The organism is Streptomyces sp. NPDC031418 (assembly GCF_055581605.1).
This window is the reverse complement of record NZ_JBVIJC010000011.1, coordinates 213,955-267,730: the sequence shown is the minus strand read 5'-3', so window position 1 is coordinate 267,730 and position 53,776 is coordinate 213,955. Positions and strand designations below refer to the sequence as shown.

Genomic DNA, 53,776 nt, shown 5'->3' with positions numbered 1-53,776 from the left:
GCGCATCCGCCCCAAAGAGGGCAGGTCGTCGGTAGGCTGCCACAGCCTCACTCTGCTCCCGGAGGCTCAGCGTTCACTCAAGTTCGCTCATCGAGTGCAGCTCCGCAAACTCGTCGGCGAGTATGCCCATGACGACGAGATCACGGTGTCGGTTGGCAAAGAACACGTGATCGCGCAGGCGCCCTTCCTCGGTGAAGCCAAGACGGCGATGCAGTGCCAGCGATGCCTCGTTGTGCGCGAAGATCCGCGCCTCGCACTTGTGGTACCGCCGCTCGGCGAACATGAATCGCAGCAGCATCACCACGGCTTCTGTCGCGTAGCCCTTACGCCGGTACCCCATACCCATCGTGATTCCGTACTCGAATCGCCCCGCCCGCGGATCTGCGTAGTGGGATCCGACAGCCCCGACGATCTGCCCCGTGTCCACGGCTTCGACGGCCAACGTGAAGCAGTCACCATCGGACTCCGCGACGGCCTGTTCCTTCGCCCAGGCACGGAACCCCTCAGTAGACCGAGGCGGATGCAGCAGGTCTCCCGACCGCTCCTCATCGACGGCGAAGCCCGCGAACGCCGTCCAGTCCTCGGGCTCGATACCGCGCAGACGTACCCGCTTGCCAGTCCAGAACGAAGTCATCCCCTATTCGATCACGCCGCCAGATGCGATGCACAGGCCCTCCTGACCCTGGCCTGAACAGCCTTGTCATACCGGTGGAGCCAGATCAACTTCGTACGTCATGGAGCCACGAAACGCTGGTGCGCTGGTGCCCAAAGCAGTGCTTACAAACATCACCGCCCGCCACCCGCGGACCGCAGAACTGCTGTCCACCGTGAAGTTCATGGTGCAGACCCTCGCCGCCGGCGAACTCCAGCGCGAGCTGGCGTACGGCGGCCCGCGGGCCGCCGAGGCTAAGGGCAGCACGGGCGGTCACTGCCCTGCCGTCCCGGCCGACGTCGTACGCACCGCGTACCTGGTAGGCCACTCCGTCGCCGCCCTTGCTCACGACCACGGCGTCAGCCGCGGCGCGATCCGCTCTCGACCTACCTGGAGTCCGCCGAGCGGGTAGCGCTCGACCAAGGGGTGACCGTACGGCGCGGCCAGGGCCACACATTTCGCGTCATGGCAGTGCCAGCGGTCCGCCGCCAACTCCTTGCCCGCTGCCAGCCGCTCAGCGGCGGCCAAGGCGTCCCCGCAGTCCCAGCCCAGCCCAGCGAACGGCACGCCGCGAGTACAAGGTCGATGATCACTCATCCGGCAGGCACACCCGATGAACTGCGCGAGGCGTCCTGACGGCCGTAGCGTGCTCTGTGCCATGCCACCTGCTCCGCAGTCAGTGGTGAAGAGATCTTGTGCACGTCACCGACAAGGTCGTTGCCGCGCCGGCGAGACCGTCCCCACTCGCGTTGCCGGAAGGCCATGACGGACGTCTGGGAAGCCGGGTTCCAGTGCAGGGTGAAGGCGGGGGCGTTGGTGTCCGGGACGTCCTCCAGACGCACGCCTCGGTTCGACAACAGCCGCTGCAGTTTGTCGAAGCGGAGGTGACGGTCAAAGCGGCCGTACCGCTCGCGAATCACCTTGTTGACGATGCTGCTGCCCCCGTACGAAAGCCGGTGCACCTGCAAGGTGAAGTGGTGCCCCTCCCATGGGTGGTCGGGCGATTCCCGGCTCCAGAAGAACTCGGCCAATCCGTAGTCGCGCCACATGCTGTAGTCGTCAAGGGAGTTCTCGGCGAAATCGGAACCCAGGATCGCGCTGACCTTGTCGGGACTGTCCGTCGGCTTGGCGCCGAGGACGGTTCCAGATGTGATCACGTCCACATAGAACGCGAGGGAGTGCGGAGTCAGTTGCTTTCTCCTTAGCTGGGGCGAGATGGCCGGGAGCGGCCGTCTCAGCCTGGGTGGCAGGGGCACCGCGAAGGCCCGGCGGACAGGCCCCTGCGACCGGGGCCGCCAGGCTGGGGCTACCGGATGAGTCTGGTAGCCCCAGCGGGATGTGGTCAGCGAGGGTCGTTCAGGCGGCTGCTGATGTGTTCGTGGAGTTCGTGCGGCAGGTGAATGGCCCAGCGGTCAGCAGCCTCGGAGGCGAGGTCGAGGCTCCAGCGCCAGCTGTTGCGTGCCGCCGTGCGCACATCCTGGTCGCGGGCGACAGCTGTGGTGGTGACGTAGCGATGACGGTCGGTGTCGGGCAGGTCCTGTTCGAGCGCGCGGCTGGGAGTGAGCCAATGGGCTGTGCTGTTGCGCAACAGGCGGCAGAGCTGCAATTGCTGGGGCGCGATGACGGTGTGCAGCAAGGCGTGGGCGCGGGCGATCTCGCCGCGGGCGAGTACATGGGCAAGCATGAGGGTCCAGTTGGTCAGCTCGTCGGTGAGCTGCTGGGCGGTGGTCACCGGCTCGGGCGGCTGGAAGGTGGCTAGCTGCCGGGCGGCCTGGGTGAGCCGGCCGCGGCGGTCGAGGAGGACGGCGTCGTCGGGGCGGGGTAGGTGCACCATGCCTCGCCAGGTGGGCACTTCGTCGATGCCGGGGCCGGCGGGGGTGAGGGGGAACTCGCCGCGCATCAGGTCGTCGAAGACGACGGAGAGGATGCCGTACATGTTGGTGTAGGAGAGCTGGAGCGGTGCGAGCTGTGCCAGGAAGGCGGGGCCGTCGAAGTCGGCGAGGCGGTCGTCCTGGACGTAGAGGTATGCCTCGATGTCGGAATGGGCGTCGGCCTCGCCCACGGTCCACGAGCCGTAGAGCAGCACGCCCTCCAGCCGGGTGTCGGCGTGGGCGAGCTGTCGCAGGCGTGCGATGCGGTCGTCCAGGGCGGAACAGGCAGAGTGAACGGACATGGTGTGGTCGTGTCTCCTGAGGTGGGCGTGCGGGCACGCTGACGGAGCCCGGCACCTGCCGGGCGAATGTCTGGGGACCGTCGCGGCCCGCTCAGGAGAAGTTGCCCATGATCGCGATCATAGGGGACGGCTCGGCTGCCAAGCCGGCGGAACACAGATCAGGCTGGCCGCGATCCCGGCGAAGGACCCTTGTCTCCATGGAGCTTGGCGGGCCGCCGTCGGCGGGGCCCACGCCGGGAACGGGTGGGAGGTATGCCCCGTACCAGGGTTCAAGCCCCTGGCTTTCGTGCTTGTTCGCGGTGGAGACACCGATCGAGAGGGGCAGACCGGTCCGCTCCGAGATCAAATGTCACGGGGTTCGGCGAGAAGGTCGTCCACCACATGACATCGAATGGTGGGGAGGTGCTCAGCGATCGCCTCACTCATCATGGCTTCCCCTTCCGGGTCCACGTCTGGGCAGCCCTCGCGAGTGGCGGCATCCGGCCACCGTGCGTACGCCACCCAGGTGCCGTCATCGGCCTGATGCAGACGTGATCCGTAGCTGCCGCAGTGCTTGTGCATCGCACGTGTCACGCGATGCCAACCAGCTGCGAACTGCTGTTCCTTGCCTTCGTGCAAACGCCACCGGTAGATCACCGCAAACATGCCACGACCGCCCTTTGACCTCCGCGCCTCCGGAATCCGGTGGGCGCGCCCTGCCTACCCATCAGTCCAGATCTGCACTGTACATGTCAGCCTATGAGGTGGGGGCGGTCTATGACGATCGCAACAAGGCCACCGCCGCAGCCGGCGGATCCGGCTCTGGACCGGTTCCCGGACCGGGTCTTCGCCTTCGATGAGTCAGGGCGCCTGGGGATCTGGCCCACCTGCACACCGCGGGCTCCTGCTGGACGAAAACAGGGCAAGCCAAACCGGCTGCCGGCGACCTACCGCCGCACTCACGGCGTCACCCGCTTTCACGGCTGCTCATCCGCGGACGACGACCGCCGGTAGGGCGTCATCCCGCGAACCGCAGCCCCCGAGCGCCGAAGGGGGCCCGTTCAGGTGGACGGTTCGATCTCCCCGGCAAAGACGATGACCTGGTCGATGAGGCTTCGCCGCAGATGGACGACGTCCGTTCCCGTCAGGCGGGGACCTCCGTCCGGCGTGGTGAAGACCCACTGGTACCGGGCCCACTCGTCAGGCATGTCCACCGCCGAGCAGCGCACCATCGTGCCGGTCCCCGCCGGGTGGCGCCGGATGTCCAGCACGAACCGCTCGACCGCCGCGATTCCTTCGCTGCGCCCCAACGGCCCCCAGAAGACCACGTCCGAGGTCAGAGCCTGGGAGAGCAGAGCAGTCACATAGCTGTCGTCGGAGGCGTTGAACGCGGAGATGAATGTGTCGATCGCGGAGCGTGCAATCTCTTCCTGCATGCCCCAGTAATACCAGCCGTTTCGCGTGCACTCGTCCCGCGGGCCGGTTTCCGATCACGGTGAACCATCCCGGTCCCGGCACTAGCGGCGCAGGACGGTCCTGCCGTCGATGACCCAGAGGCTGGGCGGAACCGCGCCGCACCTGACGACTTCGGTGTGTGTCTGGGAGTTGATCCGGTTCCAGCCGACCCGGCGCTGGTGCTGCTCGTCGGCCGGGTAGAAGGTGAGGCCGGCCTCCGGGTGCTGGCCCTCGTCGAAGAGGTACGGCTCACCGTCGACGGGAGTGATCACGATCTGCGAGATGTTCTGCCGGCCTCGGTCACTGCACGTCGCCGTCCCTGTCCGCCAAGGCGGGGGGCTCCTGCCAGGTCAGCGTCTCAAGCGGGGACCCCAGGCAGTTCGCCGGACCGGGCAGCGGCCGCATCACGGCGGACGCCTCGTCGCTGAAAAGGACCAGGGGCTTGTCCGGGCGTCGGACGGTCGTGGGTGCTGCCGTACTCGACGACTTCCTCGTGCTGGTCATCTCTTCCCCCTGTGTCGTTGCAGGTCATGCTCGGTCGAAGGCCGGCCCACGGACCGGCTGCGAAAGGGTATCCGGATAGGGAACCGAGGCTCGACGCGATTTCCCCAGGCTCCTCCCCCGGGGGCTTCCTCCGCTCCCGGCCGGCCTCCAGTGGGAGTTCAGAGGGTGTCGGGTGACCAAGACGAGGGGAATCTCCCGGGTCGTCGCGGTGCGCGGGTCGCATACGAGGGCACGGCGGCCACCACCGCCGGCCACAGGTCCGTTCACCACCAGCTCGGGGATCACCTGGTTGGTCGAGTTCGGCGGCCTGGCGTTGTGACGCCGTGGTCGGGATGGCTGTTCGGGGCCCACCCCCACCAGCGGGGATCGGCTCCGGACGGATACGCAGCCACCGCGTGATGCGGCTTGAAGCAGCGACCGGTCGTCCACAACGCTGTCACCATGCGTTCCCCGAGCTTCACCGCGCCGACGAACGATTCTGAGCCTCCCGCCGTCGACGCCTTCCTCTCGGCCGTCGACCATGCGATGAACAGCAACACCTTGCTCCTCACGGCGGAGAGCGACGTACCTCTCTCAGCCGGGAATCGCCAGGATGTCCTGCACGCGTTCCTGCGCAGCGCCCTCTTCCCGCAGCTGATGCGTGCAGCAGACGTGCGCCGCAACTGGTACAACCTGTCGGAGGAGTACGACACTGAGGCCTTCGTGCTCCCGCTCCTGCGCGAGGGCTTCCGCGCCACGGTCAGCCCGCTTGGCCATGCAGGCTTCCTGGCACGGCTGCGCTGGATGCTCTGCGAGGCGTTCAGCCCGTACGGCCACCACTACCCGGCGGCGGATGCCGAGCGGCTGGTGCGGGGCTTCCTCCGCGAACTGCTCGGCGCAGACGGCCCGGCGTGGTCCTTCGCCGCTGTCAGCCCCGATTTCATGCGTTCCACCGGCTACTACAGCGGCGAGGAGCCACAGCTACCGGTGTACTTCGATGGCAGCGGTTCCGACACCGCCACGCTCGTCCACCGGGACCACTTCTTCCACCTGCTGCTGACGAACGGCTCGCCTTGAGGGGCGCGGCCGGCACGACTGTTCGGCCAGGTTGCCCGGGTCAGCGGTGCAGAGCGGTCAGGTGGAACCAGGCCGATGTTCGTGGCGCCGGGGCGGCGGGTCCGGTTCGCCGCAGACTTGGGGGAACACCGCACGCTGCTTGGCGTTCCTCACGAGTCGCTGTTGCACATATGTGCCGAAGAGGGTGTTTACTCCGACCTGTGATCCGGAACGGCGACAGTGATCACCTGCCTCACCCCTGGACGGAGATCTGACACCGTGAGCAAGGTCGCTCTCATCATCATCGACATGATCAACACGTACGACCACGAGGACGCGGAACTGCTGCTGCCGTCGGCCGAGTCGGTCGTACCGGTCGTAGCCGACCTTGCCGAGCGCGCTCGGCGCCGGGCCGTACCGGTCGTCTACGTCAACGACAATTTCGGTGAATGGCGATCCCACCACGGTGAGCTGCTCAACCGCGCTCTCGCGGGGCCTCATGCCGATCTCGTGGAGCCTCTGCGGCCCGATGAGGAGTCGCTGTTCGTTCTCAAGACCCGGCACTCCATCTTCTTCGACACCCCGCTTCAGTATCTGCTGCAACAGCAGGGCATCGAGCAGTTGGTGCTCTGCGGCCAGGTCACCGAGCAGTGCGTGCTCTATTCGGCCCTGGACGCCCACATCCGTCATTTCCAGGTGACCGTTCCCGAGGACGCTGTTGCGCACATCCACGAAGATCTCGCTCGGGCGGCACTGCGGATGATGGAGCGGAACATGGGCGCGCGCGTGTGCACGAGCCACGACCTCTGGAAGTGACAGCTCCTGCGGTGTGCGGGCCGATACGGAGCCGGTGTGCGGGCTTGCCATGGGGGTCGTACGGCCCGGCGTCGCCACTGTCGGCTGCTGACTGCTCGTTCCGGGGCATGCGTAGATCACTGATCTTCACTCGCTGCCCAGGAGGAAGCCGGGATGGCCATACCGACACGCCCTGTTCACCGTGCGGGTCGTGAACGGCGGTTCGATCTGCGCGTCACCGCTCTGTTCTTCATACTGCTGGCGATCATCTTCTGCGTTCTGGTGTTCTTGGCGCGCACCGCGGCGAGCATCGTCGAGCGCCGTCCCCTGTGGGCCGTTGCCCTGGCCCTGCTCGGCGTCGGGGCCGTTCTGACGTCCCGGTCCCGGTGGCGCAAGGCGTCCGTCACCCGCTACGCCGGCCGCGCCGCCCGGGCGCTGGAGGAAGCAGCCGAGATGGCGTCCGATGACCTGCGCGACACGAGGGTGGTGGAAGCCGGCCGGCCGGCGCCGCCGGCGGAGGAACCGGCAGAGGACGTCGCTGACCCGGTGCCGACGGCCACTGACGCCTGCTTGGCCGACTACACCGGACTGGAACCCGAAGCTTTCGAGCGAGCCATAGCCGACCTGTGCGCCGACAACGGCTGTCACGAGGTGGAAGTGGTCGGGGGCGCGGGCGATTTGGGGGCGGACGTCGTCGCGCTCACGCCGGACGGGCGGCGCGTGGTCATCCAGTGCAAACAGTACGGCGGCACCCACAAAGTCGGCTCACAGGACGTGCAGCGCTTCGGGGGTACCTGTTTCGCCATTCACGAGGCCGATGTCGCAGCGCTCGTCACGACGAGCGAGTTCACGGAGCCTGCCCTGGAGTACGCCCGGCAGTGCGGAATCGTCTGCGTGGACGGCTCCGGCCTGGTGGCCTGGTGCCACGGCACCGGCCCGAGCCCATGGCAACAGACCGGCACCGATTCCTGAGCCGGCCGCACCCAGCCACGCGGCGGTGACGTCCTGCCGAACAAAGGGCGACGGCGGTCACATGGAAGGCGCCGATGCGGGCACCAGTGATCACACTCCCACTTCCGGAGAGGAGATCTTCGTGCACAAGACAACGAGCAAGGGTAAGTGGATCACCGGTGGCGCACGCGAGAAGCTGGCGGAAGTCTTCGCCGGGGAGTACAAGGAGGGCCGGTCGATCAGGGCCATAGCCGAGGCACACGGCCGGTCCTACGGGTTCGTGCATCGCGTGCTCACCGAAGCGGACGTACCGCTCAGGAGCCGCGGGGGCGACGTGCGTTCCGGCACCTCCCGGCAGCCGGGGTGACGACCGCCCGCGGCTGCGCGGGGTCGGCGCCCGACGGCGGCAGGAGAGTGCATACGGTGTCCGCGCGGGGGCAGACGGAAGTCGCCGGGCCAGGTGAAACGGCCTGTGTTTCGAGAAAGGTTGTCGCTGTGCTGCTGCCTGCCGAGAGGGAACTGCGTGCCGTACTGGCCCACTTCGCCGAGGCCCGTTTCCGCCATGACCTGCGGCCCACAGGCCGGTCGAGCCGGGATCTGGAGGACACCTCCCGCAGGCTGTGCGCCATGACCGGCACCGAGTCGGTGGACGAGGCCCTGGCTGCCGCCGACGCCCTCCTGGAACAGCTTCGAGCTGAGCGCCAGGGGTCCGGCACAGCCAGCCGGGCTCTGGCCGCCTGACGCGCCGGCGCGTCCACCGGTGAGCGGGACGGCGAGCGGAGTTCCGTGCCGGCGTCGTCATCGCCAGGCCGAGTGGCTCTGGAGCGCGACCAGGTGGTGAGGCTGCCGCCGATGGCTTCGGCGGGCAGAACGCCCCCTCCCCGCAACCGTGTTCTCTTCCTGGCTCCGGTGGCGGCCGGCTGCACGGCCTGCCCGCCCCGCCACGCCCCTTACGGATGCCCCCCGCGTTGGCTCGTCCGAGTCGCTGGGCGAAGTCCCGTTTCCCCCACCGATCCACACACCCCGTTCCTAGACTCGGGGTGTCAGGGGGACGGCATCGCACAGCGGGGGGCATTGTGGGCGAGCAGTGGAAAGGCATGCCTGATCCAGGCAAGGCCGTTGATCTGGCCGAGTTCATCGGTTTGCTGGGTGGACTGCGTGCATGGGCGGGGACGCCGTCCTATCGCTCGCTGGCCAAGCGGGTCGGGCCGCTGACGGCCCGCTCGGGTCGTCTCGCCGTACACGGTCGTGGATGCGTCTCCGTCTCCAGGCGGAGCGCCGCCCACCCGCCTAAGACCTGCGAGTGGGCGCACACGCCGCCCGAAGGGTCAGAATTCCTGGATTCGGCCGCTCTGAGCGCCCCCATAGTAGGCGTAGACGCCGTTGATGGTGGCCCAGTACCCGGCCTGGACGACGTAGGTGCCCTGCGACGGATCCCCCCACCAGTTCGGTGCGTAGACGTCTTGGGTGGCGCTGCTCGACCATCCGACACACTCCAGGTTGTATGCCTGGGACGTAGTGCCATTGGCGTTGACGCGTTCTACCTGCGCACAGACGTCGATGGGCATGTGGTTCGGGTTCTGGACGTAGATCTCGCCGCCGATCTGGTCGGATCCCTCGAATACCAGGCCGATGGAACACGGCTTGAGCAGAATTCCGCCGGGTTCGGAGGCGTATCCGCTGAGCCGGCAGCTTCCGGAGCTGACGTTCGCCTGCGCGGCCTGGCCGGTAACGACTCCGGCCGCCAGCAGTGCTCCGGTAAATGCGGCTGCGGTCGCAACCCGTGCCCTGTACCTGGCAGTAGCCCGCTGTTTCATGGGTGGCCCCCCATCCCCCGCCGCCTGGATCGGACCAGGCCCGGGAACGCGATTTCGGCGGTTGAGCGTACCGCCGGTGGTGAGGCGGAGGACAGGGTTCACGAACATCCCCGGCCCCAGGAACTGTGCCGCGCCGCTGGGAACACAGCCGTACGGAGCGGCCGGGGCAGTTGAGGCAGCAGGTGGGGTGTGCCAGGCGTGAGCAGGAGCGTCGCGGGTGCAGGGTCCGCGATCCTTGAGGCATGCGTGCCGCCCGCCTGATCCGCATGGCTCTCCTGCTCCAGTCGAGCCCCGGTCTGACCGCCGAAGCCCTTGCCCGTGAGCTGGACGTCTCCAGACGCACCGTGATACGCGACGCCCAGGCCTTGCAGGAGGCGGGCGTTCCCGTCCGGTCCGAACGCGGCCGCGCCGGCGGATACCACCTCGTGCCGGGCCACCGGACCCGGCTCACCACACTCCGACCCACCGAGGCGGAGACCCTCTACCTCTCCGGTCTGCCGACAGCCCTGCGCGATCTCGGGCTGTCGGACGCGGCGGGCACGGCCCGGCTGAAATTGTCGGCCACCCTGCTCCCGTCGCTGCGTGCGGCCGCCGAGTCGTCGGTGCGCCGCTTCCACCTCGACGCCCCGGCCTGGTTCCGCGAGCCGTCGGCACCAGAGCTGCTGCCCGAGCTGGCCCGCGCTGTGTGGTCCGACCGCACCGTGGAACTGACCTACGCCCGGCCAGGACGCGACGGCACCCCACCCCGCACGGTGACCCGCCTCCTGGAGCCGTACGGGCTCGTCCTGAAAGCAGGGGTCTGGTACGTCGTGGGCCGCGTCCCCGGTGAGCCGACAGGCCGGGACGGCACCTGGCGCACCTACCGCGTGGACCGCGTCACGGCGCTCACCCCTGCTCCCGGCGCCGACGAACCCTTCGTACGCGACCCGTCCTTCGACCTGGCCGCCCACTGGCAGGCGCACGCAGCCGCATTCGCCCGGGCCCTGCTGCGTACGACCATCACCGTGCGCGTGACCGGGCAAGGCCTGCGGCGCCTGCCCACCGTGGTGGACCCGGCCGGCGTGGACGAGGCGCTGGCGTCCGCGACCGCGCCGGACGCCGCCGGGCGCGTCACGCTCGGCCTGCCGGTGGAGTCGGAGGACGTCGCCTTCGCCCAGCTGGCCGGGCTGGGCGCGGACGTGGAGGTGCTGGCCCCCGAGGGCCTGCGCGCTCGCTTTCGCGAGCATGCGCGGGCCCTCGCCGCCTTGTACGGTGCGGAGCCGGAGGATCGACGGTAGTCGTCCGCCCTGCCGTATCAGCAGTGGTCGTCCGCCCTGCCGTATCAGCGGTAGTCGTCCGCCGTGGCGTCCTTCCCGCCGTACCTGACCTCCTCGAAGTACGCCCAGGCGTCGGGCTGGCTGCCGTCCACATCGCGCACGCCGTAGGTCCTGGCGAGTTCCGCGCTGGAGGTGGACTTGCCGTTCCAGCGGGCCGCCCGGTCCGGGTCGGCGGCGAGCGCGGCGACCGCGCGGGCGAGGTAGTGCGGCGACTCGGCGATGGCGAAGTCCGGTTCCTGGGCGACGGCGTCCCGCCAGTTGTCCTCCGTGACGCCGAAGTGGGTGAGCATCTGCTCCGAGCGCAGGAAGCCCGGCGTGACGGCGACCGCCGTGCCCCCGTACTCCGCCAGTTCCTCTCCCAGCCCGAAGGCGATCCGGATCGGTGCGTTCTTCGCCAGGTCGTAGTACAGGTTCTCGCGGTACCGGCGGTTGGAGACCGCCGTACCGTCGGTGACCTCGACGTGCAGCGGCGCGTCCGAGCGGACCAGCAGCGGCAGGGCGAGTGCCGCGGTGATCACGTGGGAGCGTACGCCCAGCTCCAGGATGCGCAGGCCGTCGGCGAGCGGCGTCTGCCAGCTCTTCTTGCCGAAGACGGAGCCGACGAGCAGGTGCTCGCCGCCCCACAGGTCGTTGACCAGGATGTCGAGCCGCCCCTGGTCGCGGTCGATCCTGTCGACGAGAGCCCGTACCTGGTCCTCGTCCAGATGATCGGTGGGTACGGCGACACCGGTGCCGCCGGCCTGCGTGACCAGCTCCGCGGTCTCCTCGATGGTCTCCGTGGTCCGGCCGACCTCACTGACGTGGGCGCGGGTGGTGCGGCCGGTGACGTAGACGGTGGCACCGGCACGGCCGAGTTCGACGGCGAGAGCACGTCCGGCGCCGCGTGTGGCCCCGGCGACGAGCGCGATCCGGCCGGCGAGCGGACTCTGCTGGCTGATGCCCTCGCTGTTGGTGTCCTTGTTCTTCTCCATGCCACCACGGTGCACGCCCAAGGTGACAGATCCTGTCACCCTTACCGAGTGCCGGGCGCCCGGGCACACAGTGCGTGGTCGATCAGGGCGCTGGCCGCGTTCTCCTGCGCCACTATGTGCTGCGCGGTGTCGCCGCGGGCCTCGGACATGGAGACCACCGCGCTTCGCCTGCCGTCGTCGGTGACGCCGTTGAGGGTGATGTAGCCGCCGTCCCCGCCCTCATGGCCCCAGTAGGTCCCTCCGCAGCTGAGGGGGCGTTCGACCAGGCCGAGCCCGTATCGGCCGCCGGGCCACAGCCGTTGGACCTCCCCGCTCACGGGGACGGTCTGCTTCATCTTCGCCAGCTGCCGTGCCGGAAGGAGGCGGCCGCCGAGCAGCGCGCGGAAGAAACGGTTCTCGTCCCGCGTGGTCGTGACCCACGAAAGGTTCTCGTGATCCACCGGTATCTGGTCGGTGACATCCACCCGGGAGCCGGGGCCGAAGAACTGGTAGGCCTGGGCATGGGGCCGGGGCAGGCTGGGCGAGGTCCCCATCCACCGGGTCTGGTCCAGGCCCAGCGGGCGCAGGATGCGGATGTCGATCTCCTGGTGGGCGGGGTGGCCGGTGACCTTCTGGATGATCATGCCGAGCAGGACGTAGTTGGTGTTGGAGTATGTCCAGCCCTCGCCGGGCGGGAAATCCGGCTTGTGGGCCATGGCGAGGTCGATCAGCTGCTCGGGCTCGTGGACGCGGTGGCGCTGCTGGTAGTACTCCTTGGGCGTGGTGTATCCGGGCAGGGCGTCGTGGATACCGCTGGTGTGCTGGAGCAGTCGGCGGATGGTGACCCGGCTGCCGTCGTTGCCGTGACCGCGCACCACCCCGGGCAGCCAGTGGTCGACCGTGTCGTCCAGGGACAGCCTGCCCTCGGCCTCCAGTTGCAGGACCACAGTGGCAACCAGCGTCTTGGAGGTGCTGGCCATGCGGAAGTAGCCGTCGGACGTGACCGGGCGGCCGGTGTTCACGTCGGCGGTGCCGCTGGTGGCGACGGACTGCCGGCCGTCGGGCGCAACGACGCGGGCCTGCACACCGCTGACACCGAGGTGGTGGATCGTTGCGGCGTCCTTGCGGAGCTGCTCCGCAGCGGAGCGAGGGGCAGGCTGGGCAGCGGGGGTACCCGAGCAGGAGGTGAGCAGCGTAGCGACACCGAAGGCGGTGACGGTGGCGATGGCGAGGCGCTTTCGCAGAATCGAACCCATGGCCGAACGCTAGTTTCGCCCCCGCGGAGGGCACGATCCGGCGCACCCCAAGATCACAACGGGGGGTATCCCCCGGAGCGGGTTGTTACCGGTCTGACGCTGACCTGCCACCACGCGGCGCGCCGGTGAGCAGCTCGGAATCGATCAGCACAGTCGCAGGCCTCCGGCGTGTGTGGGCGGGCGCCGGGGCCCTCGGGGCGCGAAGCTAAGAGGGTGACGATCAAAAGCGAGCATCCGGCGAGTGCTGAGCAGATCTACGCAGCATTGGTCGCTCTCGGGGCCGTACCGGCGACGGATCCCAAGGCACGGCCCGAGGGAGCACAGCAATCGGACCGTCTGCGGCTGCTGGGCAATCTGCTGGCCAAGACAGAGGCGGAGATCACCACCGCCACCCGCCTGACCGAGGAAGGAGAGATCGAGGACGTCCTCGACACCATGCTCGGCTGGACGGACCAGCTCGGCTCCGACCCCAGCCTTGCGGTCAACGTCCTGAGCAACAGACTGCAACGCACCGCCATGCAAGTCTCGGAATCCGACGCAGAGGACACCCCTCCGGGCCAGGAGGCGTCCTTCGCCGCCGCCATGACGGCGCTGTACACCCTCAGCGCCCAAGTCCACGCCGACCAAGGTGACGTGGAGGGAACCCGCCGGGCTCTGAGCGGAGCGGAAGAAGCCCTCATCGACATCATCCAAGGCATGCACGACCTGCGCGTCGCCATCGGCGACGCGCCCGGACCCGAGCACGAGACCGACGTCTGACCTGCGTGACTCCTCTCCCGCACGAGCAGACCTGTCTGCGCTGAGGTTGTCACCGCAGGCCACGTCCTTCGGCAACCGAGCGCACACGGTCGCTTCGGCGGCGAGGCCGGCCGGGTCGCGCAGGACCGGGGGAGGCCGCGCGGGCGCGGGCGGCCGTGTGCGGCCGGCTGCCGTCGTACGGCGACGCGGTCGATGCCGATGCCGTACCACCGCGCGGTCCCGTTCCGTCCCCGGAACGCCCCGGACCGCCGAAAGCGTGCCACGCGTCGACGGCACCGCCCCACGGCTCAGGGCTACTCGCGGACCTCGGCGTTCACTGCGCGAGGCACGTCACCGCTGTCCGCGTCCAGGCTCGCGAGCAGGCGCAGTCCGTCCTCGGCGGGGCTCCCGGGAACCGCGGACAGCACCAGCAACTCCATGCCCGATTCGTCGGGCAGCGCGAAGTTCTCCTGGTGCAGTTCGAGGAGTCCGACCAGCGGGTGCCGGTAGGCCTTGCGTCCATGGGTGCGGGCGCGTACGTCGGCGCGGGCCCACAGGCGGCGGAAGCGCTCGCTGCCCATCGCCAGTTCGCCGACGAGCGAGGTCAGGCGGGGGTCGTCGGGGTATGTGCCGGCGGCCAGGCGCAGGTGCCCGACCACGTCGAGGGTGCATGTCTCCCAGTCCGCGTACAGGCCGCGCTCGGCCTCCTCGAGGAAGATGTGCCGGGCGATGTTCAGGCCGGGTATCGGCTTGCCGAACAGGAGCCCGGCGAGGCGGTTGCCCGCGAGCACGTCCAGGCGGTGGTCCATGATCAGCGCGGGTGCGTCGGTGACCAGACCGAGCACGCGCAGCAGTTCCGGCCGGACCCGGCCGCTCGGTGCCTTCGTACGGCGGCGGCGCTGCCGGGCGAGCCGCTCGAGGTGCCCGCGTTCGGTCTCGTCCAGACCGAGGACGCGGGCGAGCGCGTCGAGGACCTGTTCGGACGGCTGGGTCGCGCGGCCCTGTTCCAGGCGTATGTAGTAGTCGACGCTGACCCCGGACAGGTGCGCGACCTCTTCACGGCGCAGCCCCTGGACCCGGCGGCGGCTGCCGGCGGGGATACCGGCGGCGGCCGGGTCGACGCGCGCGCGCCTGGTCCGGAGAAAGCCCGCAAGATCGTCCATGCCTCCAGTATGGCCTCGGCGCTGCCCGTGAAGGTGGCCCTGCCAGTACCAGGAAGACCAGTCCGATGGACGAAGCGTCCCTGAACGCCGGACGCCACCGCGTCCAGGATCGAAGGCATCCGATCCGAAGGAGCCCGTCATGAAGACGCTGATCGTCCACGCCCACCCTGAGCCGAAGTCGCTCAACAGCTCGCTGAAGAATCTCGCGGTGTCCACGCTGGAGAGCGCCGGGCACGAGGTGCGGGTGAGCGATCTCTACGCGATGAACTGGAAGGCGGTCGTGGACGCCACGGACTACGGCCCCAACGCCTCGACGCCGCTGAGGGTCGCCGCGGATTCCGGCCGGGCCTTCCAGGCCGGGACACTCACCCCGGACGTCGTCGCCGAGCAGGAGAAGCTGCTGTGGGCCGACATGATCATCTTCCAGTTCCCGCTGTGGTGGTACAGCATGCCCGCGATCCTCAAAGGCTGGGTGGACCGGGTCTTCACCTACCGCTTCGCGTACGGCGTCGGCGAGCACAGCGACACCAAGTACGGCGAGCGCTTCGGCGAAGGCACCCTCGCCGGCAGGAAGGCCCTGCTGTCGGTGACCGTCGGCGGCCCCGAATCGCACTACGCCGCCCGCGGGATCAACGGCCCCATCGACGATCTGCTCTTCCCGATCCAGCACGGCATCCTCTACTACCCGGGCATCGAGGTGCTGCCACCGTTCGTACTGTTCGGCACCGACCGGATAGGCGAGGAGGACTATCCGGACGTCGCCAAGGCCTGGGAAGAGCGCCTGCTCACCCTGGAGTCGACCGAGCCGATCGCGTTCCGGCGGCAGAACTTCGGTGACTACGAGATCCCCTCCCTGCACCTGAAGGAGGGGCTGGAGCCCGCGGGCCGTACAGGTTTCGGGCTGCATGTGCGCGGCTGAGCCGCGCATCGGATGTGCCCGTCGGGTGAGTGATCACTGACGCGATGTGGGACCGGATCGAGCCGCCGATGCCGGCCGATCCGGTCCGCGGTCGTGGTGGGCCGATCACCATCGGACTCAGGAGGCCATCGCAAGCGTGCTTTTGCCCGCTGTCGCGGCTGCAAGGAGCCTGACGGCATCGGGCCATCTCTTACGGGCACCCTGCCGCGCGATGCCCCGGACGGCTCCCAGCTGCCGGTCGAATCCTGGAGGTCTGGTCGGGTTTGCAGCGTGGTCGGCCCAGGCCGGTGCGGGGAACTCGGATGCGTTCGAGTAGCGGGCGTGCGCAGATGCTGTCGTGGCGTTGGCCGTGCGTCAGCAGGATCGCGAGCGGGCGTCCTTTGCCGTCGCAGGCACGGTGGATTTCGCTGGTCAGTCCGCCACGGGATCGACCGAGGGCGTGCTCGACCGGTTCGTCCTGGGGGTGGTCACCCCCCTCCTGGCGTCAGCTCGGCACGGTGGTCTCGTTCTGCCCCGGAGGTACCGGGGGTTGTCCCCACCCCAACACTCCCGGCAGCTCCCTCGTTCGCGGCTCGCCCCGCTGGAAGCGTAGGGGGCACCGGAAGACCCCCGGCAGCGCAACCGAACGAAGGGCAGACTTCGATGACCGACCCCATACCGAAGCAGCAGTCGCGCCGCCGCACCGCCCTGCGGCTGTCCGCAGGCGCCGCCGTCCTCTGCCTGACCGCCGGGGCCGGCAGCGCCACCGCGACGGCGGCCGACCTGGGCGCCGGCCGGGCGCACCGCGGCACCGTGGTCTCGGTCACCCCGCTCGCCTTGCTGGACAGCCGGCAGGCCACCAACAGTGTCCGGGACGCCGGCTTCGTCACCCCGGCCGAACGGGGCGGGGTCGAGCTGGAGCGCGTGGTCTACCGGACCGTCACCCCGAAGGGTCGGCCCACCACCGCGAGCGGGCTGGTGGCGCTCCCGCGTGATCCGGGGCCGCGCGCACTGACCACCGTCGAGTACGCGCACGGCACCATGGCCTACCGAGGTGAGGCTCCGTCAGTGGCGGACGGGCCCAACCGCGCGGCGGCTGTGATGTTCGCCGGGGACGGCTTCGCCGCGGTGGCACCGGACTACCTCGGGCTGGGAGTCGGGCCCGGCACCCACCCGTACCTGGACGCGCCCTCGGAGACCACGGCCTCGACCGACCTGCTGGTCGCCGCCCGGGAGGTCGAGGCCCGGCACGGCATGCGCGCCGACGGCAGGGTGCTGGTGACCGGCTTCTCCGAGGGTGGGGCGGCCGCGATGAGCATCGGGCGGGCGTTGCAGCACGGGCAGGTCCCCGGGTACCGGCTGACCGCACTGGCCCCGGTGAGCGGACCGTACGACCTGACGGGCAGCGAGCTACCGGCCGCCCTCGACGGCCGACTTCTCGGCACACATGCCACGTTCTACGCCTCGGACATGGTGGTCGCGTGGAACCGGCTGCATCGGCTCTACGGCTCGCCCTCCGACGCCTTCCAGGCGCCCTACGACCGCACCGTCACGGACCTGTTCGACGGCGAGCACACCGACCCGCAGGTGGCCGCCGCCCTCCCGGACAGCCTGCGGCAGCTGTTCACCCCCGCCTTCCTGCGGCAACTCCAACATCCGACCGGGAAGTTGGCGCAGATGTTCCGGGTGGCGGACAGCGTCTGCCAGTGGGCCCCGCACGTACCGGTCCGGCTCTACGACGCGGGCGGCGACCGGGATGTGGCACCTGCCAACACCCTCAGCTGCAAAGCCCAGTTGGCGGCTGCCGGGGTCGACGCGCCGGTGATGGACGCGGGCGCCGCCGACCACAACGGCTCGGCGCTGGTCTCCTACCCCCTCATCCGCACCTGGTTCGACACCCTCGCCGGACACTGAGGCCCAGCTGTCGCCAGGCGGACTGACACTCGCCCGGCGCTACTACCTCCATCTCAGCCCGGAAAGTGCCGTGACGGCGGATCCTCGTCACGCCTGCCGGAGAGGTGTCGGCAGCAGATGAGTGCCCGCCCGGAAAGCTGCCGCCTGCCCAGGGCCGTCGTCAGACGGTGGTGACCGTGGTGCCTGCCGCTTCGAGTGCGGTGATCTGATCGGCGGGGGCGCCGGTGTCGGTGACGAGGGTGTGCAGGAGTCGTACGGGGCCGACGTGGGCGAAGGCGGTGCGGCCGAGTTTGCCGCTGTCGGCGGCCACGATCGTACGGCGGGCGGCGGCCATGGCGGCCTTCTTGACGGTGGCGTCGTCGAGGTCGTAGGCGGTCAGACCGTCAGCGGCGCCGAGGCCGCAGCAGCCGAGGACGGCGGTGTCGAAGCGCAGGGCGGAGATCGAGGCGAGGGCCAGGGGGCCGGTGAGGGCGCCTTCGGCGGCGCGGGGGCGGCCACCGGGGACAAGGAGGGTGGCCGGTCCGGGGGTGTCCCCGAAGACGTGCACGGCGGGCAGGGACAGCGGCATCACGGTCACGGGGCGTTCGCGCAGCAGACGGGCCACCTCCAGGCAGGTCGTTCCGCTGTCGAGGAGCACGGTCTCGCCGTCGGTGATCAGCGCGGAGACGGCGGCGGCGATCCGGCGCTTGGCGTCGACGGCCTCGCGGGCGCGCAGCGCGAACGGCGGTTCCTCGCCGCGCAGGAGCAGGGTGCGGGCACCGCCGCGGAAGCGTTCCAGAATGCCCTGGGCTGCCAGGGTGTCGAGGTCCCGCCGGATGGTCATCTCGGAGGCGGCGGTGAGTTCGGCGAGTTCGAGGACGGTCGCGCTGCCGGCGTCCCGGACGGTCTCGGCGATCAGGGTGTGACGCTCCGCGGTGTTCATACCGAGATTGAACCCCATCCACTCAACGCACAACAATGATGTTCGTTAGATGAGTTTCGAACATTGAATATGTTCGTTAGGGTCGAGGGCATGAAACCCTCCCTCCGGGCCGCCCGCGTGGCGACCTACGTCTACTTCGTTCTCTGCGGCACCCTCATGGGCGCATGGGTCGTCCACATCCCCGCCCTCGAAACGCGCGTAGGCATCAGTCACGCCACCCTCGGCGGCCTGCTCGCGCTGCTCGGCCTCGGTGCCTTCGCAGGCATGCAGGCTGCCGGCCGCATCACCGACCGCCTCGGCGCCCGCGTCGTCGTCCCCGCGTCCGGAGCCCTGTGCGCCGGGTCGCTGGTGCTGCCCGGTCTCGCGCCGAACCCGTGGACGCTGGCCGTCGCGCTGGTGGTCTTCGGGTTCACCAACGGCTGCCTGGACGTGAGCATGAACGCCCACGCCGTCCACGTGGAGAAGGCCTACGGGCGGCCGGTCATGTCCGGCTTCCACGCCACCTTCTCCGTCGGCGGAGTGATCGCCGCCCTGGCCGCCGCCGCGGCCACCGCTGCCGGCCTCGGCCCGACCGCCACCCTCGCCCTGCTCGGCGCCGCGGGCCTCGCCACCGCCCTGTTCACCGCCGGCAGCCTGCTGCCCGCCACCACACCGCCCGCCGAAGCCGACCACGCCGGAAGCGGCACCGCCAAAGCCCCTGCGGCCAGCGGCACCGGCAACGTCCGCCGCCGGATCCGGATCTTCGCCGTCCTCGCGCTGATGGTCATGCTGTGCGAAGGCGCGGCCAACGACTGGAGCGCTCTGCACCTCAAGGACGTCCTCGGCACGCCCGCGAGCACCGCGGCATGCGCGTACGGCACCTACGCCGCCGCGATGACCACCGGCCGCCTGCTCGCCGACGGGATCGTGACCCGCTACGGCTCGATGGCGGTCCTGCGCTACGGTGCGCTCACCGCGGCCGTCGGCATCACCGTCGCCGCCCTGACCCCCTGGGTGTGGGCGGCCTTCGCAGGATGGGCGCTGTTCGGCCTCGGCCTGTCCGGCTGCGTTCCCCAGCTGCTCAGCGCCGCCGGCCACGCCGACCCCGCCGCCGCAGGAGCCAACGTCTCCCGCGTCGCCGCACTCGGCTACCTCGGCATGCTCGCCGGCCCCGCCGTCATCGGCTGGCTCACCCACGTCACCGCCCTCAACCACGCCTTCCTGCTGCTCACCTTGATGTGCGCCGCCACTGCCGCGACCGCCGGGGTCCTGCGCACCACCACCCCCGGCACGCCCGCGGCCGGCCCGACACCCGCCTCGGCGAACAGTGCCCGCTGACCAGGAGGTTGTTGCCGGGCGCATCGCCGGGTGCCGGGACGCTGCGCTGCGCGAGCCGGACCGCCCCCACGAGGAGTGGTACGGGCTATGGGTCACCGCAAGGAGGCCCCCGCCCTGACACCGCCGTCGGCCGCGCAGACTGCGGACTACTGGACGCTTGAATCCCTGGCCGGGTCCACGCACGGGAAGCCGCGGTCCACCGTGAACCCGTCCACCCGGTCGGCGCGCATCCGTCCGCCGACCGCGTCGTCCGCCTCCAGCACCGTGACGTCGAGCCCGGCGACGGCCAGGTCGTGGGCACACGCGAGCCCGGCGACCCCGGCACCCACCACGACGACGTCCGCGGCCACCGATCCACCCGGCACGGCCACCACCTCTCCTCGTTCCTCAAGCGGCGCTTCCCCCACGGAACCGTCGCTCCGGCGTCTTCCCGGACACTTCCCCGCCGGCCGCCCCCGCGGATGCGCACGCACCCGAACGGGGCCGCCGGCGGCCCGCCGCATCCGCCACCGGCCGACGATGCGAAACCATCCGAGAGTCACCTCACCGGAAGCGGAAGTGAGCCCCCATGCAGACCTCGGTCGTCGTGTTCACCTGTGATCTGCGCCTGTCCGACCACCCGCCGCTGCACGCCGCAGTGCAGGGAGGAGGCCGGGTGGTACCGCTGTTCGTGCGGGACCCGGCCGTCGACGCAGCGGAGTTCGCCGCGCCGAACCGGCTCGCGTTCCTCGCCGACTGCCTGCGGGACCTCGATGCCCGGCTGCGTGAGCGGGGCGGCCGGCTGGTGCTGCGCGAGGGCGACACCGTCACGCAGGTGTGCCGGGTGGCCGCCGAGGCGGACGCCGACGAGGTGCACATGGCCGCCGACGTGAGCGCCTTCGCGCAGGCCCGCGAACGGCGGCTGCGCCGGGCGCTGGAGGCCGACGGGCGGCGCCTGTACGTACACGACACGGTGAGCACCGCCGTGGCCCCGGGGGCAGTGACGCCGGCCTCCTCCGACCACTTCGCGGTGTTCACGCCGTACTACCGGCGCTGGACCGAACACGGCCTGCGGGATGTGCTGGACGCGCCGCGCAGGGTCAGCGTGCCGGAGGATGTGGGTTCGGCCGCGCTGCCGGAGCGTGGCGAGGTGAGCGGCGTGTCCCCCGGACTGTGCGCGGGCGGCGAGACGGTGGGGCGGCGCAGGCTCACCGCGTGGCTGCGCTCCGGCGTGGCCGGCTACGAGGCACGACACGACGACCTGGCGGGCGACGCCACCTCCCGGCTCTCCCCCCACCTGCACTTCGGCACCGTGTCCCCGGTCGAGGTGGTGCACCGGGCGCGCAGGGCCGGCGGGGCGGGGGCGGAGGCGTTCGTACGGCAGATCGCCTGGCGCGACTTCAACCGCCAGGTGCTCGCCGCACGCCCCGACGCCGCGGCGCACGACTACCGCACGCGCCGCGACCGGTGGCGCGCCGGCATGACGGCGGAGGCGGATGCCGAGGCATGGCGGGAGGGCCGTACCGGCTACCCGATGGTGGACGCGGCGATGCGGCAGCTGCGCCAGGAGGGCTGGATGCACAACCGGGGCCGGCTGCTGACGGCGAGTTTCCTCACCAAGACGCTGTACGTCGACTGGCGGGTCGGGGCCCGGCACTTCCTCGGCCTGCTCGTCGACGGCGACGTGGCGAACAACCAGCTGAACTGGCAGTGGATGGCGGGCACCGGCACCGACACCCGGCCCAACCGGGTGCTCAACCCCGTCGCCCAGGGCAAGCGGTACGACCCGGACGGAGCGTATGTACGGCGCTGGGTGGAGGAACTCGCGGACGTGCCGGGGGCCACCGTGCACGAACCGTGGAAACTCCCCCCGCAGGAGCGCTCCAGGACCGGTTACCCCGAGCCGGTGGTGTCCCTGGCCGAGGGTCTGGAACGCTTCAAGCGGGCCCGAGAGCGAACCTGAACCTCCCCTGTCGGTCCGCTCGCGGTGGCCGTCCGCTCACCCCCTGGTGGACAGGGCCCGCAGCGCCTCCACCGCCTGCGCCAGCCCGGCCGGCCTGAGAACGCCCGCGGGCCGGGAGGGGCTCCACCCGGGTCCGCCCAGCAGCACCGCCGGACCACGCCGGGTCCCCTTCATGCCCCAGCGGAGCGCGGCGACATGGCGGGCCAGGGCCGGGTCTGCACTCGCGCTCCCCTGGGCCCACAGCACGACCGCGGCCGGGCCGAGCCGGCGTACCGCCGCGTCCAGCGCCTCGGCGGGCACCGCGGCGCCCAGCATCCGCACCGGCAGGCCCTCCCGGCCGAGCGCCGCGTGCAGCGCTTCCAGGGGCAGGGTGTGCTGTTCGCCGGGGACGCAGGCCAGCAGGACGCAGCCGGCCGCGGCGGAGGCCGCGGGGACGGCGGGCGGCGCGCTGCGGCGCAGCACGGTGGAGACATGCCAGGACAGCAGGTGCTCCACCTCCACGTACCGGTCACCGGAGGAGGCCCAGCGGCGTCCTACGGCGTGCAGGGTGGGCACCATCACCTCCTGCCAGGCGACGACGAGGCCGTGGCGCTCGACGGCGGCGGCGAGCTGCTCGTCGAGCGCGGGGGCGTCCAGCCGTACGGCGGCGCGCGCCAGGCCGCGGCACTCCTGACGGACGTCACCGAGCGGCAGCGCGCCGGCGGCCCGTGACCGCCCCGCGGGTGGTGGGGGTGCGGGAGCGGCGGCCTCGGCCGGGACGGACGGGGCGGCGGTGGCCGTACGGGCGGCACGGGCCGCGTCGGCGGGCGGGATGCCGGTCGCCGTCAGCCGGCACATCTCCTCGACCGTCAGCACGTCCGCCGCCGTCCAGCGGCGGTGGCCGCCCTCGGTGCGTACGGTCGGTCCGATGCCGTAGCGTCGGTCCCAGGAGCGCAGGGTCATGGGCGACACGCCGAGGCGGCGGGCCAGTACTCCGGTGCTCAGACCGGCATCGCCCGGCACGGCGGGCTGCTTGTCGGAAGGCTGCTCGGCGGAGTTCACGGCGGTCAAGTGTTCCCCTCTTCACGGTCCCCGGCGAGTTCACGGTCTGCGGCGAGCCGAAGGGGAGCCGCACCCGCGAGCCGTCCGGTCAGCCTGCCCGCTCCCCCGGCTCGACCGTCAGACTCCGGCCGAGGCGCAGGAGACCGCGCCGGGCGTGGCTCTTGACCGTACCCAGCGGCCATCCGGTGACGTCGGCGATCTGGGTCTGCGTCAGGTCGCCGTAGAACGCCAGGCAGAGCACCCGCCGCTGGGCCTCGGGCAGGCGCCGCAGCTCGCGGGTGACGTCCACACGGTTCAGGGCCGCGTCCTGCGCGTACGACGGGTCCGGGACACAGGCCGATGCACGCGCCGCCGCCGCGGCGGCGTCGGCACGCCGGGTGCGGGCGGACAACGCGTCGGCGATCTTGCGCCGTGCGATGCCCACGAGCCAGGCGGGCAGCGGCCCACGGCCCGGAAGGTAGCCGTGGCGGCCCCGCCAGGCGGCGAGGAACACCGTCTGGGTGACGTCCTCGGCTTCCGCACCGTCCCCCAGCGACCGCCGCGCCAGCGACAGGACGAGGGGACCCCAGCGGCGGTAGACCGTCTCCATGACGTCCTCGTCCCCCGCCGCGAAACGCGAGGCCAGCTCGGTCTCCGGGTCCGCCGTGGGCGCGGGTGCGGCTTCGGTGACAGCCGGTGCGGTCATGTGGCCTGCTCCTTGTCCGGAGGCTCCCTGCCTCACGGCAACGCTCCGCCCGGGCCCGCCAGGGCGGCAACTCGCATCGAATCTGCATCGGGTCCTTCGGGGGCACAAGGCCGGCCGTCAGGCACTCTCCTCTTCCCGGAAGAGGGTGCGGGGTCGCCGTTCCCCTGCCGGGAAGCGGCCGCCCGGATGCCCCGCGGCGGGCCGGGTGGGCCACCACACCGGGTCCCCAAGGTCCCGTACGAGGGCAGGCACCAGCAGAGAGCGCACCACCAGGGTGTCCAGCAGCACGCCGAAGGCGACGATGAAGGCGATCTGCACCAGGAAGGCGAGCGGGATGACGCCGAGCGCGGCAAAGGTCGCGGCGAGCACCACGCCGGCGGAGGTGATGACCCCACCGGTGGTGACGAGCCCGCGCCGTACGCCGTCGCGGGTGCCGTGGAGCAGGGTCTCCTCGCGGACCCGGGACATCAGGAAGATGTTGTAGTCGACGCCGAGGGCGACCAGGAAGACGAACCCGTACAGCGGCACCGACGGATCGGTTCCGCTGAAGCCGAACAGGCGTCGGAAGACCAGGGCCGCCACTCCGAGGGTCGCGGTGAAGTTGAGGGCGACGGTCAGCACCAGCAGGAGGGGCACAGCGAACGAGCGCAGCAGCAGAACGAGGACGCCCAGGACGACGGCGAGCACCACCGGGACGACGACGGCGCGGTCGCGTTCGGCCGCGCGCAGGGTGTCGTACTGCTGGGCGGTGTAGCCGCCGACGAGGGCGTCCGCGCCGGGCAGGGCGTGCAGCTCGGTGCGCAGCCGGCCCACGGTGTCCCGGGCGGCCTCGGTGTCGGGAGCCGCCTGTGCGGTCGCTTCCAGCCTGACCCGGCCGTCCACGACCCACGGCTCCCCCGTCCGGTGGTCCGCGGCGCCGGTCGCGGTCACCGCCGCGACGCCGGGGGTGTCGTGCACGGTGCGCTCCACCCGGGAGGCGGAGGCGGCGTCGGCGAGGATCACCACGGGCGTGCCCGCGCCGGCCGGGAAGTGCCGGGCCAGGGTCTGCTGGGCGGCCACGGACGGCACGTCCCGCACGAACGTCTCGTCCAGCGGCACGCCGCGCGAGTCCAGGGTGAAAGCGCCCGCCGAGCAGACGAGGAGGCCGGTGAGGGTGAACGCCCACACCCGGCGTGGCGCCCGGTCGACCAGGCGGGCGACGCGCTGCCACAGTCCGGCGGCACCCGCCGCGCTCTCGGGTGTGGCGGGCCAGTAGGCGCGGCGGCCGAGGAGGGCGAGGACGGCGGGCAGGAAGGTGAGCGCGCTCAGCAGGGCGCAGGCGATGCCGACGGCGCCGACCGGGCCGAGGGCGCGGTTGTTGGTGAGGTCGCTCAGCAGCAAAGCGATCAGTCCGAGGGCGACGGTGGCGGCGCTGGCCAGGACCGCCGGGGCCGAGCGGCGCAGGGCGGCGCGGGCGGCGTCGGCGCGGTCCCGGCCTGCGGCCAGTTCCTCCCGGCAGCGGGCGGTGACCAGCAGCGCGTAGTCCGTCGCGGCGCCGATGACGAGGATCGACAGGATGCCCTGCACCTGGCCGTCGACGCGCACCAGGCCGTGGTCGGCGAGTGCATACACGACGGCGCAGGCCAGCCCCAGGGCGAACACCGCACCGGCGATGACGACGAGGGGCAGCAGCAGGGAGCGGTAGACCAGCAGCAGGATGACCAGGACGGCGGCCAGGGCGACCCCGAGGAGCACCCCGTCGATGCCGGAGAAGGCGTCCGCCAGGTCGGCCCGGGTCGCGGCAGGTCCGGCCAGCTGGACCCGGGTGCCGGGCACCTTCTCGGCCACCGCCCGCACCCGTTCCAGGGTGGGCGCGAGCCGGTCGCCCTGGTCGGGGCGCAGCGGTACGACGGCCTGGAGTGCGGCGCCGTCCTGTGCGGGCAGCGCCGGGGAAGGGGGCCCGGCCACTCCGGGCGTACGGGCGAGCCCGGCGACCGCCGCGGTGGCCGCCCGCTGCCGCCCGGTGACGGCCTCTCCGCCGTCGGCGGTCCACACCACGATGACCGGCAGGGTCTCGCGCTGCTGGAAGGTGGTCTGCTCGCGCAGGACGCGGGTGGACTCGGCGCCGCGCGGCAGGAACGCGGCCTGGTCGTCGGTGGCGACCTCGCCCAGCCGTCCGGCGAAGGGCCCCAGAAGCGCCCCGACCACCAGCCATACGGCGATCAGAGCGAGCGGGATGAGGCTGCGCGTTCGGCGGCGCGGGGGCGTCATGTGACTCCTCGGGGCGTTGAGCAGCGGGGAAAGGCTCGGCCGTGAACGATGTCGGTGGTCGAGCCGTCCCGCGTCGCGGGGCTGTCCCTCCGCTGCTTGCTTCCCTCCGCGCCGAACAGTCGGATGCGGGTCGCCGCCCATGGTGCGGGCGGCGCATCATCGACCCGCGCGGGCGGACCGAAGCCCTGGCAGACTTTCTGCACACCTACAACCACCACCGCTGCCACACCGCACTCGGCGGCCACCCACCGATCAGCCGTGTCAACAACGCTCCAGGTCAATACACCTAGACGGTGCGCCTCAGATTCTCGGCGAATGCGCGTGCCGCCGCGAGATCCGTGTGGTCAGGTCGCCCCTTGCGGATGCCACCGACCAGTTTGAACGGTGCCCAGGTGTCGAAGCCGCGGCAGGAGAAGGTGTCTTCCACCGCCAAGCCCTTGTCTTCCAGCAGTCGCGCCATCGGGCCGAAGCGAGGCGAGGGCAGACCGCTTGTCGCGAACACGAACGCCCGGCCCCGCCGCCGGGGAAGCGCGGCGGCGAACTCGCGCAGACGCGGGTGGAACTTCTGGAGGAAGATTCCCGAGCCGAAGCCGACGAGGTCGTATCCCTCCAGGCTGTGGGCCTCTTCCGGCTCCACCACGGGTGCTCCCAGCACCTCGCCCATGACCTCGGCGACCCTGCGCGTGTTTCCGTGCGACACCGACGTGCAGATGATCAGGGTTTTGCCCATCGTTTTCTCCCTCTGCCGTTGTTGCGCCTGCCTCATCCGAGCACACGGGGACCGTCGGGTTGCAAGCGGGGGCGCAGGTGCGTGAGAAGATGCACGGGAATGTGCCCGGGCCAGGGAGAGGCCGACGGGCAGGCCTGGACAGCAGGGGCGGCGGGAGGGCTCATGCGGCTTCACGAGCTGTTTCCCTCCGTGGCCGCGCATGTGCCGGCCGGGGCGGAAGTGTCCGGGCACCTCGGCGATCCGCCCACCGTCCTGGCCGTTGCACAGATACTGCGCGAACAGCAGCACGGGCTGTCGGATTCCCCTCGCCTACTGGAGCAGTTCACTCTCGGCGTGTTGGGCGATGTCCAGCGGTTGCGGGCTGCCGACCCTGCCGTGCCCGAGGCGGCCTGTGTCGCGCTGGCCATGCTGACGTGCTGGGTTCCGGCGCGGCGCGCGTTCGAGCACGCGCAGCCGCTGGAGATGTGGCGGTGGCTGCACAGCGCGTTCGGTGCTCCCGTCACCCGGGAAGCCGGCACCGCCGACATCGACCTGGCGCCGTTGGACCGTGCCCTTCGAAGCGCCACATGGACTGCGCTGGTGCAGCCTGCCTTGATCATGCTGGCCCCGGTCCTGTTCCACCTGAACACCACCGCTCAGACGGCCGAGGAACTGGCCCGGCAGCTGTGCCAACCCGTCCTCGGCCTGTGCCGGGCCCTGCTCGCGAGGGGCGACGTGTTCGTGGTGGAGGCGGCCGTGCATCTGGTGAAGTACCTGGTCCGGCAACAGCAGCGCGACGACGCCCGTGAACTGGGGCACGCGTTGGAGGAGCTGCTGTATGCGCGTCCCGGCCATCCCATGGCGGGTGCCATCGCCGTACTGCTGTCCGGTGAGCAGCCGCCGATCACCCACCGGCGGCCGGACCGGATCGCCCAGTGGGCTCTCGGCCGCCTCACCCTGAACCCGTACACCGTGCTGGCATTGAGCACGAACACGGCGGTGCGGATGAGCGCTGGCGAACTGGCCGCGTTCTTTCCCACGGTCCTGTCCCGGCTGGAGACGGTGGTCGGCCTCGTCGAGCAGGAGGAGGATGCGGCGCAGCGATCGCGGGACCGGGGCACGGTGTGGTCCATGTCCGGGCCGCTGGTGCACTCGCTGCTCCAGGCAGGCGACGTCGAGCGTCTGATGCAGTGGGTGTCGGTCTGGTACGGCGTCGGGCCGGGAGAGCGGCGCAGCGGCCGGTGCCTCGTGCTCGCTGCCGGAGGGAGTCGTGCCTGGTACCGGCCGCAGACGGCTCCCAGCTCCGGGGACAACGCCGCGCTGGTGCGACTGACCGCGGCGATGAACGCAGCCCTCGGCCAGAGCCTGGTCACGACAGGCCTGGCTGACACGGCGCTGACGACTCCCGCGACCGGCCGCAAGTCCTTCGCCTGTGCCGGCGAGTTGGAGGACGCGCTGCTCGCCTACCTCGACGTGGCCGACCTGGCGGACTACGCGGGCAGCGAGAAGGCCGAAGCGTTCGTGTCCACGCTGCCCGCGCTGACACCGGTCCAGGCGCTGCTGGCACGCCGGAGCGGGCCGGTGCTTCCGCTGGCGGTCAGTCTGCGCCAACCGCTGCCGGACCGCTCCGTCGCGGCGGTGCAACTGTGGTGCGGGGACGCTCCCTTCGCCCGCGCGGAGGCCGAGGTACTGAAGACGGTCTTCTCCTACGCGGGGATCCGCTGCGACGTCGTGGACGGCGACGAGGTGACCTGCGCCAACTTCCTGGCCTCGTACGAGCGCGACGACTACGACGTGCTGTGGGTGGCCGCGCACGGACGGCACCCGCTGCTGGATCCCGACCACTCCGCGATCCTGCTGACCGCCACCGAGCAGGTGCCGTTGGCGGACCTGGCAGCCGCTCCCCTGCCGCCCACGGCGGGGCGACGCCTGCTCGTTCTCAACACCTGCGACAGCGCCGCAGCCAATGCCCAGGGGCCTTACGACGACCATGGGCCGGCCCGTTCCGTCGCCGGCCCCCGGCAGGCCGTCATCGGGCACCTGTGGCCGGTCCCCGGAGGAGCTGCCGTCGTCTTCGGCGCCCTCCTGGCCTGCGAACTGGCCGACGGATCGGAGTTCGCGCAGGCCTTTGCGGAGGCCCTGCGGCGGCTCCAGGACCCCTGGTCCGGCCTCGCACGCCGGCTCGGCGACCGCGGCATCGGCGCCCAGATCGCCGAGGCCCTGGACGACTTCCGCGATCCCACCCTGCTCGACTGGGGCAGTCCCGCCTTCCTGGAGTAGTCGGTTCGGGAGCGTGCCGGCCCGTGGAAGCCACGGCTCGCCGCTTCGTCCCGGTTTCATGAGCACCGTTTCCGCCTCCCGCCACAACGACCCCGGCATCCGCGACGGCCGTACCCGAACGGACGATGAGTGAGTTCGCCGGCTGAGCCCACCCGCCCTCTAGGATCCGTGTCTGTGGCAGAGGTCCCCGATGAGCTGATCAGGCTGGAACGACTCGCAGAGGAAGAGCGCGCGAAACTCGCGGGCCTGACCGGCGACGATTACGACGCCCAGTTGCGCCGCTGGCGCGAGGCGTCCGACACGGTGCAGGAAGCCATCACCTCCTACGCCGAGGCCACCGAAGCCGGCCGTGGCCAGCTGGAGCAGGCCGTGCGGAAGGCCGTACAGCGCACCCAGGAGGACCCGGCCGTCGAGTAGCCGGCGCCCGCCTCCGCCCGCCTCCGGGGGCCTGTCAGACGGTCGAGGTGATCGCCCGGGTGACGGCCGTGATCGCGGGAGTGGGGCGGCCGGGCGGCCGCGCCACGAGAACGCGGCGGATCTCGGACGGCGCACCCTCGACGTGCACCAGGCTCACCCCCGGCGGCAGCACGGGCGAGAGCCGGGACGGCACCGTCGTCACCCCGAAGCCGCCCGCGACCAGCTGGAGTTTGGTCAGCCAGTCGCGTGCGCGGTGGACGATCCGCGGCCGGCCCGGCAGGCCGGGCCAGACGCCGAGCAATGGCTCGGAGTGCGACGACGGGGTGGCGATCCAGGCGGCGTCGACCAGTTCGTCGACGTGCACCGTGGTGCGGCCGGCGAACTTCCCGGTCGATGGCGTCGCCAGGACCAGTTCGGTGTCCAGGACGGTCTCGACGTGCAGGCGCGGCGACTCGCCGTCCAAGGGCCGGTGGGGTGGGCGGGATGTCAGCACGGCGAGGTCGATCGAGCCCGCCCGCAGCGCGCGGATCAGGGTGGGCGTGGTGCCCTCGGTCGTCGTGACCGTGATCTGCGGGTCGGTGGCCGCGAGGTGGGTGAGCGCCGCGGGCAGGATGGCGGCGCCCGCGCTCAGGAACAGTCCGAGCCGCACCGGTTCGGCCCGTGGGCCGGTGCCGGTGAGGTCGGACTCGGCCGCCGCGAGGCACTCCAGGATGGTGCGGGCGTGGCGTAGCAGGGTCAGGCCCGCGGGGGTGAGCCGCACCCCGTCGGGGCGGCGGTCGAACAGGGTGGTGCCCGCGCTCCGTTCGAGGGAGACGGCCTGTCGTGAGACCGCGGACTGCGTGTAGCCGAGCCTGGTGGCTGCCGCGGTGAAGCTGCCGGATTCCGCGATCTGCTGGAGGACCCGCAGATGCGTGCTGGAGATGTCCATGCGCCCTACGCATACCACGCATGCTTGATCGTCGCTTTCCGCATGTCCGGCGGGCTCCTAGTGTCGATGCCGACGAGCCCGGAGAACATGGAGGTCATCGCGTGCGAGCAGCAGTACTGACGCGGTTCGGCGCACCGCTCACGGTGCGGGAGATGCCCGACCCGGAGGCCGGCGGGGGTGAGGTGGTGGTCGAGGTGCTGGCTGCCTGCGTGCCCCCGTACGCGGCGGAGGTCTTCTCCGGCGAACGGAACTACCCCCTGGTCCCTCCCGTCGTACCCGGCGTCGGCGCCGTGGGACGGATCGTCCACGTGGGTCCGGACGCCACCCGGCTGCGCGCCGGGGACCTGGTGTGGTGCGACTGCACGGTGCGCTCGCGGGACGACGCCCTGACTCCCGACATCACGCTTCAGGGCTGGAGTTCCCGCGGCGAGGGTGGTGCGCGGCTGGCCCGGCACCTGCACGACGGGGCGTTCGCCGAACTCATGCGGGTCCCCACGGAGAACGTCTTCCCGCTGCCGGCCGCCGCGGGGGACGACCCGGCCCGCTGGGCCGCACTCACCGTGCACACCATCTCCTACGGCGGGCTGCTGGCAGGCGGGCTCGCGGCGGGTGAGACGCTGCTCGTCAGCGGGGCCACCGGCAACCTGGGCAGCAGTGCGGTCGCGGTCGCGCTCGCGATGGGCGCCGGCCGCGTCATCGCGCCGGGCCGCAACCAGGCGGCGCTCGACCTACTCGCCGACCGGTTCGGCCCGCGGGTGCGCCCGGTGCCGCTGACCGGGGACGAGGCCGTCGACCGGGCGGCGATGTCCGCGGCGGGCGGCGGCCCGATCGACATGGTGATCGATCTGCTCCCGCCGAGCGCCCCCACCTCCGCGGTGCGTACGGCGGCCATGACCGTGCGCGAGTACGGTCGTGTCGTCCTCATGGGCGGCGTCGGCATGCTCGGCGGTGACGCCCTCGCCCTCCCGTATCCATGGCTCATGCGGAATTCGGTCACCGTGCGCGGCCAGTGGATGTACCCGCGGGCGGCGAACGTCGGCATCATCCGGCTCCTCGCCTCCGGCGCGCTGGATCTCGCTCCCGAACGCGTCCGGTCGTTCGGCCTCGATGCCGTCAACGACGCCGTCGCGTACGCCGCCTCACACGGCGGCCCCTTCGACCGGACTGCCCTCGTCCCGGGGGCACCTGTCAGGCCCGGAAGCAGATGATCACGGCCGCCGACTCGGGGTCGACGGCCGGTGGTGGGGGTGTGGGACGGACCTACAGAGCCCGTTCCAAGCGGTTCGTCATCAGCTTCACGAAACGGGCCGGGTCCTTCGGCTGGCCGCCCTCCGCGAGCACCGCCAGGCCGTAGAGGAGTTCGGCCATCTCGGTGAGGTCGGTACGGTCCTCGCGCTCGCTGTGTGCCTGGTTGAGGGCCTTCACCAGCTGGTGGCCGGGGTTGAGTTCCAGGATCCGCTTGGCGCGGGGAACCTCGCGGCCCATCGCCCGGTACATGTTCTCCAGCGCCGGGGTGAGGTCCTGGGTGTCGGACACCAGGCACGCCGGGGAGACGGTCAGCCGGGAGGTCAGGCGGACCTCCTTGACGTCCTCCTCGAGCTGCTCCTTCATCCAGGCGAGCAGGGCGGCGTACTCGGCGGTCTGCTTCTCCCGCTCTTCCTCGGGGGTGTCCTCGCCCGCGGCGTCGAGGTCGATGTGGCCCTTGGCGATGGACCGCAGCTTCTTGCCCTCGTACTCGCCGACGGCGTCGGTCCACACCTCGTCGACGGGGTCGGTCAGCAGCAGGACCTCGATGCCCCGGTCCCGGAACGCCTCCATGTGCGGGGAGTTCTCGATGCTCTGCCGGGACTCGCCGGTCAGGTAGTAGATGTCCTCCTGTCCGTCCTTCATCCGGGCCACGTACTGCTCGAGCGTGGTCGGCTCGGTGTCGTGGTGGGTGCTGGCGAAGGAGGCGACGGCGAGGACCGCGTCGCGGTTCTCCGGGTCGGTGACCAGGCCCTCCTTCAGGACGGCGCCGAACTCCCGCCAGAGGGTGGCGTAGCGGTCCTGGTCCTTGGTCCTGATCTCCTTGACCGTGGAGAGGACCTTCTTGGTCAGCCGCCGGCGCATCATCTCGATCCGGCGGTCCTGCTGGAGGATCTCGCGGGACACGTTGAGCGAGAGGTCGGCCGCGTCGACGACGCCCTTGACGAAGCGGAGGTACGGCGGCAGCAGCGCCTCGCAGTCGTCCATGATCAGGACGCGCTTGACGTAGAGTTGCAGGCCGCGCTTGACGTCCCCGGTGAACAGGTCGTGGGGGGCGTGGGCGGGCAGGAAGAGCAGGGCCTGGTACTCGAAGGTGCCCTCCGCCTGGAGCCGGACCGTCTCCAGGGGGTCGCGCCAGTCGTGGGCGAGGTGCTTGTACAGCTCGTGGTACTCCTCGTCGGACACCTGGTCACGCGGCCGCGCCCACAGTGCCTTCATGGAGTTGAGCGTCTCGGGCTCCGGCGCCTCGTCGCTCTCGCCGGTGCCGGCGGGCCCGGCGGGGAGCATGCGGATGGGCCAGGTGATGAAGTCCGAGTAGCGCTTGACGATCTCCCGGATCTTCCACGGGGAGGTGTAGTCGTGGAGCTGGTTCTCCGGGTCGGCCGGCTTGAGGTGCAGGGTCACCGAGGTGCCCTGGGGGGCGTCGTCGACCGCCTCGAGGGTGTAGGTGCCCTCGCCCCGCGACGTCCAGCGGGTGCCCTGCGTCTCGCCGGCGCGCCGGGTCACCAGCGTCATCTCGTCCGCGACCATGAAGCCGGAGTAGAAGCCGACGCCGAACTGGCCGATGAGCCCCTCGGCACCGGCCGGGTCCTTGGCCTCCCGCAGCTCCTGGAGGAACTTGGCGGTGCCCGAGTTGGCGATCGTACCGATGAGCTGCCCGACCTCGTCGTACGACATCCCGATGCCGTTGTCCCGCACGGTGAGGGTACGGGCGTCGCTGTCGGCGTCGATCTCGATGTGCAGGTCGGACACGTCGGCGTCGAGGGTGTCGTCCCGCAGCTTCTCGAGGCGCAGCTTGTCCAGTGCGTCGGAGGCGTTGGAGACGAGTTCTCGGAGGAAGACGTCCTTGTCGGAGTAGACCGAGTGGATCATCAGCTGGAGCAGCTGACAGGCCTCCACCTGAAACTCGTGCGTTTCAGTGGGCATGATCGCGAATACCTCACAGGTCCTGTTGCCGGAACTGATGGCTGCCACTGTAAAACACCACGTCAGGGTAGTGGCCGGAATGGGGGGTGGTGGCTCGATCCATGCGGTCTCGGCCGGGCTCAGCGGCTGTTGTTGATCTTCTTCATCGTGAGGTGGAATTTCAGGCGCAGGACGGCGGGCAGGCCGCTGAGCTTCTCGGTGAGGAAGGGTCTCGACTCCGGGGATCGTTTCGAGTTCCCGCTGATCATCCCCCGCCGCCTCTCCAGGGCGTACGGCACTTCCGCCCTGCGCGACGAGGCGTACGCGCTGGCCACGGGGGAACGGGCCCCTTCATGGCCGGGCCGGCGCGTCATGTGGGTGCAGGTCCACCTGCACGTGTACTGGGCGGGCAGTGGGATCACCGGAGCCCTGCTCGGCTCCGTGATCCCGGACGCCGCCACCGGTCCGGACTTCGCTCTCTTCGGCGCGGTAACCGCCCGGCTGCTCTTCCCCGGTCAGCGGCTCCTGGCCGCCTCCGCCCTGTTCACCGCCGCTCTGCTCGCCCGGCGACTGCCTGCGTGACCTGCCCCTGGCCCAGGTGCGCGGCCTCGCCCCGCTGGGCGCCTGGCGGTCACGGTCGGGCTGCACCTGTGGCGCCGGAACGCGACTCCTGTGCCGGCGTGCAGCCGGACCATCTCCTGTCGGTCCTTGTCCGTCGGCTCGTAGCCGAGGTGGCACTGCACCTGCGTTGCCGCCTCGGGGCGCGCTGGTCGGCACAGACGATCTGGACGTCACACCCGCTGGTACAGGACACGGCGGGAATGCCGGGTGCGGCTGACGAGCCCGGCTCGGTGCAGGATCTGTAGGTGGTAGGACACGGTCGCCGGGCTGAGGTACAGGCGTTGAGCGATTTCCGTGCTCGAACGGGGCTGGCTCAGCTGGGCCAGGATGGTGGTGCGCGTCGCGCCGATGAGTTGGTGTGCTCCCGCCGGTGCGAGGCGGTCGGCCTGGGCGGCCGGGTAGATGATCAGCGGATTCCGTGGTGCGGGGGCGCCTGGGGGTTCCGCGGCGCAGAACACGGCCCGGTCGGTGAACGCACTGGGGACCAGGACCGCGGTCTCCGCGTTCAGGGCGAGGCGGTGGCGGCTGCCGGGTCGCAGGTGAACGACCAGTGCGCCATCGCGCCATTCCAGGTTGGGGGCCAGATGGTTGAGCGTCTCCGCGAGTCCGTGCAGCGCGATCGCGGAGGCCCGCGCGGCGACGTCGGCCTCCAATCGGGCCCGGACGGCGGGCCAGGAAGGCGCGAGCGCCGAGCGCCAGAAGCGCGCCATCTCCTCGGTCAACCGCTCGGCGAGGAGGTCCTCGCCCTGTTCGAGAGCCCGCAGGAGGAGCCGGGGTGGCCGACATGCCGGTCCGGAGCCCCAGGAGTGGCCGCCGACGGCCGCGGACAGTTCGTAACGGATTCGTTCAGCAGGGGTGCGGGCCACCTGGTGCAGGGCGGCGTCGAGAGTCATGTCGAGACCCTCCGGCTCGGGTCTGAGGAAGTCGGGGGCGTAACCGAGCGGGCCGCCCCCGCCCACGATCGCCAGAAGCCCCAGTCGCTGCTGGACCAACGCCTCCCTGGCCCTGGACACCCAGCGCGCGCCGAGCCTCTCGGGTGCGTTGCGGAGGCCGAAGAGCAGGTCCTTGGCCGGGTCCAACGGTGACGCGGCGAACCTGACGCCGCCCAAGCCGTGAACGCCGAGGTTGATACGGATCACGAGCACCCCCCCAACGCCAGTGCATTCGAAAACCATCGAATCATTCGCTCGGTACGGACGACAGGGCTTCCTGGAAGCACCTCGAAGCCATCGAGCCGTCAGGCGGCCCCTCCGTGGAGCGAGCTGATGCTCCGCCGCGATCGCTGTCGTGACATCCCACCGTTCTGCTGAGGAGACTCTCCATGCGGAAGATCCGACGCGCCCTTGCCATGACAGCCGCGGCTCTCGCCCTGTCGCTGGGCGGCAGCGTCACCGCTGCTCACGCCGACGGCAGCACCGCCTACGGGTGGCAGATCGGACACGACTACGTCCTCGGCTCGCACTGGTCGGGCGGCTGTCTCGACGACTCCGACGACTTCGGTCTGCGCACCTATGAGTGCAACCAGAACAGTGTGGACGGGGGCTGGCAGCGTTGGCGCGTCATCAACTGGTCGTCCGGCTACGGTCAGCTCAAGAACGTCAACACCGGCCGTTGTCTCGACTGGTCCTCCGATTTCGGCCTGCGCACCTATGACTGCAACGCCCCCAGCTTCACCAACGGCTACCAGAAGTGGGCGCTGGAACTGTTCACCACCAGCTACGGTGTGAACATCCAGGTGGTCCGCAACGGTATCAACGCCCCCTGGAACTGCCTCGACGAATCCGAGTACGGCGTCCGCGGATACCCGTGCAACGACCCTTCGAAGAACGACGGCTACCAGTCCTGGTGGGTGGACAACGCCTACTGACCGGTCGTTCCGGGACGAACGAGGTGCAGCGGGGTGACGGCTTGGCGGCGCCTTCGGGGCTGGGCCAGGACGGGGGTCTGGCCCAGCCTTCCACCTTCCGTCCCTCCAGCTCGCCTACCGGCATCATCGGCTTGAGACGACTCGGAACCTCACTCCGAAACGACCGGCTGGACAGGGTCCTGGTGGCTCATCGTGGTGACGAGGGTGGAGGATATGTGGGCCAGGGCAGGGTCGGCAGCGATGAAGAACGTCTCGACTCCCGCCAGTTCGTGGTTCATCCGGGCCATCGGCATCTCGTAGTCCAGGTCGCGAACGCCACGGACGCCGCGGATCACCACGTCGATTCCGGCTCGGCGGCAGTAGTCGACCAGCAGGCCGCCGGTGTGGGAGTCGACCGTGACATTGCTCAGGTCGGCTGCTGCCGTGCGGAGCCGGTCCAGCCGTTCCGCGACGGGGAAGCGGCCGGTCTTGTTCGCGTTGAACATCACGCACACGACGACCTCGTCGAACAGGCCGGCAGCGCGCCGCAGTACGTCCTGGTGCCCTTGAGTGACCGGGTCGAAGGATCCTGGGAAGAGGGCTCGCATGATCGGAAACAGTATCAAGCGGCCGGCAGCCGTACGCTGAGTTGGAAACCCAGTTCCTGGAAGCCCAGCGCACGCGCCACACGCTTCGAGGAATGCACCCGTGCTCTCCACTGCGGAAGCAACCCGGCGTCAAGGGCATGCGCCACCGCCGTGGACGCCACGGCCCGCGCCCGTCCTCGTCCTCGGTGCCGCGGCGCGACGAGCACGCTCAGATGGGCCACCGACCGCGGCCAGACCCGATAGCCGGCCGCGGCGACCACCTCGTCACCTTCACAGAAGACGAAGGCGGGAGAGGTGATGTCCTCCAAGCCGCTTTCGGCGGCGTCCTCTTCGCCGGCGCGGGCCAGGAGCCCGGCCAGCTCATCGCCGTCGGCCACCGCCTTCACGGCAGAGGCATCGCGTCGCATCGGCAGGAAGTCGGCGCTGTCGAGATAGAAGAGGGAAGCGGGACCGAGGACGTCGAGAACGGTCAACACCTCGCGGAGTCGGTCCGCGTCGACGAGTTCCGCACCTGACAGCTGCTGTGAGACGCCCGCCATCAGCTGGGCGGCCCGCTCGCTCGGCGCGGTGATGATGCCGCTTCCGCCGAGGACCACGATCCCGGTCCACAGCGGCGGACACAGCCGCGAGGCGGGAGAGAGCACGACGTCGGCCGTGTGCGGCGAGGAGGGGAACTCGACGGGTTTCACCGCGAGTTCGGTCCATAGGCGCCGGGCACGGTGCAGCAGGGGATCGGCGTTCATGGCCGTATCGTGGTTCACCGCGCGCTCCTGGGCGACCGGTTTACGGAGCCAGGAAGCCCAGAAAGCCCAGGACGCCCAGGACGCGCCCTCACACGCTCTGGCGCCCCTCCCCCGCCCCCAGCCGTGCAGTAACGGTTCAGCGGGAGCGGGGCCTTGTGCGGGTCAGTTCAGGCCTACGGCGTCGAGCGCCGTCGTCCAGTCGGTGGCGATCGCCTTCTGCGCGGGAGCCAGCTGGATCGTTCCTGCACAGACCGCCTTGTACAGCTTGTACTCCACGGTGTCCTTGTCGGTGGCGCTGTAAGTGCCCGTGTCGTAGCGGGGTTCGGGCCACAGGTTCTGCGGGCTGGTCGGGTTGCCGCCCAGCGACAGGGGGATGAGGTGGTCTTCCTCGTAGTCCGCGGTGTTGGTGTCGCTGTAGCCGTACTCGGCGATCTGCTTCACCTTCAGGGCGTTGGTGTAGCTGGTGGACGGACGGATCGAGGTGCTGTAGCCGGAGACGCAGATCGTGGAGTGGATCGTGGACTGCGTGACGGCCGAGTTGAGGGCGCCGGGCTGACAGGTGGGGTCCTGGAGCGGCAGGTAGGACTGCGAGCAGCCGGCCGCGTGGGCGCTGCCGCTGGTGAGCACGAGACCGCCGGCGGCCAGCGCCAAGGACGAGGCGGCCACGGCGAGTTGACGTATGCGGGACATGGGGACTCCCGGTGGAGTGGACGCACTCCGACGGACGACCGGAGTGTCACTGACATGACAACACCAGGGCATCTATGCGGGTAGACCCTTGAAGTGAACAACTTGTGACGGAAAAGTGACCCTCGCCGGGGCCGGAAGAAGGCGGGTGCCGCCCGCGGTCGGGCGGCACCCCTGTCTCAGCGGTCCCGGGAGAGTTCCAGGAGACGGGCGAAGGTGCCGTTGGCGGCCGCCAGGTCGTCGTAGCGGCCCTGTTCGGTGATCCGGCCGTCCTCCATCACGATGATGTGGTCGGCGATCTTCGTGTTCTCCAGTCGGTGCGTCACGACGATCGTGATGCGGTCCGCGGCCATCGACTTGAGCGTCTCGAACATGCGGTGTTCGCCCTGCGGGTCCACCTGGGAGGTGGGCTCGTCCAGGATCAGCAGCTCCGGCAGCCGGTACAGGCCCCGGGCGCAGGCCACCCGCTGCCACTGCCCGCCGGACAGCTCCACCCCGCTGAAGATCTCCCGGGCCAGCAGCGTGTCGAGTCCGTCGGGCAGGTCCTCGACCGCCTTGCGCAGGCCGACCGCGTCGACCGCCTGCCAGACCGGATCGTCGTCCTCCGTGCGGGGCTGGCCGAGGGTGATGTTCTCTCGCAGCCGCAGCGGCCACTGCGCGAAGTACTGCGGCACCAGGCCGGTCAACTGCCACACGGAATCCGGGTCGACACCGGAGAGATCCGCTCCGTTCCAGGTCACCCGGCCCTTGTCGGGCAGGAGGATGCCGGCGAGCAGACGGGTGAGGGTGGTCTTGCCGGAGCCGTTGGTGCCGACCAGGGCCAGGATCTGACCGCGCCGCAGGGACAGCGACAGCCCGTCGACGGCTGCTCTGTCCTTGCCGGGATAGCGGTAGCTCACCTGTTCCAGGCGGACCTCCTCGACGGGTGCCCGCACCACCGACTCGCCCCGGTTCGGCGTCTGTCGGGCGGCCTCCTCGAAGAAGTCGGCCATGTCTCCGAGATAGAGACTGGTGTGGAAGACATAGGCGGCGCTCCGCACCAGCTGGGTGAGCGCACCGAGGGTGGTCTGTACGGCGACGACCGCGGTCGCGGCGATCGCCAGGGGGATGCGGCCGCCGGCGGCGAGCCAGTACAGCGCCGCCCACGTGCTCACCAGGAACACCCCTCCGCAGGCCGCGGAGGCCAGCGAGATCCGCAGGATCCGCGGGGCCGCGCCGAGGGTGCGGGCGTCGGCGCGCTGCGCCAGCGCCCGGTACCAGTACAGCAGGTAGCCGGTCATCGAGTTCGCGCGGACCTCGTCGGCGAACTTGGCGCTGGTGGCCCACCAGCGCATCATGCCGCGGACGTTGCGGTCGGAGATGTTCGCGTAGTGGATCTCGTGGTCCACCCGGGCCGTGAGGACGGCGCCGATCCCGGTGGGGAGCACGGCCAGCAGCAGGAACGGCAGCAGCAGCGGGTCGAGCACCGACAGCACTCCGCACGCCGTGACCATTTTGATCAGGGAGGACAGCAGCTGCTGCGCGTCGCCGACCATCACCAGGGTGCGCATCACCCCCATCTCCGCGGCTTCCTGGCGGTCGTGGAAGCCGTCCTGACTGTAGGTGGCGGCCTCCACCCGGCAGACCGCCTCGACCAGTGTGGTGTCCGCCTCGGTGGTGAGTCTGGGGGTGAGCCGCCGTTCCCCGTAGACCGACAGGGCTCCCGCGGCACGCACCAGGGCGGCCATGCAGGCGACGACGATCACCGCGGGCAGGGCCGCGTGCAGCCGCGCCGGTACGCTGCCGCCGCTCAGCAGGGGCCCCATCGCGCGGGAGGTCGCGGCGAGCTGGCCGGCCGCGGCCAGGCCGACGGTGACCAGGCAGACCAGCAGCAGGACGACGGCCGCCCGGTCGACGGCCCAGGACATCCGGGCGATCCGCCAGAGCACCGAGGGGATACGGCCGCACAGCCGGCGCAGCGACGCCCCGGCCATCGGGTTCACCGAGTACTGCCCGGTGTACGTGATCTCCGCCGGCGGGGGCGGCGGCACCTGGGCCCGGCCGGGGGCGGCGGTGTGCTGGGCCCGCTTCTGCGGGGGTACGGTCGGTCCGCTCATGCGCCACCTCCGGTCGCGGGTGCGGTGATGTCGGCGTAGAGGCGCCCGGCCGTGAAGGTGGCCAGGATCTGCCGGGTGACGGGGTGGCAGTCCGAGGGCGGCCGGCCGGGGCCGATCCACAGGATGCCGTCGTGTTGGTGGGGTGCGGCGTTGCGGGGTTCGCCCAGCCACCGCTGCGCGGTGAACGCCACGGCGATCACCGGCCTGCCGTCGGGGCCCGGGCAGTGCACGGTCTGGCAGAACTCCAGGTCCCTGCGGGCGACGCGGACACCGGCCTCCTCGGCCGCTGCGCGCAGCGCTCCGTCGTCCAGGAACTCGCCCGCCGCCGGCTTGCCGCCGATCACCGTGACCTGGTGGGGGCAGGCCGTGGAGCCCGCGTTGTGCCGTACGGCGAGGACGCGTCCGTCGTCGCGCTGGAGCAGCACCATGACGTGGTTCAGATGCGTCGTGCTCATGCGGTGCGCGCCTCCCGCCGGGCCGGTGTGGCCCGTCCGCGTACGGCGACCTCGCGGTCCCCGTTCGGCACGCCCCGGGCGGCGGCGTCGAGTGCGGAGAGGCAGCGCAGCGCCGGCTCCTCGGCGGCCGTGGGGGTACGGCCGTAGCCCTCGAAGAACGCGTTGCGCAGGTCGGGGCGGTCGGCCCAGGGGCCACGGGCGAGAGGGACGAAGTCGGCGACGGCGGCGTGCGGCCGGGCGCGTGCGAAGTCCACCGCTGCGAACACGGCGCCCGCGGGATGGCGGGCCAGCAGCCAGCTGCGTTGCTGGTAGTCGCCGTGGACGTATCCGGCGGGCAGCGGTCCGAGGCGGGTGGGTTCGGCGGCGTGCTCCCGTACGGTCCGTTGCCGCTCGGGACCGAGCAGGTCTCCGGCCCGGTCGAGGTGGTCCGCGCCGCTGTCGGCGATGCGGTGGACCTCGGCGGCGGCGTCCCTGTGGTCCTGGGCGGACAGATCACCGGGGGCGCCGTGGAAGCGGCGCAGCCAGACGCCTGCCTGCCGGTGCAGGCGGCGCTGCCCGGCAGGGGTGAGGATGAGGGCCGGCACCGGGTCGCCGGGGACGGCCGAGAGCAGCAGGCTCTGGTGGTGCGGGTCGGCGGCCAGCAGTGCGGGTGCCGTGCCCGGGTCCATGCCGGGTGCGACTTCCCGCAGGGCGCGGGTCTCCCGGGCGAAGGCCCCGGGGCTCGGCGCGAGCTTCAGATAGGCGCGCCCGGTCGCGCCGGTCAGCTGCCACACCCGGGAGGTGGGGCGGTCAGGGGGGACGTGGTGCGCGTCCTGCACCGGGCCGAGGGTGCGCTGCGCCCAGATCAGTACGGGGGCCGGGATCGGTTGTACGAGAGTCATGCACCCCACCTCTGGTCCGGGTGTGAGAGGTCCACGGTGATGGCCCGGGCGGCGTCAACGCCGTGCACCGGGTGGGGCCGCAGGGGCGCAGGGGTCTGGACCCGGTGTTCGAAAGCGGGGAGAACGAGGGTGAGGGCGGGCACGGGATTCATGGATTCCTCCTGCGGGGGTCGTCCGGTCGGGCGACTCAACAACTCCCCTGCTGAGCACGGCGTTACGGCCTGCGCGGGGCGAAGCGTCGAGCGAAGGTTCGATGGGTGGGCGCAGGCCTTGGGGCGCCTGGCGGATGCGGCCGGAACACGGTGTTCGATCACTCGCACAGGGGGGCGTCACCCGATCGCGGGATTGCTCCGGGCCCGGAGGCCGCCCGAAGGCGGGGGCAGTGGCAGGCGTCTCGGTCGGGGTGAGCGTGGCGAGTTGGCCGCCCGTCTTGCCGGGTGTTGCGGGAGTGGCCGTGGAGCGTGGGCCGGATCCGTCGGGCGGGGCAGCGCAGGGGGCACCGGCCCCGTCGGGCTCCGTTGCGGGTGCGGGAGGGGCGCCGGGTTGGCCCTCGGCCGCCCGGGTACCCGAGACCTCCGGGACGCGAGAAGAAGAGGAACGTGACGATGGCTCCCGCGACGAGTAGGCCGATGGGTTCCGCGCAGGCAGGTGGCCGGCCCCGGGCCGGGAGGCGGCTCAGCGCCGCGCCCGAGCCCGACGGGGAGCCGGACCTGCTGGGGCAGTACCTGAGGCAGATCGCGGCCACGCCGCTGCTCGACGCCGCCGGCGAGGTCCGGCTGGCTCAACGCATCGAGGCCGGGGTGCACGCCCTGGAGGAGCTGGCGGAGGCGGAGGCCGGCACCCGCACGCTCACGCCGGTGAGACGGCAGGAGCTGGAGGACGCCGTACGGGACGGGCAGGCGGCGAAGGACCACATGGTGCGCGCCAATCTGCGTCTCGTGGTGTCGATGGCGAAGCGCCACGCCCATCGCGGGCTGCCCCTGCTCGATGTCATCCAGGAGGGCAACCTGGGCCTGATCAGGGCCGTGGAGAAGTTCGACCACACCAAGGGCTTCAAGTTCTCCACCTACGCGACCTGGTGGATCCGGCAGGCCATCGAACGCGGCGTCGCGACGCACGCCCGCGCGGTACGGCTGCCGGTCCATGTCGTGGAGCAGTTGCAGAAGCTCGGCAAGATCGAACGCGCACTCCAGCTACGGCTCGGCCGGGAGCCGACCGTGGAGGAGGTGGCCCGCGAGAGCGGTTTCGCCGCGGACAAGGTCGGCTGGCTGCGCCGGGTCGGACGGGAGGCCGTCAGCCTGGACACGCCGGTGGACGACACCGGGGACACGGTCGTCGGAGACCTCATCCCCGACCGTGACGTCCTCCAGGCTCCCGAGGTCGCCGAGTTCCAGGCGCTCGCCGAGGAACTCAGGGGGGCCATCGACACGCTCGTGGCGCGCGAGGCACTGATCCTCAGCCTGCGGTACGGCCTGCACGACGGCCGGCAGCGCACCCTGCAAGAGGTCGCCGACCAGGTGGGGCTGACCCGGGAACGCGTCCGCCAGCTGGAGAAGCTCTCCCTGAAGCAGCTGCGGCAACAGAGCGAGCGGCTCGTGGCGTGGGCGAGCTGACCCGGTGGGCCCCGGCGGATCCGCGCTCCGCGGTACGCCGGGGCCCACCCGGGTACCCAGCTCCCATGGCCGACATCGAACTCATCAGTAGCGCGTTCAACGACCACGCCGTGCTGGACCGCCGGTACGCCTTCGAGGGCGAGAACCTTTCCCCACCCCTGGCCTGGAGCGGTGTTCCGGACGGGGCGACCGAGCTGGTGCTGCTGTGCGAGGACCCCGATGCGCCCTCGGGGACCTTCGTGCACTGGGCGGTGGTCGGTATCGATCCTCGCAGCGGGGGCACGGAAGCGGGGAAGAGTCCGCCGGGCGGCACGGAACTCGTCAACGGCTTCGGCGAGCTGGGCTGGGGCGGGCCGCACCCGCCGCCCGGGGACGACGCGCACCGGTACTTCTTCCGCATCTACGCGCTCGCGGAACCGTGTGTCCTTCCGGACTCGCCCAGCGCCGAACAGGTGCACCAGGCCGTGGAGAAGCACCAGTTGGCCAGTGGCACCCTGGTGGCGCTCTACCGGCGCTGACCAGTACGGGTAGGTGCCGTCTCCTGGGGTCTGCGGGCGGAGCGGACGCGCTCGTCGCACCACTGCCGGGCCGTCTCGGCGACCTGTTCCAGCGCGCCGGGTTCCTCGAACAGATGAGCGGCGCCCGGGATGACGTGGAGGGCGTGCGGGGCCGACAGCCGGCGGGCCGCTTCCTCGTTCAGTTCCAGGACCTGCTGGTCCTGGCCGCCGACGATCAGCAGGACCGGTGATGTGACCTGTTCCAGGGCATCGCCCGCGAGATCGGGCCGCCCGCCGCGCGACACCACGGTGAGCACGCGCTCGGGGCGCTCGGCCGCGGCCACCAGGGCAGCGGCGGCGCCCGTGCTGGCGCCGAACAGGACGACCGGCAGGCCACGGGCGTCGGGCTGGGTGTCCAGCCAGTCGATCGCCCCCACGAGCCGTCGGGCGAGGAACGGGATGTCGAAGCGGTGCTCGGCGGTGACCGCGTCGTGCCGCTCCTCCCGTTCGCTGAGCAGGTCCATCAGCAGCGTGCCGAACCCGGCGGTGCGCAGTTCCGCCGCGACCATCCGGTTGCGTGAGCTGTGTCGGCAGCTGCCGCTGCCGTGTGCGAAGAGCACCACGGCCCGTGCCGGTGCCGGTACGACGAGGTCACCGGAGAGCGTGGCATCGCTGGTGTGCACCAGAACCATGTCGGAGATCATCGGCCTCAACCTTCCACGCCTGCCGATCATGCGGGTCCTGACGACCCGGGTGTCCCCCACCGCGTACCCACCGATCGGCTGCGGATCCATGGATGCCGGGGTCGCCGGCGATCGGGTGGCGGCACCTTCAAGGGGCCCGCTGCCGTACCCAGGGCGAAGCCGTTTGGGTGTCGTACGGCAGGAAACCCCGGACAGGGCACCGGTCGGATGACGCCGTCGGTCCGGCTCAGTCGTACGCGGAGAGCAGGTGAGCGGTCATGCGCTTCCAGGACCGTCGCCACGCGGGCCGGGAGCTGGCCGCCCGGCTGGTGGAGTGGTCGGCCGACAGTGGTCTCGTCGATCCTCTCGTCCTCGCGCTGCCCCGGGGCGGTGTCCCGGTGGCCGCGGAGGTCGCCCGGGCGCTCGGGGCACCGCTCGATGTGCTCGTGGCCCGGAAGATCGGCATCCCCGGCCGCCGGGAGACCGGCATTGGTGCGCTCGTGGCCGATGATCCGCCGCTGTTCGACGCCCGGGCACTGGAAATGCTCGGTCTGAGCCAGGAACGGCTCGCCCCCGACGTGGCGCGCGAGCGGGCGGAGCTGCACCGTCGCGAGACGCGCTACCGCGGTGAGCGGCCCCGGCCCCGGATCGAGGGCCGGACCGTGATCCTCGTCGACGACGGCCTCGCCACCGGTGTCACGGCGCGTGCCGCCCTGCGCCATCTGCGGAGCCGGAAGCCGGCCCGGCTGGTCCTCGCGGTCCCCGTCTGCGCGCCCGAGGCGGCGGCGGAGCTGCGCGCGGACGCCGATGGCCTGCTCTGTCTCCATCAGCCGTCGGGCTTCCGGGCGGTCGGCCTGTGGTACGACGACTTCGACCAGGTCGGTGATGACGAGGTGGTCGCGGTGCTGCACCGGCACGGCGCCGCAGCGGGCACGGGCTGAGGGCGCCCCGCACCGGGCCAGACGTCGGGCCGGTCAGCGGCGGGAAGTGGGGCGGGTGGGGGTGGCTATGCGCACCCGCTGCTCCTCGGGGGCGTTCTCGAGGTCGTCGAGCTGCGCGACGATCGTGCTGCGCAGGTCGTCGTAGTCCGCGAAGGAGTAGTCCTGGAAGAGCGTGTAGCCGGTCCACATCAGGTTGGCGCACACGCGGGCGGGGACCCGGCCGGTCTGGGCGCCCATGCCGACCAGGGCGACCGAGGCGATGCTGCCCGGCGCCTCGGCGTTCTGCCGGTGGATCGCCTGGAACGCGGCGGCGCAGGCCAAAGCCACGTTCAGAGTCTCGCTGACGTTCTGTGACGACTGTTCCATGGTCGGCGTCGAGATCAGGAACCTCGGGTTGACCGCGCCGGACGGGACGCACACGGCGCTGCCCACCGGGAGGCTGCCGGCGAAGCGGTCGCGGATCGCCCGCTGCACGCGCAGCTGGATACCCGCTCCGAGGTGCCGCTTGATGGCCGCGTCGACGCCGCCGTCCATCCGGCCCCGGGAGTTGGTCGGAGTGACCCAGGCGTCGGCCTTCTCGGTGAGGATCGAGCCCTTGCGGATCTCGATCTCGGGCATGTCGGCGAACGCCGCCCGCCAGGCCTCCACCACACGGGTGTTGATGTCGGTCAGTACCACCCTCAGCGGTGACTGCGCGCGGTTCTCGGTCATGATGCACTCCCCTCGGGACACGGCTCGTCCACTGATCACGACGCTACCGTGCCCCACTGACAACGCCCCTGCGAGCAGGATCGCGTGACGCACAGTCACGGTTGCGCGCTCGGCGCCCCGTGCTAGCCTGCCGCCAGATTTCCGCCGACCGAGCCCGTGGCTTTGGCGCCGAGGACGTGTGCGTCACCGGTCCGCCAGGACGGCGCTCGGCTTCCTCCGCCCTCATCTCCCGAGCACCGGCGCGGAGATCGAAGCAGACCGGGCGGGACCGCCCTCGTTCCCGTCGCCTCCCTGTCCGTACGGTTCGACACTTCGGAGCCTTTTTCGCGATGAGCGCTGCCAACACGCCCGCCCAGCCCGACCCGAACGACCCGCTGGCCCTCACCGAGCTGTTCCAGGGCGGCGGTGAACCGTGGCTTCCGCTGCTCAGGCCGGTCATCGAGGCGCAGCCGGACGCGGCCTCGTTCATCGGTCCCAACCGGGGGCAGGATGTCGTTCCCGTTCGCGAACTGACCTTCCAGGCGCTCAAGCCCAACCCGCCGCACAAGTGGAAGGTCGTCGTCTTCGGCCAGAACCCCTACCCGCGGCCGGAGAGCGCCACCGGCATCGCCATGTTCGACAACACCTTCCACGACTGGAAGGACAGCCAGTTCGGCAGGGTGGTCAGCATCCGCTGCATCATCAAGGCGGCGGCGATGTGGAAGTACGGCATACCCAAGAAGACCCCGATCGCGGACATCCGTGCGCTGTTGAAGAAGCAGGACACCGTGCAGCCGCCGGAGTGGTTCCAGGCGATGCTCACCCAGGGCGTGCTGCTGCTGAACGCGGCGCTGACCGCCAGCAGCGACGGGCCGCGGGGCGCCGACCCGCACACCGCTTTCTGGCGACCGGTCGCGGAGCGGATCGTCGAGGAGATCCTCAAGGCCAAGCAGGACGCCGACCCCGAGGACCGGGGTGTGGTGTTCGCCTGGTGGGGGGCGCACGCCCGCAGCCTGAAGAAGGTCGTCCTCCAGCTACAGAAGAAGTATCCCGAGGTCGAGGTACGGCACATCGACCACTGCAACCCGGCGGCGCAGGGTGACATCTTCTGCGACGGCGAACACTTCGCCATGGTGAACGACGCCCTCGCCTCGCTGGGCGCCGAGGGGATCGACTGGCTGCCGAGCAAGGGGTGGGACGCGGCCGCGGCGGAGGCCGACGGGACGGACGGCGGGGTCGCGGAGCGCATGGGCGCGTTCATCGCGTCCACCATGGAGCTGCACCAGCTGTATCTGGAGCGGCTCGCCGGCGTCAAGGACGAGGGGCTCGCCCTCCCCGAGATCACCGGCGTGTTCGACACCCCGCTCATGGAGTTCCCGGACGCGGTCGCGCCGGTGGCCGCGCTGCTGCCGGGTCTCGACCGGCACATCGGGCTGTCGCACGAGTTCGGCAAGCGGCGCTCGGACGACCCGGCCGGCAAGGGGCTGTCCGCCGACGCGATCGCCGCCCTGTACCTCTACACCTGCGAGTCCGCGTTCTACCGCGAGATCAACGCGATCCTGCGTGCCCCGGACCGCAGCAGGGTCGTACCGTATCTGGCCTATCTGCGGCTGCTGTTCGCGGCGGTGTCGGAACTGCCCGCCCGTACCGAGCCGTTGTGGCGCGGTGTGGCGTTGGACCTGCGGGGACAGTACCCGCTCGGCCGGACGGTGACCTGGTGGGGTGTGTCCTCCTGCACCTCCCAGCTCCAGGTGGCGCGGTCGTTCCTGGGGAGCCGGGGCAAGCGGACGCTCTTCGAGGTGGTCCCGTCCCGGGCGGTGGGAATCCGCGACTTCTCCGCGTTCACGGGTGAGGAGGAGTTCCTGCTGCTGCCGGGTACGCAGCTGAAGGTGACGGATGTGAAGGCGGAGCGCGGCGGGCTGTGCACCGTACGGCTGACGGAACTGGACGAGGCGCCCCTCGTCTCCTGAGCGACCGGTCGCGGCGGGCGGGGAGCGGTCGCGCTCACCGCCGCCGGGCCGGCAGGGCGTCCGAGAGGCGGACGAAGGTGTGGCCGCGGGACAGCAGGTGCGGCACCGCGGTCGCGATGCCCTGGGCGGTACCGCCTTCGGGGTGGTTCATGTGACACAGCACGATCGAACCGGCCGGCGCGGCGGCGACCGTGGAGTGCACCTGCTCGGCGGTGAAGGTGGCGCCGCCGTCGCCGTTGACGGAGAAGCTGGCGAAACGTTCACCCAGATCGCCGACGACCCGTGCGGCGACGTCGTCGCAGTAGGCGGTGCCCGACCGGAAGAAGCGTGGAGGCCTGCCCAGCAGCCGGGTGAGCTTGGCCCGGTTGCCGGCGATCTCGTCGTACACCTCGCCGACGTTTGCGGTCCCGGGGATGCCGTAGGCGGAACGGCCGGAGACGGACAGCGGGCGGTGCCGCGTTCCGTGGTTGGCGATCTCGAACTGCGGCTCGGCCGCCAGCCGGTGGAAGACGGCCGGGTTCTCGTCGATCCAGCGGGAGTTGAGGAACAGGGTCGCCGGGATGCGCCGCTCGCGCAGGAAGTCGATCAGATCCTGGTCGTAGTCGCCGCCGCCCGGGCCACCACAGGCGTCGAAGGTCAGCGCGATCTCGCGGCGCGCGCCCGGCAGGGAGTGCACCACTCCGGGAGCGTCGAAGCCCCAGGAGTGCGGTGTGCGGTGCCGGTACCGGGCCACGATCTCCGCACGGCTGACGGCGGGAAGGGCGGCGGGGGCCGGTGCCGAGGGAGCGGCGGCCGGGGCGTGCGGGGCAGGGGTGCCGGACGTGGACGACGCGGCGGAGGGAGCGGCGGCCCCGTCGCCGTGCGACCCCGACGGTCCCGCACAGCCGGCGAGCACGCTGCCCGTCATCGCAGCCAGCACTGCGCGGCGACTGGTCGTCATCCGCTCCTCCACACCTGATCGCAGCCGTTCAGGGGCGCCTGACCGCCCCTCAGGGCAACCGTACGCACCGGACCGAGCGCAACCGTGCAGGCAGCGGTAAGAGATCTTCCAGAATCCCCTGCGCGGCCCAGCCCGCCGCTGCGAGGCCGAAAGCCGTGGCGCGCACTGCCGCCGGAGCGGCGGCGGGCCTATGGTGAGCCGTCCTGTGTGTCTGCGGGGAGGGGAACTGATGGTGCCCGGAACCAGCGTCCTGCGGTACGCCGCCGTGTGCGCGGCAGCCCTTCTGGCCTGTGCCGGACCCGCCCTGGCGGCGACCTCCGGCGGTGCTCCGGCCGACCCCGACCCGGACGCCGTACGCCTCGACGCGTACTGGACCCCCGACCGCATGGCCGCCGCCCTGCCCGCCGACATGCTGAAAGGCACCGACACGGAGGTCTCCGCCGCCGCGCCCGCCGTGGACGGGCCCCAGCCGGGCGAATACATCCCGCCGAGCCGCAGTTTCGAGGGGATCCCGCAGGCCGGCACCTTCTTCTGGACGGACGCCACCGGGACCGGCCGCACGTGCAGCGGCTCCGTCGTCCGCAGCCCCGGCCACGACCTGGTCCTCAGCGCGGGGCACTGCCTGAAGGGCTACTCCGGTACGGCCCCGCGCCGCCGCCTCGCCTTCGTCCCGCAGTACCACGAGGGCCTCAAGCCCTTCGGCATCTTCCCGGTGCGCACCGGCGGTGTCTATGTCCCGCAGGAGTACTACGACCTCGGCGAGCACGCGGGCGCCGCGTACGACATGGCCTTCGCGGTCACCGAGCCCAACCAGGACGGAACCCTGGTGCAGGACGCGGTCGGTGGCGTGCAGTTGCTCACCGGGACGGGCTACCGCCACGTGCCGGTGCGGATGATCGGCTATCCGGCGGGCGCGGAGAGGCCGCTGGAGTGCTGGAGCCGGACCACCAGGTGGGTCAGTGACGACCCGGCCGAGCCGGGAGTGTTCCCGCGCATCGCCTGCGACGGGTTCGTCGGCGGGACCAGCGGCGGCCCGATGCTCGTGCCGTGGCCCGGCGGCTGGGCGGTGATCGGGGCGATCAGCGGACTGCACACCGGCGGCGACACGCCCCAGGTCTCCTACAGTGCCTACTTCGGCGAGGCCGCGCGCTCCCTCTACCGCGCCGCGGCCACCGGCGCCCCGCCGGCGGGGGCCGGTGCGAGGCCGTGACCGGTGACGACGGGTCGCGCGGCGGATCACCGGCGGGGGCCCGTGTGACGAGGGCGCGGGCCCTGGCCCGGGGCCGGGATAGGAGGCGGGCGGCGTCGGCCGTACCGCCGCCGCCCTCCAGATGCGCAGTCCGGGTGCGCCGGGTCAGTCGAGTGCCAGGACGTCCGCCGTGCGCTCGGCCATGCGCTGCTCGCCGAGGGCGTTGGGGTGGACGGGGACGATGTTCTGCCCGAAGAGGAGCGGTTCGATCCACCGGGTGCCGACGGGCTGGCACGCGTCGTGGCCCGCGGAGGCCTGGGAGAAGTCCACGAAGGTGGCGCCGGTCTCCTGTGCGGCGCGCTGGACGACGGCGTTGAGGTGGGCCTGGAGGGCGTGCAGGTACGGCACGTCCCCGGAGGCGACCGGCAGTTTCGCGAAGCAGGACGGGTCGGCGGTGGCCGGCGTGATCCACGGGTAGCCGAGGATCGCCACCCGGGCGTCCGGCGCCTTGGCCTGGACGGTGCGCAGGGCGTTCTTGAGCGCGGGGTAGGTCTTGGCGTCGATGGCGTCGTCGAAGGAGGAGCCGTAGGTGTCCTTGCAGGGGCTGCCGGTGCCGCCGCTGAGGACGCCCAGGCTGCCGCAGGCCAGGATGGCGCCGATGAAGGTGTTGTTGTCGTTCCCGCCGATGGTCATGGTCACCAGGTCGGTGTCCGCGGTGACGGCGTCGGCCTGCGGGGCGACCCCGGGGTACTGCGAGGCGGTGAAGTCCTTGGTCTGGGCAGCGCCGCAGGTGACGTCGGTGAGGTGGGCGCCGGTGCGGGCGGCGATGACGTGCGGGTAGTTCGCCGTGGAACGCAGACAGACCAGATGGCCGAGGTCGACGGGCAGGACGCCGGAGGCGGCGCTGTAACTGTCGCCGAGTGCCACGTAGTTCAGGGGCTCCGTGGCGTGGGCGGGGCCGGCGGTGAGGCTGAGGGCGAGGGCTCCGGCGACGGCGGAGGTCGCGGCGAGGACACGGCGCAGTGCGGGCATGGGCATGTGCTCTCTCTTCTCGGGACGGGGAGTCACCGGGGCGTGCGGGCATGGCGGTGCCCGCAGGCGCACTGGTTCGCGAGAATGCGGCGGCTCGAGCAGGTGGGGGTGCCGGCTGCCGTGGCGTGGGTGGGGACGCACGCCGGACGACGGCCGGGACGGACGGGGCGCGGGATTACCGCTGGGTTCTACCGATAGGTAATGTGCGGCCACCGGGTGGCCCAGTCAACCTTGTTGACCGAACTTCTTACAGCCTTCACCCATCTCGGCGGCCCTCGTCGACGGCCTGGGACGCGGGTTGCCGCCCTGGCCGGTTTCCGCCGGGCGGGCTCCGCGGTCCGGCGAATGGCCGACTGTGGTGGGGGCATCGGGGCCGGGGAACTGATAGCTCCTTGGGGGACAGCCGATGCCGAGGGGAAGGAACGCCATGGCCGCCACCATGGACGGAACCGGGGCCACCGCCGGGCCGCCGAGTCTCCAACTGCCCGGGATCGTATTGGGGGTGGGGCTGGGCGGGTTTCTCGACGGCATCCTGCTGCACCAGCTCCTCCAGTGGCATCACATGCTCAGCAGCACCAACCACGACCGGATCGGCGTGCGCTACTACGACCCGCACACCGTGTCGGGGCTGGAGATGAACACGCTGTGGGACGGCATCTTCCATGTGGTGTGCTGGCTGGCGGTGCTGACCGGCCTGGGGGTGCTGTACGCGCGCGTGACGACGGGCCGGCGCCAGGTGTGGGGCTCGCGGGTGCTGTGGGGGTGGATCCTGGCCGGCTGGGGTCTGTTCAACCTCGTCGAGGGCCTGCTGGACCACCAGATCCTGGGCATCCACCATGTCCACGGCGGTCCGCACCAGCTCTGGTGGGACCTCGGCTTCCTCGCCCTCGGCGCGTTGCTGGTCGCCGGCGGTCTGCTCCTGCGGCGCGGCGCGCGGCCCTTCGAGCCGCAGCCCGCCGGTTCCGGGCGGGCGGGGCGGGCGGCCTGATGCACCACGACGGCCCGCACCCCGGGCACATGGACGGCTCCGGTCCGCTGGAGTTCCTGCTGCCGTCGCTCGCCCTGCTGGTGTGCGCGGGCGGCTATCTGCGCCTGGCATCCCGGGCGCGGCGCCGCAACCCCGGGCGCGGGTGGCATCCCTGGCGCACCGTCAGTTTCCTTACCGGCCTTGCTCTGCTGGCCCTGGCGCTGCTGCCACCCCTCGCCGGAGTGGCCCACCGCGACTTCCGCGGTCACATGGCCCAGCACCTGCTGATCGGCATGTACGCCCCGCTCGCCCTGGTGCTGGGCGCCCCGGTGACCCTTCTGCTGCGCGCCCTGCCCGCGTCCCGCGCACGGGTGCTCACCGGGGCGCTGCACAGCCGTCCGGCGCGGCTGCTCGCCCATCCGGCCGTCGCCCTGCCGCTGTCCACGGGCAGCCTCGCGGTCCTGTACTGCACACCGCTGTACAACACGGCGATGGCCCATCCGGCCGGTCACTGGCTGCTGCACGCGCACTTCCTGCTCTCCGGCTGCCTGTTCGCCCATGTCATCGCGGGCCCGGACCCCGCTCCGGCCCGTCCCGGGGTGCGGGCCAGGCTGGTCTGCCTGGGCTGCGCCATCGCCGTGCACGCGGTCGTGGCGCAGCTGATGTACGGCGGGTTCTGGGTCGACATCCGGGCCCCCATCCCCGAGGTACAGGGCGGCGCGGAGATCATGTACTACGGCGGTGACATCGCCGAACTCCTGCTGGCGGCGGCGCTCGTGGCCACGTGGCGGCCGGAACGCGGCGTACGCCGAGTGGCTGCGCGGGCGTAGCGCGCCGACGGTCGCGACAAGGCCCGCCTCTCCGCCGCTGACAGGCCCGCCTCCGTCGTCAACAGACCCGCTCCAAGTGATTGACGCGGACATGGTCGCGTCTTACGGTCTGACCGGTTATCCGAACCTTGTTCGATATATCGTCACCTGGAGTGCGTATGGCCCACCGTCCCCTCCCCTCGCGCCGCTCCTTCCTCGGCCTGGCCGCCGCGACCCCGCTCGCCATGAGCGGCGCGCTGAGCCTGGGTGCCGGAACCGCGCACGCCGCCGGATCCGCCTACGCGATGGCGTACTTCACCGAGTCGCCGAACGGCACCGGCACGGACTACGGGCTGCATCTGGCCGTCAGCACCGACGCCCTGAACTGGATGCCGCTGAACCAGAACAAGCCGCTCGTCACCCCCACCGAGGGGGCGCTCGGTCTGCGCGATCCGTTCATCCTGCGCAAGCAGGACGGCACCTTCGTCGTCCTCGCCACCGACCTCAAGGGCACCGACTGGAGCTATGTCAGCCAGTACATGCACGTGTGGAACTCGACCGACCTGCGCACCTTCACCGGCTACCACCGGCTGAAGGTGCACGACATGAACACCCACGCCTGGGCCCCGGAAGCGTTCTGGGACGCGAGCCGGGGCCGGTACGCGCTCATCTACTCCGCGGTGAACAGCAGCGGCCACAACGTGATCATGGTGAACTACACCACCGACTTCGTCACCGTCTCGGCCCCTCAGGTCTTCTTCGACCCCGGTTACGACGTGATCGACGGTGACATGGCCGTCGGGGTGAACGGCGTCAACTACCTGTACTTCAAGAAGAACCAGACGCTGGTCGGAGCCCGCTCCACGAGCCTCGACCCGGGCAGCTTCACCGAGTTCAGCACGGGCGTCGCGCACGGCGGCACCGAGGCGCCCACCTTGGTCAGGTCCCAGGCGGCGGCCGGCACTTGGTTCCTTTGGGGGGACACCTACACGCCCAACGGGGTGTTCTACGCCTGGCAGAGCAGCGACCTGTCCTCGGGCACCTGGACCCCGCTCGACCAGAAGACCTACACCCAGCCGGTGAACTCCAAGCACTGCGGCATCACACCGATCAGCACCGGCGAGTACGACAACCTCGTGGCCGCGTGGGGCTCCCCCGCCTGGAACCGGCTCAAGTCCTACAACCATCCGTCCCGCTACGTCCGCCACGCCGACTACACCGGCCGCATCGACGAGTACCCCTTCGACCCGTACACCGACTCCCTGTGGAAG

At 71.1% G+C, this 53,776-nt stretch carries 54 protein-coding genes and 3 pseudogenes (1 of these 57 cut by a window edge); 26 read left to right on the top strand and 31 right to left on the bottom strand.

Annotated features, from left to right (window positions below):
• Window positions 1-73 precede the first annotated feature (73 nt).
• Window positions 74-634: a GNAT family N-acetyltransferase gene (locus tag ACZ5CZ_RS18885; RefSeq protein ID WP_468944084.1), complete on the bottom strand. Its 561-nt coding sequence runs from the start codon at window positions 632-634 to the stop codon at window positions 74-76.
• A 100-nt stretch (window positions 635-734) separates the two neighbouring features.
• Here ACZ5CZ_RS18885 and ACZ5CZ_RS18880 point away from each other — a divergent pair, with 100 nt between their 5' ends.
• Window positions 735-1,064 carry a hypothetical protein gene (locus ACZ5CZ_RS18880; RefSeq protein ID WP_468944082.1) on the top strand — a complete coding sequence of 110 codons (330 nt, stop codon included), beginning with the start codon at window positions 735-737 and terminating at the stop codon, window positions 1,062-1,064.
• 181 nt (window positions 1,065-1,245) lie between these two features.
• On the opposite strand, the gene ACZ5CZ_RS18875 is transcribed toward ACZ5CZ_RS18880, so the two are convergent.
• From ACZ5CZ_RS18875 to ACZ5CZ_RS18845, 7 genes and pseudogenes are all read right to left on the bottom strand, one after another.
• Window positions 1,246-1,809, bottom strand: a complete 564-nt coding sequence (locus tag ACZ5CZ_RS18875) for a hypothetical protein (protein ID WP_468944079.1) — start codon at window positions 1,807-1,809, stop codon at window positions 1,246-1,248.
• A 185-nt stretch (window positions 1,810-1,994) separates the two neighbouring features.
• Window positions 1,995-2,825: a nucleotidyltransferase domain-containing protein gene (locus ACZ5CZ_RS18870; RefSeq protein WP_468944077.1), complete on the bottom strand. Its 831-nt coding sequence runs from the start codon at window positions 2,823-2,825 to the stop codon at window positions 1,995-1,997.
• A 185-nt stretch (window positions 2,826-3,010) separates the two neighbouring features.
• Window positions 3,011-3,174: pseudogene (locus tag ACZ5CZ_RS18865) on the bottom strand (IS5/IS1182 family transposase); the annotation flags it as partial.
• Window positions 3,168-3,470 carry an antibiotic biosynthesis monooxygenase gene (locus ACZ5CZ_RS18860; protein ID WP_385846472.1) on the bottom strand — a complete coding sequence of 101 codons (303 nt, stop codon included), beginning with the start codon at window positions 3,468-3,470 and terminating at the stop codon, window positions 3,168-3,170. The pseudogene ACZ5CZ_RS18865 and the gene ACZ5CZ_RS18860, both read right to left, overlap by 7 nt.
• Window positions 3,471-3,865: 395 nt before the next feature.
• The gene (locus ACZ5CZ_RS18855) at window positions 3,866-4,240 is read right to left on the bottom strand and encodes a nuclear transport factor 2 family protein (RefSeq protein ID WP_385846471.1); all 375 of its coding nucleotides are present in this window, start codon (window positions 4,238-4,240) and stop codon (window positions 3,866-3,868) included.
• Window positions 4,241-4,321: 81 nt separating this feature from the next.
• Complete coding sequence (locus tag ACZ5CZ_RS18850) at window positions 4,322-4,531, bottom strand: hypothetical protein (protein ID WP_468944074.1); 210 nt, start codon at window positions 4,529-4,531, stop codon at window positions 4,322-4,324.
• Between the two features lie 28 nt (window positions 4,532-4,559).
• The gene (locus tag ACZ5CZ_RS18845; RefSeq protein WP_468944071.1) at window positions 4,560-4,763 is read right to left on the bottom strand and encodes a hypothetical protein; all 204 of its coding nucleotides are present in this window, start codon (window positions 4,761-4,763) and stop codon (window positions 4,560-4,562) included.
• Window positions 4,764-5,204: 441 nt separating this feature from the next.
• Between ACZ5CZ_RS18845 and ACZ5CZ_RS18840 the strand changes: the two genes are divergently transcribed.
• The 5 genes from ACZ5CZ_RS18840 to ACZ5CZ_RS18820 all read left to right on the top strand — a co-directional run bounded on the left by ACZ5CZ_RS18840 (window position 5,205) and on the right by ACZ5CZ_RS18820 (window position 8,285).
• Entirely contained in the window at window positions 5,205-5,819 is a 615-nt protein-coding gene (locus tag ACZ5CZ_RS18840) for a hypothetical protein (protein WP_468944068.1), read from the top strand.
• A 258-nt stretch (window positions 5,820-6,077) separates the two neighbouring features.
• Window positions 6,078-6,614: a cysteine hydrolase family protein gene (locus tag ACZ5CZ_RS18835; RefSeq protein ID WP_385846468.1), complete on the top strand. Its 537-nt coding sequence runs from the start codon at window positions 6,078-6,080 to the stop codon at window positions 6,612-6,614.
• 153 nt (window positions 6,615-6,767) lie between these two features.
• Window positions 6,768-7,565 carry a restriction endonuclease gene (locus ACZ5CZ_RS18830; RefSeq protein ID WP_468944065.1) on the top strand — a complete coding sequence of 266 codons (798 nt, stop codon included), beginning with the start codon at window positions 6,768-6,770 and terminating at the stop codon, window positions 7,563-7,565.
• A gap of 121 nt (window positions 7,566-7,686) precedes the next feature.
• The gene (locus ACZ5CZ_RS18825; RefSeq protein WP_385846466.1) at window positions 7,687-7,911 is read left to right on the top strand and encodes a helix-turn-helix domain-containing protein; all 225 of its coding nucleotides are present in this window, start codon (window positions 7,687-7,689) and stop codon (window positions 7,909-7,911) included.
• 128 nt (window positions 7,912-8,039) lie between these two features.
• Window positions 8,040-8,285, top strand: coding sequence for a DUF5133 domain-containing protein (locus ACZ5CZ_RS18820; protein WP_468944061.1), 246 nt, complete (start codon window positions 8,040-8,042; stop codon window positions 8,283-8,285).
• Between the two features lie 587 nt (window positions 8,286-8,872).
• Here the strand turns inward: ACZ5CZ_RS18820 and ACZ5CZ_RS18815 are convergent.
• Complete coding sequence (locus tag ACZ5CZ_RS18815; protein ID WP_468944058.1) at window positions 8,873-9,361, bottom strand: hypothetical protein; 489 nt, start codon at window positions 9,359-9,361, stop codon at window positions 8,873-8,875.
• Between the two features lie 242 nt (window positions 9,362-9,603).
• Here ACZ5CZ_RS18815 and ACZ5CZ_RS18810 point away from each other — a divergent pair, with 242 nt between their 5' ends.
• Window positions 9,604-10,638 (top strand): helix-turn-helix transcriptional regulator, encoded by a 1,035-nt coding sequence (locus tag ACZ5CZ_RS18810; protein ID WP_468944056.1) that lies wholly within the window; start codon window positions 9,604-9,606, stop codon window positions 10,636-10,638.
• Between the two features lie 44 nt (window positions 10,639-10,682).
• On the opposite strand, the gene ACZ5CZ_RS18805 is transcribed toward ACZ5CZ_RS18810, so the two are convergent.
• Both ACZ5CZ_RS18805 and ACZ5CZ_RS18800 read right to left on the bottom strand, forming a co-directional pair.
• Complete coding sequence (locus ACZ5CZ_RS18805) at window positions 10,683-11,648, bottom strand: SDR family oxidoreductase (RefSeq protein WP_468944054.1); 966 nt, start codon at window positions 11,646-11,648, stop codon at window positions 10,683-10,685.
• 41 nt (window positions 11,649-11,689) lie between these two features.
• The gene (locus ACZ5CZ_RS18800; protein WP_468944052.1) at window positions 11,690-12,883 is read right to left on the bottom strand and encodes a serine hydrolase domain-containing protein; all 1,194 of its coding nucleotides are present in this window, start codon (window positions 12,881-12,883) and stop codon (window positions 11,690-11,692) included.
• A 213-nt stretch (window positions 12,884-13,096) separates the two neighbouring features.
• On the opposite strand from ACZ5CZ_RS18800, the gene ACZ5CZ_RS18795 reads away from it, so the two are divergent.
• Window positions 13,097-13,642 (top strand): hypothetical protein, encoded by a 546-nt coding sequence (locus tag ACZ5CZ_RS18795; RefSeq protein WP_385846458.1) that lies wholly within the window; start codon window positions 13,097-13,099, stop codon window positions 13,640-13,642.
• A gap of 293 nt (window positions 13,643-13,935) precedes the next feature.
• Here the strand turns inward: ACZ5CZ_RS18795 and ACZ5CZ_RS18790 are convergent, their stop codons facing one another.
• A complete protein-coding gene (locus ACZ5CZ_RS18790; protein ID WP_468944049.1) occupies window positions 13,936-14,784 on the bottom strand; it encodes a helix-turn-helix transcriptional regulator in 849 nt (282 codons plus the stop codon).
• Between the two features lie 139 nt (window positions 14,785-14,923).
• On the opposite strand from ACZ5CZ_RS18790, the gene ACZ5CZ_RS18785 reads away from it, so the two are divergent.
• The 3 genes and pseudogenes from ACZ5CZ_RS18785 to ACZ5CZ_RS18775 all read left to right on the top strand — a co-directional run bounded on the left by ACZ5CZ_RS18785 (window position 14,924) and on the right by ACZ5CZ_RS18775 (window position 17,596).
• Window positions 14,924-15,703 (top strand): NAD(P)H-dependent oxidoreductase, encoded by a 780-nt coding sequence (locus ACZ5CZ_RS18785; protein WP_468944047.1) that lies wholly within the window; start codon window positions 14,924-14,926, stop codon window positions 15,701-15,703.
• Between the two features lie 44 nt (window positions 15,704-15,747).
• Window positions 15,748-15,836 (top strand): annotated as a pseudogene (locus tag ACZ5CZ_RS18780) (IS5/IS1182 family transposase); the annotation flags it as partial.
• 509 nt (window positions 15,837-16,345) lie between these two features.
• The gene (locus ACZ5CZ_RS18775; protein ID WP_468944044.1) at window positions 16,346-17,596 is read left to right on the top strand and encodes an alpha/beta hydrolase family protein; all 1,251 of its coding nucleotides are present in this window, start codon (window positions 16,346-16,348) and stop codon (window positions 17,594-17,596) included.
• A gap of 160 nt (window positions 17,597-17,756) precedes the next feature.
• Here the strand turns inward: ACZ5CZ_RS18775 and ACZ5CZ_RS18770 are convergent, their stop codons facing one another.
• Window positions 17,757-18,518 (bottom strand): DeoR/GlpR family DNA-binding transcription regulator, encoded by a 762-nt coding sequence (locus ACZ5CZ_RS18770; protein ID WP_468944041.1) that lies wholly within the window; start codon window positions 18,516-18,518, stop codon window positions 17,757-17,759.
• A gap of 90 nt (window positions 18,519-18,608) precedes the next feature.
• On the opposite strand from ACZ5CZ_RS18770, the gene ACZ5CZ_RS18765 reads away from it, so the two are divergent.
• On the top strand, window positions 18,609-19,835 hold the full coding sequence (locus ACZ5CZ_RS18765) for an MFS transporter (protein WP_468944039.1): 1,227 nt from the start codon (window positions 18,609-18,611) through the stop codon (window positions 19,833-19,835).
• 167 nt (window positions 19,836-20,002) lie between these two features.
• On the opposite strand, the pseudogene ACZ5CZ_RS18760 reads toward ACZ5CZ_RS18765, so the two are convergent.
• Window positions 20,003-20,206, bottom strand: a pseudogene (locus ACZ5CZ_RS18760) (FAD-dependent oxidoreductase); the annotation flags it as partial.
• 197 nt (window positions 20,207-20,403) lie between these two features.
• Between ACZ5CZ_RS18760 and ACZ5CZ_RS18755 the strand changes: the two are divergent.
• Complete coding sequence (locus tag ACZ5CZ_RS18755; protein WP_468944036.1) at window positions 20,404-21,777, top strand: cryptochrome/photolyase family protein; 1,374 nt, start codon at window positions 20,404-20,406, stop codon at window positions 21,775-21,777.
• A 36-nt stretch (window positions 21,778-21,813) separates the two neighbouring features.
• On the opposite strand, the gene ACZ5CZ_RS18750 is transcribed toward ACZ5CZ_RS18755, so the two are convergent.
• The 4 genes from ACZ5CZ_RS18750 to ACZ5CZ_RS18735 all read right to left on the bottom strand — a co-directional run bounded on the left by ACZ5CZ_RS18750 (window position 21,814) and on the right by ACZ5CZ_RS18735 (window position 26,483).
• A complete protein-coding gene (locus tag ACZ5CZ_RS18750; protein WP_385846486.1) occupies window positions 21,814-22,719 on the bottom strand; it encodes a MerR family transcriptional regulator in 906 nt (301 codons plus the stop codon).
• 187 nt (window positions 22,720-22,906) lie between these two features.
• Window positions 22,907-23,503: an RNA polymerase sigma factor gene (locus ACZ5CZ_RS18745; protein ID WP_468944034.1), complete on the bottom strand. Its 597-nt coding sequence runs from the start codon at window positions 23,501-23,503 to the stop codon at window positions 22,907-22,909.
• 117 nt (window positions 23,504-23,620) lie between these two features.
• Window positions 23,621-25,753, bottom strand: a complete 2,133-nt coding sequence (locus ACZ5CZ_RS18740) for an MMPL family transporter (RefSeq protein ID WP_468944031.1) — start codon at window positions 25,751-25,753, stop codon at window positions 23,621-23,623.
• A gap of 286 nt (window positions 25,754-26,039) precedes the next feature.
• The gene (locus ACZ5CZ_RS18735) at window positions 26,040-26,483 is read right to left on the bottom strand and encodes a flavodoxin family protein (protein ID WP_468944027.1); all 444 of its coding nucleotides are present in this window, start codon (window positions 26,481-26,483) and stop codon (window positions 26,040-26,042) included.
• 162 nt (window positions 26,484-26,645) lie between these two features.
• Here ACZ5CZ_RS18735 and ACZ5CZ_RS18730 point away from each other — a divergent pair, with 162 nt between their 5' ends.
• Complete coding sequence (locus ACZ5CZ_RS18730) at window positions 26,646-28,742, top strand: CHAT domain-containing protein (protein WP_468944025.1); 2,097 nt, start codon at window positions 26,646-26,648, stop codon at window positions 28,740-28,742.
• 174 nt (window positions 28,743-28,916) lie between these two features.
• Complete coding sequence (locus tag ACZ5CZ_RS18725; RefSeq protein WP_385846443.1) at window positions 28,917-29,159, top strand: hypothetical protein; 243 nt, start codon at window positions 28,917-28,919, stop codon at window positions 29,157-29,159.
• Window positions 29,160-29,193: 34 nt separating this feature from the next.
• Here ACZ5CZ_RS18725 and ACZ5CZ_RS18720 read toward each other — a convergent pair whose 3' ends face one another.
• Window positions 29,194-30,087, bottom strand: coding sequence for a LysR family transcriptional regulator (locus ACZ5CZ_RS18720; protein ID WP_468944022.1), 894 nt, complete (start codon window positions 30,085-30,087; stop codon window positions 29,194-29,196).
• A gap of 101 nt (window positions 30,088-30,188) precedes the next feature.
• On the opposite strand from ACZ5CZ_RS18720, the gene ACZ5CZ_RS18715 reads away from it, so the two are divergent.
• The gene (locus ACZ5CZ_RS18715; protein WP_468944020.1) at window positions 30,189-31,295 is read left to right on the top strand and encodes an alcohol dehydrogenase catalytic domain-containing protein; all 1,107 of its coding nucleotides are present in this window, start codon (window positions 30,189-30,191) and stop codon (window positions 31,293-31,295) included.
• 52 nt (window positions 31,296-31,347) lie between these two features.
• Here the strand turns inward: ACZ5CZ_RS18715 and htpG are convergent, their stop codons facing one another.
• Window positions 31,348-33,258, bottom strand: a complete 1,911-nt coding sequence (gene htpG / locus ACZ5CZ_RS18710) for a molecular chaperone HtpG (protein ID WP_468944017.1) — start codon at window positions 33,256-33,258, stop codon at window positions 31,348-31,350.
• Between the two features lie 147 nt (window positions 33,259-33,405).
• On the opposite strand from htpG, the gene ACZ5CZ_RS18705 reads away from it, so the two are divergent.
• Complete coding sequence (locus ACZ5CZ_RS18705; RefSeq protein ID WP_468944014.1) at window positions 33,406-33,819, top strand: hypothetical protein; 414 nt, start codon at window positions 33,406-33,408, stop codon at window positions 33,817-33,819.
• Window positions 33,820-34,028: 209 nt separating this feature from the next.
• Here ACZ5CZ_RS18705 and ACZ5CZ_RS18700 read toward each other — a convergent pair whose 3' ends face one another.
• The gene (locus ACZ5CZ_RS18700) at window positions 34,029-34,997 is read right to left on the bottom strand and encodes an ArsR/SmtB family transcription factor (protein ID WP_468944011.1); all 969 of its coding nucleotides are present in this window, start codon (window positions 34,995-34,997) and stop codon (window positions 34,029-34,031) included.
• A 182-nt stretch (window positions 34,998-35,179) separates the two neighbouring features.
• Between ACZ5CZ_RS18700 and ACZ5CZ_RS18695 the strand changes: the two genes are divergently transcribed.
• A complete protein-coding gene (locus ACZ5CZ_RS18695) occupies window positions 35,180-35,725 on the top strand; it encodes an RICIN domain-containing protein (protein WP_385846436.1) in 546 nt (181 codons plus the stop codon).
• 149 nt (window positions 35,726-35,874) lie between these two features.
• On the opposite strand, the gene coaD is transcribed toward ACZ5CZ_RS18695, so the two are convergent.
• From coaD to ACZ5CZ_RS18665, 6 genes are all read right to left on the bottom strand, one after another.
• Window positions 35,875-36,312 (bottom strand): pantetheine-phosphate adenylyltransferase, encoded by a 438-nt coding sequence (gene coaD, locus ACZ5CZ_RS18690; protein ID WP_385846435.1) that lies wholly within the window; start codon window positions 36,310-36,312, stop codon window positions 35,875-35,877.
• A 14-nt stretch (window positions 36,313-36,326) separates the two neighbouring features.
• The gene (locus tag ACZ5CZ_RS18685; protein WP_468944007.1) at window positions 36,327-37,055 is read right to left on the bottom strand and encodes a GNAT family N-acetyltransferase; all 729 of its coding nucleotides are present in this window, start codon (window positions 37,053-37,055) and stop codon (window positions 36,327-36,329) included.
• Window positions 37,056-37,217: 162 nt separating this feature from the next.
• Window positions 37,218-37,745 carry a hypothetical protein gene (locus tag ACZ5CZ_RS18680; protein WP_385846432.1) on the bottom strand — a complete coding sequence of 176 codons (528 nt, stop codon included), beginning with the start codon at window positions 37,743-37,745 and terminating at the stop codon, window positions 37,218-37,220.
• 176 nt (window positions 37,746-37,921) lie between these two features.
• Window positions 37,922-39,715, bottom strand: coding sequence for an ATP-binding cassette domain-containing protein (locus ACZ5CZ_RS18675; RefSeq protein WP_468944209.1), 1,794 nt, complete (start codon window positions 39,713-39,715; stop codon window positions 37,922-37,924).
• 119 nt (window positions 39,716-39,834) lie between these two features.
• The gene (locus ACZ5CZ_RS18670) at window positions 39,835-40,293 is read right to left on the bottom strand and encodes an NUDIX domain-containing protein (protein WP_468944004.1); all 459 of its coding nucleotides are present in this window, start codon (window positions 40,291-40,293) and stop codon (window positions 39,835-39,837) included.
• The gene (locus ACZ5CZ_RS18665; protein WP_468944001.1) at window positions 40,290-41,174 is read right to left on the bottom strand and encodes an aminoglycoside phosphotransferase family protein; all 885 of its coding nucleotides are present in this window, start codon (window positions 41,172-41,174) and stop codon (window positions 40,290-40,292) included. Before ACZ5CZ_RS18665 ends, ACZ5CZ_RS18670 begins: the two co-directional genes overlap by 4 nt.
• Window positions 41,175-41,803: 629 nt before the next feature.
• Here ACZ5CZ_RS18665 and ACZ5CZ_RS18660 point away from each other — a divergent pair.
• Window positions 41,804-42,787, top strand: coding sequence for a sigma-70 family RNA polymerase sigma factor (locus ACZ5CZ_RS18660; RefSeq protein ID WP_468943999.1), 984 nt, complete (start codon window positions 41,804-41,806; stop codon window positions 42,785-42,787).
• Between the two features lie 65 nt (window positions 42,788-42,852).
• Window positions 42,853-43,305: a YbhB/YbcL family Raf kinase inhibitor-like protein gene (locus tag ACZ5CZ_RS18655; RefSeq protein ID WP_468943996.1), complete on the top strand. Its 453-nt coding sequence runs from the start codon at window positions 42,853-42,855 to the stop codon at window positions 43,303-43,305.
• Here ACZ5CZ_RS18655 and ACZ5CZ_RS18650 read toward each other — a convergent pair.
• Complete coding sequence (locus ACZ5CZ_RS18650) at window positions 43,293-43,988, bottom strand: dienelactone hydrolase family protein (RefSeq protein WP_468943994.1); 696 nt, start codon at window positions 43,986-43,988, stop codon at window positions 43,293-43,295. The genes ACZ5CZ_RS18655 and ACZ5CZ_RS18650 overlap by 13 nt on opposite strands.
• A 257-nt stretch (window positions 43,989-44,245) precedes the next feature.
• Between ACZ5CZ_RS18650 and ACZ5CZ_RS18645 the strand changes: the two genes are divergently transcribed.
• Window positions 44,246-44,908: a phosphoribosyltransferase gene (locus tag ACZ5CZ_RS18645; RefSeq protein ID WP_468943991.1), complete on the top strand. Its 663-nt coding sequence runs from the start codon at window positions 44,246-44,248 to the stop codon at window positions 44,906-44,908.
• Between the two features lie 33 nt (window positions 44,909-44,941).
• Here the strand turns inward: ACZ5CZ_RS18645 and ACZ5CZ_RS18640 are convergent, their stop codons facing one another.
• A complete protein-coding gene (locus ACZ5CZ_RS18640; protein ID WP_385846424.1) occupies window positions 44,942-45,619 on the bottom strand; it encodes a macro domain-containing protein in 678 nt (225 codons plus the stop codon).
• A gap of 329 nt (window positions 45,620-45,948) precedes the next feature.
• Here ACZ5CZ_RS18640 and ACZ5CZ_RS18635 point away from each other — a divergent pair, with 329 nt between their 5' ends.
• On the top strand, window positions 45,949-47,568 hold the full coding sequence (locus tag ACZ5CZ_RS18635) for an ADP-ribosyltransferase domain-containing protein (protein ID WP_385846423.1): 1,620 nt from the start codon (window positions 45,949-45,951) through the stop codon (window positions 47,566-47,568).
• A 34-nt stretch (window positions 47,569-47,602) separates the two neighbouring features.
• On the opposite strand, the gene ACZ5CZ_RS18630 is transcribed toward ACZ5CZ_RS18635, so the two are convergent.
• Complete coding sequence (locus ACZ5CZ_RS18630; protein ID WP_468943987.1) at window positions 47,603-48,508, bottom strand: polysaccharide deacetylase family protein; 906 nt, start codon at window positions 48,506-48,508, stop codon at window positions 47,603-47,605.
• 229 nt (window positions 48,509-48,737) lie between these two features.
• On the opposite strand from ACZ5CZ_RS18630, the gene ACZ5CZ_RS18625 reads away from it, so the two are divergent.
• The gene (locus tag ACZ5CZ_RS18625) at window positions 48,738-49,718 is read left to right on the top strand and encodes a trypsin-like serine peptidase (RefSeq protein WP_468943985.1); all 981 of its coding nucleotides are present in this window, start codon (window positions 48,738-48,740) and stop codon (window positions 49,716-49,718) included.
• Between the two features lie 144 nt (window positions 49,719-49,862).
• On the opposite strand, the gene ACZ5CZ_RS18620 is transcribed toward ACZ5CZ_RS18625, so the two are convergent.
• Window positions 49,863-50,735 (bottom strand): SGNH/GDSL hydrolase family protein, encoded by an 873-nt coding sequence (locus ACZ5CZ_RS18620; protein ID WP_468943982.1) that lies wholly within the window; start codon window positions 50,733-50,735, stop codon window positions 49,863-49,865.
• A 421-nt stretch (window positions 50,736-51,156) separates the two neighbouring features.
• Here ACZ5CZ_RS18620 and ACZ5CZ_RS18615 point away from each other — a divergent pair, with 421 nt between their 5' ends.
• From ACZ5CZ_RS18615 to ACZ5CZ_RS18605, 3 genes are all read left to right on the top strand, one after another.
• Complete coding sequence (locus ACZ5CZ_RS18615; protein WP_468943979.1) at window positions 51,157-51,717, top strand: DUF2243 domain-containing protein; 561 nt, start codon at window positions 51,157-51,159, stop codon at window positions 51,715-51,717.
• Window positions 51,717-52,526 carry a cytochrome c oxidase assembly protein gene (locus ACZ5CZ_RS18610; protein WP_468943977.1) on the top strand — a complete coding sequence of 270 codons (810 nt, stop codon included), beginning with the start codon at window positions 51,717-51,719 and terminating at the stop codon, window positions 52,524-52,526. Before ACZ5CZ_RS18615 ends, ACZ5CZ_RS18610 begins: the two co-directional genes overlap by 1 nt.
• A gap of 158 nt (window positions 52,527-52,684) precedes the next feature.
• Window positions 52,685-53,776, top strand: partial view of a glycoside hydrolase family 43 protein gene (locus tag ACZ5CZ_RS18605; RefSeq protein WP_468943974.1) — the 5' portion only. 297 nt of this gene lie beyond the right edge of the window; the window shows 1,092 of its 1,389 coding nt (coding positions 1-1,092); it begins with the start codon at window positions 52,685-52,687; its stop codon lies beyond the right edge, outside the window.

Excerpts from the sequence above, each read along its gene's own strand:
- ACZ5CZ_RS18680 (WP_385846432.1), bottom strand. The coding sequence starts at position 37,745 with ATGTCCCGCATACGTCAACTCGCCGTGGCCGCCTCGTCCTTGGCGCTG.
- ACZ5CZ_RS18785 (WP_468944047.1), top strand. The coding sequence starts at position 14,924 with ATGAAGACGCTGATCGTCCACGCCCACCCTGAGCCGAAGTCGCTCAAC.
- ACZ5CZ_RS18750 (WP_385846486.1), bottom strand. The coding sequence starts at position 22,719 with ATGACCCTGCGCTCCTGGGACCGACGCTACGGCATCGGACCGACCGTA.
- ACZ5CZ_RS18625 (WP_468943985.1), top strand. The coding sequence starts at position 48,738 with ATGGTGCCCGGAACCAGCGTCCTGCGGTACGCCGCCGTGTGCGCGGCA.
- ACZ5CZ_RS18800 (WP_468944052.1), bottom strand. The coding sequence starts at position 12,883 with ATGGGTTCGATTCTGCGAAAGCGCCTCGCCATCGCCACCGTCACCGCC.
- ACZ5CZ_RS18755 (WP_468944036.1), top strand. The coding sequence starts at position 20,404 with ATGCAGACCTCGGTCGTCGTGTTCACCTGTGATCTGCGCCTGTCCGAC.
- coaD (WP_385846435.1), bottom strand. The coding sequence starts at position 36,312 with ATGCGAGCCCTCTTCCCAGGATCCTTCGACCCGGTCACTCAAGGGCAC.
- ACZ5CZ_RS18640 (WP_385846424.1), bottom strand. The coding sequence starts at position 45,619 with ATGACCGAGAACCGCGCGCAGTCACCGCTGAGGGTGGTACTGACCGAC.
- ACZ5CZ_RS18655 (WP_468943996.1), top strand. The coding sequence starts at position 42,853 with ATGGCCGACATCGAACTCATCAGTAGCGCGTTCAACGACCACGCCGTG.
- ACZ5CZ_RS18770 (WP_468944041.1), bottom strand. The coding sequence starts at position 18,518 with ATGAACACCGCGGAGCGTCACACCCTGATCGCCGAGACCGTCCGGGAC.
- ACZ5CZ_RS18740 (WP_468944031.1), bottom strand. The coding sequence starts at position 25,753 with ATGACGCCCCCGCGCCGCCGAACGCGCAGCCTCATCCCGCTCGCTCTG.
- ACZ5CZ_RS18660 (WP_468943999.1), top strand. The coding sequence starts at position 41,804 with ATGGGTTCCGCGCAGGCAGGTGGCCGGCCCCGGGCCGGGAGGCGGCTC.
- ACZ5CZ_RS18635 (WP_385846423.1), top strand. The coding sequence starts at position 45,949 with ATGAGCGCTGCCAACACGCCCGCCCAGCCCGACCCGAACGACCCGCTG.
- ACZ5CZ_RS18670 (WP_468944004.1), bottom strand. The coding sequence starts at position 40,293 with ATGAGCACGACGCATCTGAACCACGTCATGGTGCTGCTCCAGCGCGAC.
- ACZ5CZ_RS18870 (WP_468944077.1), bottom strand. The coding sequence starts at position 2,825 with ATGTCCGTTCACTCTGCCTGTTCCGCCCTGGACGACCGCATCGCACGC.
- ACZ5CZ_RS18685 (WP_468944007.1), bottom strand. The coding sequence starts at position 37,055 with ATGAACGCCGATCCCCTGCTGCACCGTGCCCGGCGCCTATGGACCGAA.
- ACZ5CZ_RS18855 (WP_385846471.1), bottom strand. The coding sequence starts at position 4,240 with ATGCAGGAAGAGATTGCACGCTCCGCGATCGACACATTCATCTCCGCG.
- ACZ5CZ_RS18775 (WP_468944044.1), top strand. The coding sequence starts at position 16,346 with ATGACCGACCCCATACCGAAGCAGCAGTCGCGCCGCCGCACCGCCCTG.
- ACZ5CZ_RS18845 (WP_468944071.1), bottom strand. The coding sequence starts at position 4,763 with ATGACCAGCACGAGGAAGTCGTCGAGTACGGCAGCACCCACGACCGTC.
- ACZ5CZ_RS18720 (WP_468944022.1), bottom strand. The coding sequence starts at position 30,087 with ATGGACATCTCCAGCACGCATCTGCGGGTCCTCCAGCAGATCGCGGAA.
- ACZ5CZ_RS18790 (WP_468944049.1), bottom strand. The coding sequence starts at position 14,784 with ATGGACGATCTTGCGGGCTTTCTCCGGACCAGGCGCGCGCGCGTCGAC.
- ACZ5CZ_RS18695 (WP_385846436.1), top strand. The coding sequence starts at position 35,180 with ATGCGGAAGATCCGACGCGCCCTTGCCATGACAGCCGCGGCTCTCGCC.
- ACZ5CZ_RS18675 (WP_468944209.1), bottom strand. The coding sequence starts at position 39,715 with ATGGCCGGGGCGTCGCTGCGCCGGCTGTGCGGCCGTATCCCCTCGGTG.
- ACZ5CZ_RS18630 (WP_468943987.1), bottom strand. The coding sequence starts at position 48,508 with ATGACGACCAGTCGCCGCGCAGTGCTGGCTGCGATGACGGGCAGCGTG.
- ACZ5CZ_RS18610 (WP_468943977.1), top strand. The coding sequence starts at position 51,717 with ATGCACCACGACGGCCCGCACCCCGGGCACATGGACGGCTCCGGTCCG.
- htpG (WP_468944017.1), bottom strand. The coding sequence starts at position 33,258 with ATGCCCACTGAAACGCACGAGTTTCAGGTGGAGGCCTGTCAGCTGCTC.
- ACZ5CZ_RS18805 (WP_468944054.1), bottom strand. The coding sequence starts at position 11,648 with ATGGAGAAGAACAAGGACACCAACAGCGAGGGCATCAGCCAGCAGAGT.
- ACZ5CZ_RS18620 (WP_468943982.1), bottom strand. The coding sequence starts at position 50,735 with ATGCCCATGCCCGCACTGCGCCGTGTCCTCGCCGCGACCTCCGCCGTC.
- ACZ5CZ_RS18650 (WP_468943994.1), bottom strand. The coding sequence starts at position 43,988 with ATGATCTCCGACATGGTTCTGGTGCACACCAGCGATGCCACGCTCTCC.
- ACZ5CZ_RS18645 (WP_468943991.1), top strand. The coding sequence starts at position 44,246 with ATGCGCTTCCAGGACCGTCGCCACGCGGGCCGGGAGCTGGCCGCCCGG.
- ACZ5CZ_RS18880 (WP_468944082.1), top strand. The coding sequence starts at position 735 with ATGGAGCCACGAAACGCTGGTGCGCTGGTGCCCAAAGCAGTGCTTACA.
- ACZ5CZ_RS18765 (WP_468944039.1), top strand. The coding sequence starts at position 18,609 with ATGAAACCCTCCCTCCGGGCCGCCCGCGTGGCGACCTACGTCTACTTC.
- ACZ5CZ_RS18840 (WP_468944068.1), top strand. The coding sequence starts at position 5,205 with ATGCGTTCCCCGAGCTTCACCGCGCCGACGAACGATTCTGAGCCTCCC.
- ACZ5CZ_RS18830 (WP_468944065.1), top strand. The coding sequence starts at position 6,768 with ATGGCCATACCGACACGCCCTGTTCACCGTGCGGGTCGTGAACGGCGG.
- ACZ5CZ_RS18885 (WP_468944084.1), bottom strand. The coding sequence starts at position 634 with ATGACTTCGTTCTGGACTGGCAAGCGGGTACGTCTGCGCGGTATCGAG.
- ACZ5CZ_RS18730 (WP_468944025.1), top strand. The coding sequence starts at position 26,646 with ATGCGGCTTCACGAGCTGTTTCCCTCCGTGGCCGCGCATGTGCCGGCC.
- ACZ5CZ_RS18745 (WP_468944034.1), bottom strand. The coding sequence starts at position 23,503 with ATGACCGCACCGGCTGTCACCGAAGCCGCACCCGCGCCCACGGCGGAC.
- ACZ5CZ_RS18615 (WP_468943979.1), top strand. The coding sequence starts at position 51,157 with ATGGCCGCCACCATGGACGGAACCGGGGCCACCGCCGGGCCGCCGAGT.
- ACZ5CZ_RS18810 (WP_468944056.1), top strand. The coding sequence starts at position 9,604 with ATGCGTGCCGCCCGCCTGATCCGCATGGCTCTCCTGCTCCAGTCGAGC.
- ACZ5CZ_RS18860 (WP_385846472.1), bottom strand. The coding sequence starts at position 3,470 with ATGTTTGCGGTGATCTACCGGTGGCGTTTGCACGAAGGCAAGGAACAG.
- ACZ5CZ_RS18815 (WP_468944058.1), bottom strand. The coding sequence starts at position 9,361 with ATGAAACAGCGGGCTACTGCCAGGTACAGGGCACGGGTTGCGACCGCA.
- ACZ5CZ_RS18665 (WP_468944001.1), bottom strand. The coding sequence starts at position 41,174 with ATGACTCTCGTACAACCGATCCCGGCCCCCGTACTGATCTGGGCGCAG.
- ACZ5CZ_RS18735 (WP_468944027.1), bottom strand. The coding sequence starts at position 26,483 with ATGGGCAAAACCCTGATCATCTGCACGTCGGTGTCGCACGGAAACACG.